The sequence below is a fragment of the Clostridium sp. FS41 genome (genome assembly GCF_000954015.1).
GTDB lineage: Bacteria > Bacillota > Clostridia > Lachnospirales > Lachnospiraceae > Enterocloster > Enterocloster citroniae.
In genome coordinates this window covers 173,015-227,665 of sequence record NZ_JYHN01000040.1, presented here as the reverse complement: position 1 = coordinate 227,665, position 54,651 = coordinate 173,015, and the positions used below count along the sequence as shown (strand labels likewise).

Sequence of the window (54,651 nt, the reverse complement as noted above, 5' to 3'; positions counted from 1 at the left end):
TCGGTATTAACCGATACCCCCCCCCCCCCCCCGCCCCCAAAAAAATCATACATCATATCTTCCACAAAGCATCCCCTTTACCTTAAGGATGCAAATTTGCTTAATTTATCTTCATTTGTAACCTTCCGCCTCTTAATGTGTTGCTGCGGCGGAATAGTTGCTAAGATACAAATCTTCTAATTTTTTTATTGGGACAAATGCTTATTATAATCGACATTATTTCCGGCTGCACATAATTGTTTTGACATTGCATCATTTTCATCACTGCTAATGTCTGGTTTCGATGGACTTAAATAACAGAAGCGGCCGTATTGCCCAGTTTTCTGTGGGTTAGCCGTGCGATAAGCTAAAAGCCAACACAACGGCTTACAATGCATTACAAGGGTTAATTCAGGTTACCATATTCATGCTTCTCTGTATTACATTTCAGTCGAATCTTCTATTCCGCAAATGCCATTGACACAATAGTCCTTCTCTCATAAGACACGGACAAAAGAATCTGCGATATGCCGTTTTTATCTGCGATCTCTTTTATTCTTCCATACAGAGAAACAAATAGAATACCATTTGAGTCTGTCAAGATTTCTATCTCTTGAAAGCTTCGTATACCCTCAAATGTATGTAAACTTTTGTATACTGCTTCCTTTAATGAAAACCTCTTAGCAAAAGCAATATACTGATTTTCCTGTTTCAGAACTTCTTCAATTTCCTTTTCTGTAAACTGTCTTATGAATCCCCGCATTTGACTATCTACCATTGGCTCTACTCTTCCAGTTTCAAGAATATCAATTCCTATACCCTTCATGCCAAATTAACTATCATCATATCTACATACATATTAATCTATTGCTTATTGTATTTTAAATACCAAAAAAGGCCCCGGGAGCATTCATCTCCCAGGGCCAAGGCATCTATTTCTCACGCCCTGAAAAACACCCATTTCCAGGCCGTGATTCCACTCAACTTTCCTTCAGGAACCACCACATCCTGTGGTCTTTTTCATCATATCCTCTCAAATACCACAACCGGCTTCTAAACTGCCGCAGCTTAATGCCGGTGCATAGAAAACGCATCCATGGGATACTTTTTCAGATTCTCCAGCACATTCCTCTCCTCAGCTGAACCAATCAGCTGATCCCTGGCTTTCTTGGCTTCTACCTCGGTTTTGTGTCTGCTGGGACCGCCTACGCAGCCTCCCACACAGGCCATTCCCTCGATAAAGTCCTCGGGAAGCCGTCCTACCTTTAAGAGCAGCAGGGCTTTCTTGCACTCTGCAGCGCCGTTGCATCGGTTTACCTTGATATCTGTGTTTTCATCCATCTCCTTCAGGCACTGAAGCACGGCTGCGGTAACGCCTCCGCCATTGCCAAAGCGCTTGCCGAATACGGAGCTCTCCTGATAGTCGTTCTCCGCCGGCTGAAGTTCCACGCCCTTGGCGCGCATCATGGCGCGGATCTCGCCAAAGGTCATGGCATAGTCTGCATTTCCCTTAACATTAAGGTCCAGGCTCTCACTCTTCTTTGCAATACACGGTCCGATAAACACAGTGATGGACTCCGGATCCTGGCTCTTGATCATTCTGGAAACCGCACACATGGGGGAAACCGTTGTGGACATATTCTCCAAAAGCATGGGGAAATGCTGCTTGATCATGTTCACAAATGCAGGACAGCAGGAGGTGGTCATCTTTTTGCCTTCCTTGTGTGCCTCAGCCCACTCCTCGGCCTCGTAAGCAGCTGTCATATCGCCGCCCAGTCCCACTTCCACCATATCCGCAAAGCCAAGCTGTTTTAAGGCGATCCTCCAGCTGGCCATGGTCACATCCGGGCCAAACTGGCCTTCCGTGGCAGGCGCCACCATGGCCACGACCCTCTTGCCGGCCTTGATCAGGCGGATGACATCCACCATAAACGTCTTGGAGCCAATGGCGCCAAAGGGGCAGCTGTGGATACAGGCGCCGCACTGGATGCATTTCTTCTCATCGATCACACAGATGCCGTACTCATCATAAGTGATGGCATCCACGGGGCAGATCTTCTTACAGGGGCGCTCCAGATGTGCGATTGCATTATAGGGGCATGCCTGTGAACACTTTCCGCATTCCTTACACTTTGTCGGTTCAATGTAAGCGCGCTCCCGCCCCATGCTGATGGCACCGAAATTACAGGAATTCTGACAGGCCTTTCCCATACACTTGCGGCAGTTGTCCGTCACTATGTAGGAAGCAATGGGACACTCCTCACAGGCTGCGTTGATGACCTGCACCACATTGGAAGTGTCCTTTCCTGCCGGACATTTCCCCTCTGCAAGGCGTACCCTCTGCTTGATGATCTCCCTCTCCTTATAAATACAGCAGCGGTAGGTTGCCTGGGGTCCGGGAATCATGGTATAGGGAATCTCCCCGCGTTTTTCCTCAAGATTCCCTTCCCATGCAGCCTTGGCCACTTCGTACAGAACATCATGCTTCAAGCGCAGGATCGTTGCATCATTGGTTACCATTCTCTTTTCCTCCTCGTTATGAGCACTTAGAGACCGTATTTGGGTTTCTTACGTGCGATACATGTCATCTCCACTTGGTGAGGTCCTAAACGAACCTAGTGGAGTGGCTCGTTATGAGCACTTAGAGACCGTATCTGGTTCTCTAAGTGCAGTGAAATACACCTCTATATCCATTCCATCCATGATTGTTAATAATATATCAACAACTGAAAATCTACTATATTTATGCGGAAAAAGCAAGTATTTAATGAGATACAAAGTTAATAATATGTAACGACTACTTTTTTACCCATCTCTTCGATCACACGTCCCAGCTGTTCCACAAGGTTCTGGCGGATACCCAGATCAAAGGGAAGGCCCGGGTTCTGATAGGCGCTGTTGATCGCTTTTCCAACATATAAATGCACTTCCGTACAGTCCTCGATCAGCACTTTGGCTACCATGGAACCGCCGTTGGGCTTATCCAGCTCCTGGAAGAATTCCTCGGACACGGTTTCATTCTTCACATACCTGCGCAGCAGCTGCAACACCCTGTTCAGGGTCAGTACACCCTCTGTCACCAGGTCCACGCCGTCCATATAGGCAATAGGCGGGATCTCCGGATCCACATAATCCAGGGAAACATCCAGCTTTTTCCCCAATACCCTGGACACAATCGTGGCGCTGGTTCCGCCGCACACAATGGTCTTGGCATTGGGATCATCCAGGAATTCATGGACCATGCGTACATCATCCTCCGGGTTGCGGGCAGGTCCGGTCATAAGGTGCACCGGCTTGCTGTCAATGATCCGCATGCATGCAACCGTGGTATCATCCCCCGGCCTGAACTGATAAAGCTCATCACAGGCCCTGCTGATGGATGCGGCCAGACGCATGGCTGACACGGTCATGGCATACTGGCGCACCGCATAGTCCGCAATGTCCTGCCACAGCCATCCAAAGTTTAGAAGTTCTCCCACTCCCGCATGGATAGTACCATCGCTCATAAGGATCAGGGCATCTCCCTTTTGGACCTTAAACCTGTACTCATTGATCTCCTTGCCCTGGATGACGCGGACATTCTTAGGAATCTTCATGAGCTTGCCGTCACGTATGAAAATACATCCCGGATTGTCATACTCCACCAGATAAGCATCGCCGTTGTGGTATACCTGCAGGATGCTGAAGGTGGAATATGCCACCTGCCGCACCTGGCAGATGGGCAGTGTCTCACTGATGGTGTCCACGCACTCTTCCAGGGTAGCGCCGTTTAAGAACATGGTTCCCAGTATCTTGGACGTCAGGGTGGAAAGGATATTGGCCTTGACGCCGCTTCCCATGCCGTCAGCCAGAATCATGATGTTGGAATCCGCGGTCTGCAGCAGTTCCACCTTGTCCCCGCAGAGGATCTCGGTGTATTTATTCAGGCTTTTATAAGCAACATCCACTGTAATTCCCATTATCTACCTCCGCTGCCGCCTGGTTTTTTCAAATCAGAACTGCTCAGATGGACATACCCCGTCTTTTTGCCTGCGGGAGCAGCGCTTCCTATATGGACATACCCTTTGGAGGCTTTCTCCTTAGGTGCCGCCCCGCTGCTGACGCCGGCTTCAGAGGCATTTCGGGCATCAGCTGCTGCAGGCGTCCCGGACGGTGTCCCGGATGTTGTACCGGACATTGTCCCGGATGTTGCACTGCCTGGGCTGGTACTTCCCGCGCCTGCACCGCCTCCCAGGTTTCCGGGTGTCATGACCCCGCTCAAAGGCACTGCGCCGCTTCCCAGCTGCACATTGGGGATATCCCGGTCCTCCTCACCCCCTGCATATCCTGCATCCGCCCCATCCTCCAACAAGGAATGGCACAGCTTGGTCAGGGTGGTCTTTGTCTCAGCCGTTGTCTCGCCTAAAAGTCCGGCGATCTCCTGGGCCACCATCATCTGCTTGTGGATGATCTTCTGAGCCAGGTCAATGGTCTCCAGCTTTTTCTCGTATTCTTCCTGAGCCAGTTCTTCCTCCCTTGTAATGTCGATAAAGGTGGCCAGAACTGCATTTTCCTTCTCTATGTATACAATATTCTGAAGGGTGGACAGCTTGTACTCAGGATAATTCACCCTCTTGCCGTGAATGTTCTGGTGTGTGTCAAATACCCACTGGAAATTCACTGGGTCGATGAGTTCGTACAGGTACATCTGCAGTGCCTCAGACCTGGTCTTTCCAAAATACTTCTCCCCCACATCCGAATATTCCAGAATGCGCATATCATCCCCCACGATCAGCACAATGTTAGGGGAGGTCTCCATTACCAGGTTGGACATGGACTCCGCCTTCTCATGCATGAATGGAATACACATGCTCACCTCTGCCTTGTGCTGGAATACGGCGATCGCCTTCTCCCTGCAGGTAGGATAACCGCAGGCGCCGCAGTTCAGTTCGTCCTCGGGTTTTAACTTGTTGGTCATGCGCAGGATCTCACGTATCTGGTCTTCGGTAGGCTGCGGATCCTTTGGCGCGTGGTCCTCAAACCGCTTGCCAAAGTTTACGTTCTCCCACACAGGCTGCATCCGGCTGGCCTCTGCCGGCTCCCTGCCTATGGTCTCCTCCATATCCAGCTTTACCTTGAATCTGGAAATAAATTCATCATTCACAGTCGGCCCCTTGATACAGCCGCCGGAGCACATATTCATCTCAATAAAACAGCCCTTGATCTCACCCCGGGACATGCTCTTGCACAGATCAATACAGTTGGCCACTCCATGGACATAAAATTTCCTGTAGCCATCGCTCTCCTCCTCGGTGGCCAATACGGAGTTCACCACGCCGTTGGTCACGGGATAAAGGCGGTTGACCCTTGGGTCAAATGCTGTAAAGGGCTGGTCCTCACAATCCTCAATGACTATGTCCTCTTCCTCCAGCCACTTGTTGATATCATTGAAATTAAGCACCGCATCGATATAGGTGTCATGCCTTGGATCCCTGGATTCTTTTTTCTTTGCAATACACGGTCCCAGGAACACCACCTTCACATTCCGGCCCAGCTCCTCCTTCAGAAGCTTGCCATGGGCGATCATGGGCGATACCACGGGAGCCATGTAAGGCACAAGCTGAGGATAATATATCTCGATCAGGTCATTGACGCTTGGGCAGCAGGTGGTTATGATATTGTCCATCCTGTGCTCTTTCAAAAGCTTTGCGTATTCCGCTGTCACGAATGCGGCCCCCTCTGAAGTCTCCCTTACATCCTCAAAGCCAAGGCGCATAAGCGCCCCCCTCACCTGGCCGATCGTCTTATATTTTAAAAGTCCCATGTAAGCCGGTGCAATGGACACCACTACCCGCATGCCTTCCCTTATAAATCCCTTCACCATATCCAGATCGCTTCGCAGCGTTTTGGCTGACTGGGGACAGATCTTCAGACAATGTCCGCAAAGGATACATTTGTCCGACATGATCACCGCCCGTTCGTCCTTGACCTGGATGGCTTTAACTTCGCAATAACGGACACACTTATAGCAGTGTTTGCACTTTGTGGCTTTGAAATCTATGATTTCCATGCCCATAATCAAAGTCTCCCCTTAATCTCATTTTCAAAGAATTCTTCTGTGTCTTCCGGTCTCAGGGAATACAGCTCGCCTTCCACCGTCACGCATACCCCATGGTCACAATTGCCTGTGCAAAACGCACCGTTTAAGTCTACCTTGTCGGACAGTCCGTTCTCATCCACCAGTTTCTGAAGCTTGGCGATAATCTCACGGGACCCCTTTAAATGACAGGCACTTCCAATACAAATCGTTACTTTCATCCTTATTCCTCCACTATCTGCGTGTATTATGGGCTCACCCCAAACCATGCCTCCATTATCTCATATTGTGATATTTATATCAATAATATTTCTCAAATATTTTATAGAAAACAAGGGCTTGTTGTGCTATAGTAAAGGATATTTATGAGAGGAGCGAATGTATTATGAAAAAGTCGATTTTGTTACTGATCACAGCCGTTATGGGTGCATCTCTGGCCCTTGGAGGATGCAGCGGCGCCTCCGGTTCATCCCCTTCCGCAACAGCCGGCCAGACGCAGACGGAGGCCCCGGCCTCCACGGAGATTTCCTCCCAGTCTGCCGAGGAATCAGCCGCAGCCGAAGAAGGATCCACGGCCGAGAGCGCATCCGGCCAGGAGGATCCGGAACTTACCTGCCAGGCCGGCGTCCGTGTGGGCTCCCTGAAGGGACCGACCTCCATGGGTCTGGTATCCCTGATGGACAAGGCCTCCAAGGGAGAAACTGCCAATGTCTACGAGTTTACCATGGCCGGCAAGGCGGATGAACTGGTGGGCAAGATTGCAAACGGAGACCTGGACATTGCCCTGGTCCCGGCCAATGTGGCAAGCGTCCTTTACAACAAGACCCAGGGAAATGTAACGGTCCTGGACATCAATACCCTGGGCGTGCTGTACGTGGTGGCATCCGATGATTCCATCACCTCCATGGCCGACTTAAAGGGCAGGAGCATTTACATGACAGGAAAGGGCACCACCCCCGAGTATGTAATGAATTACCTGTTAAAGGGAAATGGACTTTCAACCTCTGATGTGGACCTTCAGTTCAAGTCCGAGGCCACTGAGGTGGCATCTCTCCTGAAAGAAGATTCAAGCGCCATCGGCGTCCTTCCGCAGCCATTTGCCACTGCGGCCTGCATCCAGAACCCGGATCTAAAGACAGTTCTGGACCTGACAGAGCAGTGGAACCTGCTAAACAAGGATACCGGCAGCATGCTGGTCACCGGCGTCACTCTGGTTCGCAGCGATTTTCTCAGGGAGAACCAGGCGCCTGTAGCTGAATTCCTGGAGGAGCATGCCCAGTCTGCCCTCTTTGCCACAGAGCATGCAGAGGAGGCCGCTGAACTGATCGCGGCACAGGGCATTGTTGAAAAGGCCCCCATTGCCCAAAAGGCCCTTCCCTATTGCAACATTGTGTGCCTCACCGGTCAGGAGATGAAGGATGCCCTAAGCGGCTATTTATCCACCCTGATGGAACAGGATCCCAAGTCCATTGGCGGACAGCTGCCAGGAGATGACTTTTATTACATGCCATAATACGGCATTCCGGAGACACGGTTCATGAAGCAGAATACCCGATTAAGAAAATATCTCATATGGCTGTTCTGGATTGCAGTATGGCAGGCCGCCAATATGCTGATACACAATAACATCATATTTGTAGGACCCATGGACATGATCCTGGCCCTTATGGAGCTTGTCCGGGACAGCTCTTTCTGGGCCTCCATCTTTAATTCCTTTGCCAGGATCAGCATTGGATTCCTGGGCGCATTTGTCCTGGGGATCCTTCTGGGAAGCCTGGCCTATGTGTCCGGCCTGGTAAAGGAACTGCTGGAGCCCATCATGCTGTTAATCAAATCCGTGCCTGTGGCCTCCTTTGTCATTCTTGCTCTGATCTGGATCGGCTCCCATAACCTGTCCGTGTTCACTTCCTTTCTGGTGGTAGTACCCATGATCTATGTGAGTACACTCTCGGGCCTGGAACACACGGACCGGAAGCTGCTGGAGATGGCCAGGGTCTTTTCCATGCCCCTGTACAAGCAGGTGCGGTATATCTACATTCCCGGTCTTCTTCCTTACCTGATCAGCGGATGCAGGACCGCCCTTGGCATGAGCTGGAAATCCGGCGTGGCCGCGGAGGTGATCGGTATCCCGGAAGGCTCCATCGGCGAACAGCTCTATTACTCCAAGCTTTATCTGGACACTGCAGGGCTGTTTGCCTGGACCTTTGTGATCATCATTGTCAGCGCACTGTTTGAGCACCTGTTCCTGTATCTGTTAAAGAAAGTACGGCATTAAAGGAAAATGCGCGACAAGGAGGCAACAAATGAAGATCGAACTAAAGCATATAGCAAAATCCTTCAACGGGCTGCCTGTTCTCCGGGACATCAATCTGACCTTCAGGGACGGCGGCTGTTACTGCCTTATGAGCCCCTCCGGTTCAGGCAAGACCACCCTGCTGCGCATCCTCATGGGACTGGAACAGCCGGATGAGGGAACACTGGAGGTTGACATTGAACCAGCCGCCGTATCCGCCGTATTCCAGGAGGACAGGCTGTGTGAGTCTTTCTCGCCCGTGGAAAATGTGACCATGTGCACAGGCCGTTCCATGAAAGCATCCCGCGTAAGATGGGAGATGGCCAAACTGCTTCCCGAGGAATGCCTAAGCCGCCCGGTATCCACTTTAAGCGGCGGTATGAAGCGGCGGGTGGCAGTTCTCAGGGCTTTGCTCACCCCTTCCCATGTCCTGCTGATGGATGAACCCTTTACCGGAATGGATGAGGATTTAAAGCGCAGCGTCATCGCCTATATCAGGGAAAAGCAGAATGGCCGTATCCTGATACTGTCTACCCACCAGGAGGAGGATGTGGAGCTGATCGGCGGGGAACTGGTACGGCTGGCGTAGGAACAGTGCAGGTAGCGGATACCTGCACTGTTTTTGTGTTCAATGGATTTCTTTCAGCAAATCTACTGCTGGCAGGGATTGGACTGCATATCAAATTCAGGGTTAAATGCATAGAAATTCCTGCTGTCCAGCTTATCCTGGGTAATCCTCAGACATTCACCAAACCGCTGGTAATGGACCACTTCCCTGGCCCTGAGGAACTTAATGGGTTCACAGACATCATAATCCTTCACAACGCGCAGGATGTTGTCATAGGTACTTCTGGCCTTCTGCTCAGCTGCCATATCCTCGTGGAGATCCGTGATCACATCGCCCTTGGACTGGAATTCGCACGCATTAAAGGGGATACCGCCTGCTGCCTGGGGCCAGATACCCGTGGCATGGTCAATGTAGTAAGGGCCAAAGCCCTGTTCTACCAGCTGGTCTGCCGTCAGGTTCCTGGTAAGCTGATGGACAATGGTTGCAACAATCTCAAGGTGGGCCAGCTCTTCCGTTCCAATATCGGTGAGGGCTGCCTTGCACTCCTTGTAAGGCATGGTGTAGCGCTGGGACAGGTAACGCATGGACGCGCCCATCTCGCCGTCAGGGCCGCCGTACTGGCTCATTATAAACTGCGCCATCTGAGCATTGGGTTCTTTGATATTAACAGGGAACTCCAGTCTTTTTTCATATATCCACATATCAGCACCCTCCTTCCCATGGCCATGGATCATTGACCCAGGACCAGTACGCAGTATCATTGTTAGCGGATGCGGTCAGCGGCCCGAACTGTGCTTCAAAGGCATCTGCCGCACTCCGGTATGCCTGTGCCATCTGATTATAATAATCAATGGCTGCAGCATCACAGGGGTGGGTGTCTAAATAGAGGTTTGCATCAACCACGGCAAAACCAGCCTCATCTACCTGACGCAGCATGGCTTCACGGGAAGTTCCAAAATCAAAGTTTGTCATCTGCTGCACCTCCCGTAGTTAAATTGAAGATCCAGGTCAGGGAAAATCGTTCCCTGTACCAGCCCCCTCTCCGGGGCGTAGGTGGTCTGCCACTGCTGCCATGGCACATATGCCATTGCAACCGGGAACTGCTGTTCCAGACAGCCCGGCTCTGTAGAAACACATACCATCTGATTCATATTAGGATATGTCTGATCCATATCCGGATATGTTTGATCCATATATGAATATGAAGGTACGGTGTTGTTGTCGCTGACGGCCCAGGGTACTGTATTCATATCCGGATAATCCGGCTGCCAGTAAGAGCCGCTGTCATTTTGGCTGGAAGTGTTACAGGACACATGTCTGCAGCCGCACCCGCAGCACTGTCCGCTTACATCTGTATAGGAATCCATAGGATGGATACTCCTTCCAATATCTTTTCTTTTATTATAGTTTATGACACAGCCAACAGCCCGTGACAGAAAAGTCATGAAAGAAAAACAGTAACACTTTGTCTGCGCGTCCCATATGATATAGTACAAACCAATAAAAAAGGAGAGTGCGATATATGTGTTGCTTTAGATTTGGATGTGGATGTGGTTGTAGATGTAATCGTTGTTGTTTTGGCTGCGGCGGTTTTGGCTGCGGATGCGGCAACAATAGCTGCGGCAATAATAACTGCGGCAATAATAGCTGTGGTTGTGGAAACAGCGGATGTGGATGCGGCAATAACAGCAATAGCTGCGGATGCCGTGACATCTGTGCAGGCGCCAGGCGCCAGGCATACCGCGAAGGCTTCCGCAACGGATACTGGCAGGGCTTTAATGATGCCAGCTGGGGCAGGCCAGGCGGCTTTCCTCAGCCCCGGGCTGCGGAAGCAGAATCCGATGGCTGCGGCTGCGGAAATTAAATTATTAATATAGATCAGGCAGGACCCCAATGGGCCCTGCCTTTTTCTTTTCCACCATTGACAACCTGTATTTTCCTGTTATATAGTGTTTACATGCTAACAAACAGGAGGGACCAGCCATGAACAACCCGCAGGAACTGGAACAGATTCGAGAATTTTTTGCAAAGGACCGATTTGCCACGGACAATGGGGCCACAATCGAGGAAGTGGATGACGGATATGCAAAATGTTCGTTGGAAATACAACCCCACCACCTGAATGCAGCCAATACTGTCATGGGCGGAGCCATCTTCACCCTGGCAGATTTTGCCTTTGCAGTTGCATCCAACTGGAATAAACCGCTTCATGTATCCACCACCTCACAGATCACATACCTGGGAGTTGCCAGAGGCAGCCGCCTCATTGCCCAGGCACACAGGGTAAAGGAAGGCCGCAGCACCTGTTACTACCTGGTGGAGGTGACCGATGACCTGGGAAATGCGGTAGCCCATGTCACTGCCAGCGGATTCTCCAAGGGATAGGGAACGCGCCAGGTGCACATACAAAGGATAACTATACAAAGGCCAGCTATACAAAGGCCAGGCACCGCGCAAAGGGCCGGGTATCAAAACCCCGGCCCTTTTTGTATATCCGTTTACCAGCACATCTCCTCATTGCTATAGAGTACCAGCCCGCCATCTGTAATGGCCTTTGCGGCTGTCTCACCATCGGAGGCTTTTACGATCATAGCCCTTCTGTTGGCAGAAGCCAGCGCGTACATATACTCGATATTAAGTCCCTGGCCGCACAGGGTGTGGGTCATCTTGTGAAGCTCACCCACATGGTCCTCCAACTTCACGGCCAGAACATCTGTCAGCATGGCGGAAAAACCTTTCTCCCTCAGACCGTTCCTGGCCTTTTCCGGATCGGATACGATCATTCTCAGCATACCATATTCCGTGGTGTCAGCCATGCTCAACGACAGGATATTAATGTTCTCCTCCTTCAGCACTTCTGTTACCTGCTCCAGCCTTCCCTCACGGTTTTCGATGAATACAGACAATTGCTTTACAAACATAAATGTACCTGCCTTTCCTAAATCAGTGTCCTTTTATCAATCACATGTTTTGTCTTGCCCATGCTGCGCTCAATGCTCTTTGGCTCCACCAGCTTCACCTTCACTGCCAGGCCGATGGCCTCCTGGATCACGTGTGCGATCTTTCCTGTCAGATTCTCCAACTCACGGATCTCATCGGAGAAGAATCTCTCCTCCACCTCCACCTGCACCTCCAGGGTATCCAGGTTGTTGATCCTGTCCACAATGAGAAGGTAATGGGGGGTGGTCCCTCCCATTTCCAAGAGAGCCGACTCGATCTGGGATGGGAATACATTGACGCCGCGGATGATCAGCATGTCATCCGTTCTTCCTGTGAACCGTGCGATCCTGGCCGTGGTCCTGCCGCATTCACAGGGACCGTGCTCCAGGCTGGTCAGATCCTTTGTGCGGTAACGGATCAGAGGCAGTCCCTCCTTGGTAAGCGTGGAGATAACCAGCTCGCCTTCCATACCGTCCCGCAATGGCTTTAATGTGTGCTGGTCCACGATCTCGGGAAGGAAATGATCCTCATGGATGTGGAGTCCCGTGTGGTACTGGCAGTCCGTTGCCACGCCCGGCCCCATGATCTCGCTGAGGCCATAGATATCGTGGGCATGGATTCCCAGCTGACGCTCGATCTGGGCCCTCATCTTATCGGTCCATGGCTCCGCACCATTGATGGATGCCTTCAGCTTGATCTGATCCCTTACCCCCATCTCCTCAATGGTCTCCGCTATATGCAACAGGTAGGAGGGGGTGCACATGATGCCTGTCACTCCGAAATCCACCATCATGGTAACCAGCTTCTTTGTATTTCCAGTGGACATGGGAACCACAGTGGCCCCCATCTCCTCCGCCCCGTAATGGGCTCCCAGGCCGCCGGTGAACAGACCGTATCCGTATGCCACCTGGATGGTGTCATCCCGGCCCAGGCCCGCCATGGTGATACACCTTGCCACACATTCGCTCCAGACATCGATGTCCTTGCGGGTATAGCCCACCACAGTTGCCTTTCCCGTGGTGCCGCTGGATGCATGGATACGGGTGATCTGTGAATTGGGCACTGCAAACATACCGAATGGGTATGTATCCCTCAAATCGTCCTTTGTGGTAAACGGCAGTTTGTCCAGGTCCTCGATCCCCTTGATATCACCTGGCTCCAGACCCACTGCCTGCATTTTCTTCCTGTAATATTCCACATTGTGGTATACCTTATCCACCAGCTTTGCCAGCCTTGCGCTCTGCAGGTTTGTCATCTCATCCCTGCTCATACATTCCTTTGTCTCATTCCATATCATCTGACTGTAAACCCTCCGTATCTATAAAAGTCCTTCTTACAGTGAAAGCGCGTATCCGATCTCAAATGCCTGCTTATTCACCTCTATGGTCTTAGGCGGAACCGTTGTTTCGATCACGCTCAGCCAGTCCTGTTTTTCAAAGCCCATGTGCCTGGCCGCCGCCCCCAGCACTATGATGTTAAATGCCTTGGGAGCCCCCAGCTTCTTGGCCTCGGCCGTGGCTTCCACCACAATGGTCTTGCGCATCTCTTTTAAAGTATCAAGCACATTCTCGGGATAGGATGCCACTCCTGTAACCACTGTGATCGGGTCAATACGCCAGTCATTGACAATGACCACCCCGTCCTTTTTAAGGAAATGCAGATACCGCAGTGCCTCCAGACGTTCAAATGCAATGAGCACATCCGCCTGTCCTTCCTCCACAATGGGTTCGCTTACCTTTTCCCCATAGCGGACAAAGGTGACCACGCTTCCGCCTCTCTGGGCCATGCCGTGGACTTCGGACAGCTTTACATCATATCCCGCGCCTGTTGCAAGCTTTCCAAGGATACGGCTGGTCAGAAGGGTTCCCTGTCCGCCCACGCCTACGATCATAATATTCTTACAAGTCATCTTATTCACCCACCTTTATCTGCTCAATGGCATCGAATTTACACAGCTGCATGCACAGGCCGCAGCCATTGCACATGGTCTCGTCAATGGATATCAGTCCGTCCTCATTCTTTGTAAGGGCAGGGCATCCGGGCCTCAGACAGGCGCCGCACTTTTTACATTTATCCGGAACCGGTCTGCATTTGTTGGGGAACTTGATCCCTTTAAGCAGGGCACATGGAGCTTTTGTGATGATAACGGAAACAGCCTCCCTGGCCACCTCCTCTTTGATCACCTTCTCCAGCTCTGCCTGGTCAAATGCATCCACCTCGATCACATGCTCAATTCCCAGGGATTTACACAGGCCGAAAATGTTGATGGCCGGCACTACCTGCCCCTTTAATGTCTTACCCGTTGCTGCATGCTCCTGGTGTCCTGTCATGCCGGTGGTGGAGTTATCAAGGATGATGACGGTCCCCGTGGCCTGGTTATACACCATGTTCATCAGGGAATTGATACCTGTGTGCATAAAGGTGGAATCTCCGATAACAGCCACCCAGTTATGGATGTAATCCTTTCCCTTGGCCTTCTCCATTCCGTGAAGGGTGCTGATGCTGGCTCCCATACAGATGGTGGTGTCTATTACGCTTAAGGGTGCAACCGCGCCCAGTGTATAGCAGCCGATATCTCCTGCCGCATGGATCTTTAATTTGTTCAGCACAGTATACACACTTCTGTGCGGACATCCGGGACAGAGAATGGGAGGCCTTGCAGGTACTTGGGCAGCCTTATCCATTTCCGGAGTCTGTCCTAATACCCGTTCACGAATAAGGTTGGCGCTGTATTCGCCCTGTACCGTGAATATTTCCTTGCCCACTGCCTTGGTGATCCCCCATGCCTTTACCTGTTCTTCCACCACCGGCTCCAGCTCTTCAAATATGTAAAGCTTATCCACCTTTGACGCGAATTCCTCGATCAGTTTTCTTGGAAGAGGATTGACAAGGCCCAGCTTTAATACGGATGCTTCCGGCATGGCCTCCTTCACGTACTGGTAGGCAATGCCGTTTGTGATAAATCCCACGGACAGGTCGTTGTATTCCACCCGGTTGATGGGAAGTTCGTTGGCGTCCAGGGCCAGCTGCTTCATGCGGGCTTCCACCACCAGATGGCGTTTGATGGCATTTCCCGGCATCATCACGTATTTGGCAACATCCCTTTCATATGGAATGTCAAACAGCTCAGCCCGCTCCTCCAGTTCCACCACACCCTGTGAGTGGGATAATCTGGTGGTACTTCTTAAGAGGACCGGGGTATCGTATTTTTCGCTCAGATCATAGGCATATTTCATGAATTCCTTGGCCTCTGCGCTGTCGGAGGGTTCCACCACAGGAACCATGGCTGCCCTTGCAACCATACGGCTGTCCTGCTCATTCTGGGAACTGTACATGCCTGGGTCATCCGCGACCACAAGCACCATTCCGCCTCTCACACCAGTGTAGGCCGCGGTATAAAGGGGGTCTGCCGCCACATTCATTCCCACATGCTTCATCACGCACATGGAGCGCACCCCTGCAATGGATGCTCCGATGGCAACCTCGGTGGCCACCTTCTCATTGGGCGCCCACTCCGCATAGATTTCATCATACTGAACAAGGGCCTCGCTTACCTCTGTACTGGGTGTGCCAGGATATGCGGCTGAGACCTTTACGCCCGCCTCATATGCGCCTCTTGCAATGGCTTCATTGCCAAGTAATATTTTTTTCTCGGACACGTTTATCTTCCTTCCTTTGCTATCATATAGTTTATCTGGGAGTCCCAGAGTATTAAACCTCGTTTTTTCCAACCCTTAAGTCAGTCACCCGCTTTGCTTTTCCTTCAAACCGCTGCAGGGTGTTGGGGGAAACAAGCTGTATCTTTGCATCCAGGCCAAGCATCATGCGCATCTTCTCCCTGAGGCTCTGGTCCAGTTTTTCCAGGGCGGCGTAGGAGTCCATCATGCTCTCCGCCTCCACTTCCACCTTAATGGTGAGAAGGTCTGAATGGTTCTTCCTGTCCACCAGGATCTCATAGTTGGGCCCAATCCCATCCGTGTTGATCAGCACTTCCTCAATCTGGCTTGGGAATACATTGACGCCGCGGATCTTCAGCATATCGTCCGTGCGGCCTGACAGGTTCTCCATCCTTGCAGTGGTGCGGCCGCATGGGCATGGCTCATACATCAGCCTTGTGATATCCCTTGTGCGGTAGCGGATCAGGGGCAGCGCCTCCTTTGTAATGCAGGTAATGACCAGTTCGCCCTTTTCCCCTGCCGGAAGCACCTGACCTGTCTTGGGGTCTATGACCTCGGCGATAAAATGGTCCTCGTTGATATGCATTCCGTTCAGCTCAAGACATTCCCCTGAGACGCCAGGCCCCATAAGCTCACTCATGCCGTAATTCTGGGTCAGGTTCACATCCTCTCCCCATACCTTGTAAAGCTCGTTCCTCATGGCCTCCGTCATCAGCTCACTGCCCAGCACAAGGCTCTTTACCTTCAGATCCTTTTTGGGATCCAGGCCCATCTCCAGTGCCACCTCCGCAATCCTCATGGCATAGGAAGGGGTTGCCACCAGAAGGGTGGTTTCAAAATCCTTCATATACATGAGCTGCTTCTGGGTGTTGCCCGTGGATGAAGGGACAATGGCTGCTCCCACCTTTTCCAGGCCGTTGTGGAGGCCCAGGGCTCCGGTAAACATACCGTATCCAAAACAGATCTGTGCCACATCCTCATCAGTGGCGCCGCCTGCCACAGCAATACGGGCCACACATTCCCTCCACACATCCAGGTCATTCTGGGTATATCCCACAACCGTGGGTTTTCCCGTGGTCCCGCTGGATGCATGGATCCTGAGCAGTTCCTTTCGCGGGACCGCAAACAGTCCGTACGGATAATTATCCCTCATATCCTGTTTGATCGTAAATGGAAGTTTCTGCAGGTCCTTCAGGGTCTGTATGTCATCCGGCTGAATGCCGGCTGCTTCCATCTTAGCCCGGTACGCGGGCACTTTTTCATAGGCCCGTTTCACCGTATCCTTTAAGCGGGTTAACTGAACGGATTCAATCTCCGCTCTGGACATCGTTTCTTCTTTTGCCCATATCATCGTTCGTCTGACCTCCTTTTCCCCGCCTGCCTTTTCTGTCACACTTTGACGTGTCAACGAATTGGCGCAGCGTAATGTCTGGCGACATTATACCATCTTTTTATAAGTTTGTCTGCTGTTTTCATGCAAATTTCATGTCAACTTTGGCAGATGAGGTCAGACGGATTTATTTTTTGCACAATTATTTCCATTTGTTACATGACGCAGCCGCCTTGTATTTCCCTTCCATGTGTGCTATGATTTTGTTAGCCCACTCTAACCGTTCACATATTATCCCCAAGGAGTGATACACATGCAAGAACCTGATAACAAAACTTATTGGCAGAAAGTCTCAAAACTATATGCCCCGTTTATGAAAAGCAACTCCGGTCTTTACAAGGATATCTGCCTGCGCATCAGGCCGTACCTTTCAAAAGATATGAATGTGCTGGAACTGGCATGCGGCACCGGGCAGCTGTCCTATCCCCTTTCACGCCAGGTCCGGCTGTGGGAAGCCACCGACTTCTCAGAGGCCATGATCGCCCAGGCAAAAAAACATAACCGTTCCTCCCGCCTGCATTTTTCCGTGCTGGACGCAACGTCCCTGCCCTATGCGCCGGGAACATTCGACGCAGTAGTCATTTCCAACGCCCTCCACATCATGCCCTGTCCCCAGCAGGCCCTGGCTGAGATCAGGCGGGTGTTAAAGCCCGGCGGCCTGCTCTTTTGCCCCACCTTTGTACACGGGGAATATACAGGTTCCCGGATTCGGATGAAGCTTATGGAAAAGACCGGATTTCGTACCTATCACCAGTGGACCCAGTCCCAGTTTCTGAAATTCCTTGCCGATCATGGATTTTCAGTTGCGGAATACCGCACCCTTGACAGCGGCCGGATCCCTCTGTGCTTTGTTGTCGCCAAATAGGAAAAACCGATGGTCCGGAACTGGTACACTTTCCGGATCATCGGTTTTTTTACATTCTTCACATATGGCTGATCCTTCCTATACAAAAGCGCCTTCCTGGCTGCGCAGCTTTACCACGGCTGACAGATCCGGCTTTTTCTGCTCCCCGCCGTCCTGCTCCAGACACTTCTTGGAGCGCTCCTTTACAGTCTCACACTTCTGATAGAAATACTTGATAATATCCTTTCTGGTAATGATCCCGATAAAGCACTTCTGATCATCCAGAACCGGCACAAAGTTCTGGTTCAGGGCCTTACCGATCAAATCCTCCATATCTGCATCTGCCTTCACCGGACGGTTGTCACACCGGCGGCGGATTGCGGTCACAGGTATTCTCTCCGCCCCCTTAAGGTCCAGATTAAACTGATTCTTGATCCCCCATAACAGGTCCCCCTCTGTCAGCGTGCCCACATACCTGCCGGTCCTGCTGACAATTGGTACAGCGGAATACTTATGGTGTTCCATCTTCTCCAAAGCCTGTCTCAACGTATCATCTTCACTTATATACGCCACGTCACTTTTAGGAGTCAGGAAAAATAATATATTCATATTTTCACTCCTTCTTCCTGTATTCTCCTATTAGTATAGAATGTGGCTCTGAACCGAATGTGAACAAATTATTATAAAAATCTGAAATTTCTTAAGAAGTTAGACTTTTATAAAATCAACTTTTCCCTTAATATATAAGTAGACTATTTATGGCCGTCATTTTCAGGGCCAAAGAAGAGGTAAATATGATAACAGGATCTGCTGCAACCAATTTTATACCGTCCGTCTCAGCGCCGGTCAACCGCATTATTCCCTCCTCCCTGGTGGACGGGCCGGGCAACCGTGTGGCCATCTTTCTTCAGGGCTGCGGATTTGCCTGCAAATACTGTCACAACCCGGAGACCATCCATCTCTGCTGCCACTGCGGCACGTGTGTGGGCGTCTGTCCCACCCATGCCCTGACAGCGGAGGAGGGAACCGTCAGCTGGGATTCCGCCCTGTGCTGCGGCTGCGACCAATGCATCCAGGCATGCCCCCACAGTTCCAGCCCCAAGACCAGGTACATGACGCCCAACCAGGTACTGGAGGAAATAAAAAAGCCCCTTGCATTTGCAAGAGGGATCACCACTTCCGGAGGGGAATGTACCCTGCACAGCCATTTCCTGGCGCAGCTCTTCGCCAAAGTCCATGAACTGGGAAAGTCCGCATTCATAGACACCAACGGACAGGTCCCACTCAGGGACCTGCCGTGGCTGATGGAGGAGACGGACAAGGCCATGCTGGATATTAAGTCCATGGACGAAAAGGAGCACCGTATGCTCACAGGCAGTTCCATGGACCTGGTGTTAGATAACCTGGATTATCTGTTGGAGGAGGATAAGCTTTTTGAGATCAGGACCGTGGTGATACCCGGATATTTGGATAACGCACACACAGTGGACGCTGCCAGCCGGATCATTGCCCGGGTCCCCTCCGTCCGCTATAAGCTGATCCGCTTCCGCAACTGGGGCGTCCGGGGAGAGCTGGCGGACCAAGTATCTCCCTCCATGGACCTGATGGAAACACTGGCCTGCATCGCCCGCTCCAACGGGGTGGAGGATATTGTGATCATTTAAGTTGCAAACAGGAGATATGAATAAAACCGGCTGGTTTCCCGGCCGGTTTTCTGCTCGCATCCATTTTTATCCACAGGCAATTTATTCCATATAACTCAGGGGATCGACCGCCTTGTCCTGGTGCTTCATCTCAAAGAATACATTGACGCCTTCTACGGAATAATACTTGGTAGGCTCCGATACATAGCCCAGGGTCTGTCCCTCTTTCAGGTATTCTCCCTCTGCCACGCATACTTCCTTAAGCTGTCCGCAGGTTGCTGTGTATTCGTTGCCCAGATCCATAACCACATAATTTCCGATCTCCTCGTTGGAGCCAACTTCCAGGATCCTGGCATTGGCAGGTGCGGCCACCGGTGTGCTTACATCGGACTGGATGATGATTCCAGGGTTGCACTTATACTGGTCGAGGGTGGGGAAATAGATGGTCTGGTCCATGCTGTAGTCCAGAAGCACATTGCCCCTTACAGGCCACTGCATTTTGCTGGCGTCCGTAAAGTTAAGCACAAGAGCGTCCGCCGCGTCTTTTCCTGCTCCTGCCTCTGCTGCCAGGTCATTGCCCTGGTTTTCGTTCTTTGCCACGGCTGCCTGAGTAGGAGCCGGGGTAACCTTTTGTGTGTCTTTTACTGCCTCGGAAGCGCCTGCTACCTGAGGTGTCTCCGGAGCTGTTTCCTGGGCAATCATTTCTGGCTGCGGCATTTCAAGGTATGGATTTGTCTCAGTACCTTTTCCTCTTTGTACGGTAATGACACCTGCTGCGGCTACAATAGTCAGCAGGCCTAACACTAGCATGACAAGAAATAACTTATCCTTGAGCATCTGGTTTACTTTCTCTTTCACGTTTATCACCTCGGTACTATTCTTACCAAACCAAAGCGACTTATTCAGAAATGAAAGTAATATTTTTATAAAAATAACCCAGGATTTCTTCCGCCTTCCACCCCGCCTTTGCCTTCTCATTGGCAGTGGCCTGGCTCAGTCCATAACCATGTCCGATCCCCTTTGCCACCGCCCTTATGCCATCCTCATAGGACTCCATGGTAAAGCAGGCGGACTTAAGCCCCAGGGCATATTGTATCTCCTCCCCGGAGTAACCTGCATTTCCTATCTGGACCTGGTCCACATAGCCGGATTCATCCCTGGAAACAATCTGTACCGTACCCGGGACCTGGGAAATATCCACCTGGCGCGTTCCTGTCTCCCCCTCCGGAATACCATTGATTGCGGACACAAAATCCTCCTTTGAAAATACGGCGATCTGCATGTATCCCTCCGCCTCCACATCCCCTGGACAATCCACCGGTTCCAGATAGGGGTGGGTGAAATCCCCTTTTCTTGTCATCCCCGCCGTGGCACGGCAGAACATGGGGTCTATGCATCTGTTTTCGTAGGTCATCACCACACCGGATGTGGCCTTTACCGCATCTTCCAGTTTTTTATAATACTGGGGAAAACGGCTGGATCCCCACAAGCTTTTCAGCTGCTCCGACTCCACATAATCCATGTCCAGGGCTGACTCGGCAATCTCATTTTCCTCCCCTGCGGCCTCCATCTGACGGCAGATATAGGTGCGGGCAATAATGGCCTGGGCTTTTAGTGCCTCCGGTTCATATTCCACCGGCATCTGTCTGGCGATCACACCGGGCAGGTATTCCTCCATGTCCATATAATAGGAGCCATTGCTTCTGTCAAGGAGTATCCTGCGCCTGCCGGACACCTCCTTCTGCTGCTCATACCGCAGCTCCTCCCCCCTGATGGTGCCTGTCCATGCAAGGGTTCCCACATAGGGCACCATAAGTCCTGTGACGGCTGCCCAGATAATGCGTTTGTTCACACGATCACCTCCCTCCTGTACCGGACGATCTGCCCTGCAGCGTGTTTTAAAACCCGCCTTGGGACACGTTTGAAATGCCTCTATCATCAATATATGTCCTGTCCTCCCGCCCTATGTGTCGCCTTTTCTGCAATCCAAAAATATCGCCGCACCGGCCTGGGCCAATGGGCGATATTTAGAAAATTATATGGTTTTAACCCGCTTACAGGCGGACACGCGGGCTGCTGAAGATACAGCGTTCACAAAAGCTCACCCCAGATATGCCTGGATCAGCCTGAAGGTGTTCTCCACCCCGTCCCGGTGGCTTCTCTCATAACCGTGGGATGCGTAAACACCGGGGCCGATCAGGGCGTGGCGGATATCGTGGCCTGCTTTTAATGTGGTTTCCACATCAGAACCGTAATGGGGGTATACGTCCACCGCATATCCGATCCCCTTTCCCTTGGCCAGTTCTATAAGCCTGCAAACGATCTCGTAATTGTACGGACCCCCGCTGTCCTTGGCACAGATGGACACCTGATGTTCCGTACACTGGAGCCCTTCACCCACACATCCCATATCCACGGACCAGGCCTCGGTAACGCCCTCCGGCACCGGGGATGAACCTCCGTGCCCCACCTCCTCATATATGGTGAAATGAACGTAAACCTTGCGTTCAGGAGTCACGGATTCCTCCTTCAAATATCTGGCATATCCCATGAGGATCGCGGCTGAGAGCTTGTCATCCAGAAAACGGCTTTTAATGTAACCGGATGCAGTCACCCTTGTCCTGGGCTCAAAGCACACATAATCCCCCGGCATGATACCAAGGGCAGCCGCCTCCTCCCTGGAACTTACCTTTTCATCAATAAGGATTTCCACCGTATCCCAGGTACGTGTGGTCTGTTCATACTCCCCGTTCACATGGACCGAGGCGTTGACCAGCTGGCAGGTACCCTCGTAAATACCATTGGACTTTGTGATGATCCTTACATTCTCAGCCTCCCCGTTGGCCGGCTTCATGCCGCCTATATTGGTCAGCTGAAGCCTTCCGTTCTCCTTGATCCTGGCCACCATGGCCCCCAGCGTATCACAGTGGGCCTCTAACAGGACCGCATTCTCCGGATCCCTTCCTCCCAGGTCCGCAAGGACGCCGCCCTTTACCGTAGGCCATGCAGTGATCCCCAAGGCCTCGCATTCCTTTAACAGATATTCCCTTACCTCCCTGCCGTAGCCGGAAGGGCTGTCAATGGCAAGCAGCTTCTGCGCCTGCTCCATTATGTACTCCACATATTTTCCAGAATCTGTCATCTCATTTCTCCTTTACCTGTCCCCTTCTCCTTTACTTGCCCCCTATGACCTGAGGGTTTTCCATGAACACATGAAACCATTTTATCAGAAATACGCTGCAACAACAAGAGGCAGGGCGGGAGCATGCGCGGACATGTGCTCCCATCCTGCCTTCTGCATCTTTTTACTGCGGATTTATACTGCGGCTTTTTACTGCAGCTTTATACTGTGGCATTACACTGCGGATCCGCACACGTTCAGTCCAGTGCATAGATCTTTTTATATTTCTCCTTCAGATACCTTACATAATATTCAGGATTAAAATCTTCCCCGGTGATATCCTTTAAGAGCTGGCGGCTGGTCTTCAGCTTTCCGTACTGATGGATGTTCTCCCTCAGGTATTCACGGATAACGTCCACCTTTCCATCTTCCAGCAGGCCCTCAAAATCCATGGTCTTTTTCATATGGTAATACAGCTGCGCCCCAAAGGCGCTGCCCAGGGCATAGGAGGGGAAGTATCCAAAGGATCCCTGGGACCAGTGGATGTCCTGGAGCACTCCCTGGGCCGGATTCTCAGGGCGTATTCCCAGATATTCCTCATATTTGTCCGCCCAGATCTCAGGCAGTTTTTCCACGTCCAGGTTTTCCTCGATGAGCATTTTCTCAATCTCATACCGGATCAGCACATGAAGGCTGTAGCTCAGTTCATCCGCCTCAGTGCGGATCAGGCCGGGCGTTACCTTGTTGATGGCTTCCACAAACCGGTCCAGGTTCACATCCCCCAGCTGCTCCGGGAACATTTCCTGTACCTTCTTATAGATAGGTACCCAGAAGGCCCGGTTGCGTCCAATGATATTCTCAAAGAACCGGGACTGGGATTCATGCATTCCCATACTGGCTCCCTGCCCCGCCGGGGTCAGGGTCAGGTCATCCCGGATTCCCAGTTCGTAGATACCATGGCCTGCTTCGTGTATGACGGAAAAAAGGGAGCTGTCCATGCAGTCCGTATAATGTGTGGTGATCCGCACATCCTTATTGTGAAGATTGGTGGTAAAAGGATGGGCGCTGACCGCCATGACGCCCCGGTCAAAGTCAAAGCCCACATACGCTGCCAGGAAACGTCCCAGCTTTTCCTGCTTCTCCTCAGAATAATCACCTGTTAAAAAGCTGTCGTCAATCTGTTTTCCATCATCCACCACCTGCTTTAGGAAGGGAACCAGTTCTTTTTTCATCAGACTGAAAAATTCGTCCAGATTCTCCATGGAGAAGCCCTTTTCATAATCATCCAGCATGACATCGTACAGCTTTTTCCCGTTCTTTTTGCGGTAGCCTGCAAATTTCTTCTGATAATCGATCACCTTTTTAAGTGTGGGGGCAAATGCATCAAAGTCCTGTTCCTGTTTTGCCTTTGCCCACACGCTGGTGGCCCTGGCCGTCAGCCGGGCAAAGTCCTGGTATTCGTCCTGGGGGATACATTCGATCTGCTCCAGCTCCTGGGAAAGTTCCCGCACATTGGCTGCCTCCGCCTGTGAAAGCCCGCCTTCCTCGCCGCACTGCTTCAGCAGTTTTCTCATCTCGTCACAGGTGACTGCCTGGAAATATTCCCCGGACAGCACACCGATCACATGGGACGTCAGTTCTCCGGCCTCCTTGGGCGCCAGCGTCTCATTGTCCCACTCAAATAAGGTCATGGCAGTCTTGATGGCCATGGCCTTGTCCATGTATGTTTTTAACTTGTCGTATGATTTTGCCATTGTAATGCTCCTTTCCGCTTCCTGTCCGCTCCTGTACTGCAAAAGGACACTCACAGAGAGTGTCCCCGGCAGACCGCGTATTTATGCATAGATGCAGGGTTGATAGTATATACGCTACCATATATTTCCATGGGTTGCAATGCATTTTCAGGAAATTCTTTTTCAGCCCTGGAAAACGGGCTCAATGGCTGTATCCGGCAATATGATACAGATTCTGGTGCCGCCATCCGGTGCCAGTTCCGCATATAAGGCGGCTTCATCCCCATACAGATATTTGACGCGTTCTCTTGTCATATTAAGTCCAACCGATCCCTCTTTTCCTTCATTGATCCGCTTTATTTGATCCATATCCATACCGCTTCCATTGTCCTCTACCGAAAAGTACCTGTTACATCCCCTTTTGCAACAGACTATTTTAATATACCGGTCTTCCTGTTCATGGATAAAAGCGTGTTTGAATACATTCTCCACAATGGGCTGGAGCATGAATTTAGGAACTTTTGTCTTGCACAGCTGCGGATCCACATCAATCTTTAATTGGTAGATTCCGTCATATCTGCGGTTTATGACATCAATATAATGCAGGGTATATTCCAGATCCGTCTGCAATTCCTCTGTCACATTATCCGAATCCAGTATATATCTCATCATGAATATTACATCATCCACCAGTTCGCTGCATTCCAGCTCATCCTCCCGGATTAATTCCAGATTCAGCAGATTCAATACATTATAGATAAAATGTGGATTTAACTGGAGATTCAGTTCTTTTAATTTGGACTCCTGGTAAAGACGTATGGTTTCATAATTCTGCATGGTCAGCTTCTGAACATTATCATTCATCCGATTATAAGTGTGGATCAAGTTCCGAAACTCCGCACTCCCCTTTTCCCTGATCCGGTGATCTGGATTATCCTCAACCAAAGCCACCTGATCGGTCAGATCCATAACCGGATGTACAACAAGACGGCGGATAGCCAGCGAAAATGCTGCAGTGCTGATTATGATCATGGTAAAAATCATAAAGCTGCTTTTTCTCAGTTGTGACAAATATAGTCCATGAAACTCTTGTTGATCAATTGCAAACACGGATGTCCATCCCGTAACCGTGGATTTGCTATATGATATCATCCATTTTTTCCCACCCATCTCAACCATCCCGCTTCCGCTTTTTTCTTCACATATCTGAGATGGCCAGTCTGCATGGATCACGGTTCCAATCCTGTTCTTATCCGTATGAGATATGATGCAGCCGTTTGGATCAATAATAAAATATTCGATGTTTTGATACTCTGGGATCGTGAGAAAAACATCATCCCAAAATCCATCTGTAAAATTGATTGTCAATATCTGGTATCCCTTTGAAGTTGGAGTTTTCTCATTCCTTAGATTTTTAACCATGGAAAACATATAATAATAATCAATATTAGTAAACTGTTCTAATTCAGGCTGGCCATACATTTCATAGAACTTATAAGTCGGAACCCATGACAGCCGTTTCCTGCTCTCTTTTCCGATTTTATACAGTTCCGATTTTTCAAAGCTCGCATAAGGAATATAATTCTGGTTCAGTGAAATCCCGAAATTATACCGCTCCGTCATAATGTTGACCGAATAAATGTCCGGAGATGAAAGGAAATACCGGTCGGCAACCTTTTTGAGTTCTCCGTCCAGGAAATACAGCCTTCCCTGATCATCGGTATTTTCTGATTCTGCCAGCAGTCTCCGGGTATCCTCATCTGCCAGAAAACCAAATACATATTCCTTTGCAAGTTGTAGTTTAGAATCTGCTATCTGATTGGATTTTTGTACCAGGTTTCTGATATCCGCCGTTACCACTTCATATAAAATTTTCTGGCTCTCTATGTAGCAGAATATGGTGATGGAGGGAACAAGCACCATCAGCATCCCTATATAGAAGAGATGAAATTGAAACTGCAGGCTTGCATTTTCAAGCCTGTGTTTCCATCCAATCAAGTTCTGAATCATTTTTCTCACAATCATTGGTAACCATCCTGTATTTTTGTGGGGTAAGCCCGATCTCTTTTTTAAATGATTTGATAAAGCTAATGTAATCACTGTATCCGGCTTTTATTGCGATTTCGTATACCTTCATGCCAGTATCCCTCAGCATTTCACAAGCCTTTTTCATCCGTACGCGTGTCAGATACTCTTTAAAACCAATTCCCATAAAAGCTTTAAACATGCTGCTGACATAAGATGGGCTTAAGTGTATATAATCGGAAAGACTGACCAGCGACACCGGTTCCGAATAATGCTCATTAATATAATGTCTGCACCGTTTCATATTTTCAGCCATATCCGATGCACTGTCATTTTTCACAACACTAAACAACTGTTCAATCGCATTCTTCAGGTTGCCGCATAAACCAGCACAATCTTCCTCATACATGAGATTCTGTTCTATCTTTTGCAGAATGTCTGCTCCGCTCTCTGTGGAATAAAACTCACTTACATAGCTTGCCCCGCTCCGAAACAAATAGATAAACTGCCTGACCAGTAAGTCCAACTCCACATCGGCACTATGTCTGCACAAATCATTGAATCCCTTCTGTACCGCTTCCTTTAACTGCTGTTCTCCCATTGCGCGCCACCCGGAAACTTCCGTCACGCCTGCCTCAAAAAAACGCATAGGGCTGCCCGTTTCATTTTCCTCCAAACTCTCCTTATATTGCTGGCACCGGCCGTGGTTCATTACATATCCATACCTCAGAGCTTTTAATGCCTGCCTGTAGCAAATGCCTATCTGACCGGTGAGGTTATAGGATAAACTGCTGATACCTGCCGCAAATGCAATCCCCATTTCCTTTTCCACCTGCCCCATTACATGCTTTAGAAGGCCCTGAGCCTGTTCACGGCTGTCCTCATTCACGTCACCTGCAACAACAAGGATCTCCAGGCTGTTCCAGTCTCCTATTCCGGTGAGGATCTTTCCGCACACCTGGAGATGTCCGTATATCATCTGCTGGATCTTTGGCACAATGGAATATTGCAGATAACCAGAAGAGTACAACTCCCTGATCCTCTTTCGCTGTGTCAGCCTGATCACAACTGCAAAGCCCATATTACACGGGAACAAACTGCATATTTTCTTCCGTTCCTCTTCTTTCAGATTCTGTTCGATCCATCTTGAAAGGAGTCTGTTGATCTCTGACGGTGTCAAAGACCCCAGTATGGGAAGTGCTGTTTCACGTTCCTGCGCCTGCTGCCTTCTCTGTTCTACCCGGCCTATGTGCTTCTTTATCTGCTGGCTCAGCCTGTCTATCTCCTTTCGTGAAACGGGCTTTAACAAATACTCATCCACGCCCTTTCGGATTGCGGTCTGTGCAAATTCAAAATCATTGTACGCAGATATGATGACAACCATCATGTCATCATCCCGTATAATATGTGAGAGAAGCTGGAACCCGGTCATTCCCGGCATTTTGATGTCCAGCAAAAGGACCTCCACCTCATGTTCCAAGAGATATTCCATAGCTTCCGTGGAATCGCCAAAGGTTTCAATCTCGTACTCCGGACAAAAGCGCCTGAGTATATCCCCCAAAAGCCTCAGCTGACTGTATTCATCATCCACAACAACGATCCTGGCCATTCTACCATCTCCTTTTACGCTATTATAAAACGCACTTAAGGATGCCGGCAGAAACAAAACTGCCAGCACCCTTTGTTGCTTCTATTACGCCTGCATCCATATGAGCATTTCTCCAAGGCCGCGATTTCCCCAAAGATGGTACGGCACTGCCGTAACCTCTGCTGCTTTTCGTTTCGCTGCCCGGTTGTCACGATATAAGGGACTTCCCCAGTCTTCCATATCTGATACGTATCCCTTTAACTTTAGAACAGTAATTCCCCCGAACAGGTTGCTCTGCTCTGCTCTCGCAGGCACAGTGGCATCCACCTTAAAATCATGAAGGTTCTTAAAATTATCAGCTTCCTCCAGGCAATATACAATGGGTCCCCGCATAACAGCTGCCTTTCCGCAATTCTGTCTTACTCGCGGATTCGTCCAACAAAAACGCGGTTCCATAGAAAGAGACAACCGTACACAATCACCTGAATTCCAACTGCGCCTGATTGTAGCGTACCCCTTTGAACAGCTGATCGGTTCCAGCTTTCCATTAACTGTAACTTCCCACTCATCACACCATGCCGGTATCCTCAAATTCAAGCCGAACACAGTATCGGCCGGACAATCTACAGCAATACATATGTTCCCCTCCCATGGATATAAGGTTTCCTGGGTAATACGCACCTCACCTGTACCTGTGGGGATACTTGCACTGCTGTTGTTATATAAATGAACATAAATATTGGTATCATCAGATGAATACATATATCCACCCAGCATTGACAGGGTTCTGGATATATTGGCAGGACAGCAGGAAATTGTAAACCATTTGTTCCTGGACGGACTTATCCTGTCATCTGTCTGGAGAACAGAACTTCCTTCTTCAAACAGCTTGGGGTACATCTCCATGTAATTGGCATAGAAGAATGCATCTCCCTCATACGAAATACCGCTTAATATGCCGTTATATAATGTCCGTTCCATCATATCCGCATATTTTCCATCCATCTCCAGGTGCAGCATTCTGTGAGCCCACATTAACAGTCCAATGGATGCGCACGTTTCACTGTAATTCCTTTCATTGGGCAGGTCATAGGAAAAGGAAAAGCGTTCACACTCCTGCGACTGTCCAATTCCGCCCGTTATATATACCTGTGAAGAAATCAAAGCATCCCACAATCTCACCAGTGGTTCGCGAAGCGAGCTGTCTTCTCCGGCCAGGTCCGCCATGGCACAATACAGATACATTGCCCGGACCGCATGTCCTGCCGGTTCCTTCAACTCCCTTACAGGAGCATTGGCGCTAAACTGAGCAAATGCTCCTTTTGACGGCAGATAGTATTTATATACCCGTTCCTGATTTCTTTTGGGTATTACCATTGGGTCCAGCTCATCCTGTTTCTTATTCCCCCATTGGTTAACAAAAAAACTCCCAATGTCGTATGCGGGTTCTACCCTTTCGTTTAGGTCGATTCCCTGACGCCTGGCCTCATCCTCAAAGAAATAGGGCTGCGTCCCTCTCTGATTTACCAGGTATTCCGCCAACTCCAAATGCTTTTTATTGCCCGTTATATGATAGAGCCTGATTAAGGCCAGCTCCAATTCAGGATGGCCGTCATATCCGTGGATCTTTCCCTCGTCCGCCCCAATCCGACTGTCAATATAATCAATGTATCTGCACATGATATCTAACAGTGTTCTCTTACCTGTTGCCAGATAATAGGCTACTGCCGCCTCGGTCAGGTGTCCGGCGCAGTACAGCTCGTGCATCATCATCAGATCCGTGAATTCTTTCTCCGGGCAAAACATAGTAAAGTAGGAATTAAGATACCCGTCCGGACGCTGCACACTGCCTAACAATTCGATTATTTCATCCATCTGCTGCTCCAGAACAGGATCATGTTCCACAGCCAGGGAGTACGCGGCGGCTTCTATCAATTTTCCATGGTCGGAATCCCAGAAATGGTGGGGGGTCTGTTTCTGTGTTGGAGACCACTGCTGTTTCAGCAATTCAAAACGGCCGGTGCTTGTATACTTTTCATAGAGATAGGGAATTGTCACATCTCTATTAACCCGTTGATGATCTCCCCAAAAACCACCTTCCACCCGGACACATTTCCACAAAACCGGCTCTATCTTTTTGTTCATCATACTAATCCATCATCCTTTCAATCCCGTTGTGGCAATTCCTTCCACAAAATACTTCTGCCCCACAAGAAATACCAATACCACTGGTATAATTGCCGCACACGCTGCAGCCATCATTAAATGCCATTCTGCGTTGAAATATCCAATAAAGGTACGCAGACCAAGCTGGATCGTGTACTTTTTATCGGAATTCAAATAAATCAATGGATTAATCAGGTCATTCCATGAATTGAGAAACGTAAACAATCCCACGCAGGTCAGCGATGGTTTTGACAACGGAAGAATGATCTGTGTAAAAACAGCCCAGTGCCCTGCTCCGTCCACAAATGCCGCCTCGTCCAGTTCCTTAGGTATGGTTCTTATAAACTGGCGCAGAAGAAATATATTAAACATTCCCCCGCCATATACACTGGCAATTCCCATACAAAACCATGTGGGTACGATCATGGGTATAAATGTATTAATGAATCCCAACTTTTTCCACATAATAAAGTTAGGTATCAAGGTAGTGAAATATGGGAGTATCATAGTAGACATCAATATGGTGAATACCGTGTCCCTATAGTTCCACTTAATCCTGCTTAAGCCGTATGCACTCAATGAACAGCTTACCAAAATGCCCATAACACTGAAACAAACGATCAAAACTGTGTTCAGAAAATACCGTACAAACGGCAATGCTGTAAGGGCATCCCTGTAATTTTCAAACCGCCACTTGGTGGGTATCCACACCGGCGGATTCCTGAACATATCCTCAATTCCCATAAATGAACTGCGTACAAGCCAGTAAAGAGGCATGATCCATATGGACGCCAACAGGATCACCAATAGATAAAAGGCTATTTTTTTTATTACTTTCATGTATCTGCGCGCCATACACGTCACTCCTCATCTGAATAAAACACCCAGTATTTTGATGTTTTAAATACAATCCCGGTAATGATAGCAATCACCACAAATAAGATCCATCCCAATGCGGATGCATACCCCATATTGGAAAACTCAAATGCCTGTCTGTACATATAATATGTATAAAATAGAGTGGCATTGTTTGGCCCTCCTGCGGTTATAACAGCCGCGGGCATAAATCCCTGCAAGCTTGCAATAAGGAACATCAGACCGTTAAAAAATACAATGGGAGTCATCATCGGAATGGTCACATACATAAATTTATGCAGGGAATTTCCGCCGTCCACCTCCACTGCTTCATAGAGTTGCCTGGGCACTCCCTGTAAACCGGCCAGGAAGACCACCATCACATTTCCCGCAGTCCACGAAGTGATCAGCAGCAGAGAACGCAGTACCGTGCTCTCACTGTAAATCCACTTACTTCCCGTAAATCCAAGCCCTTTCAAAATGATATTGAATAGTCCAAAATCAGGGCTCATCATCCACATAAACACCATGGCCGTGGCGACATAGGGAATTATGGTGGGTATATAAAATACCGCCCGAAAAAATGGGCGAAACCTCATCGACCTGTGGTCCAGCAGCATTGCTATGGCAAATCCTGTTGTCATACAGACGATTACGTTCATTACAGCAAAACGAAGAGTGACGGACAATGCCTGGTAAAAGAATGTATCCTGTCCTGAAAACATGCGTTTAAAGTTCTCCAGCCCCACAAAATGCGGGGAACTGGAGGTCGTATATTCTGTAAAACCCAACACAAGACTGGCGAGCATGGGGCCAAGCGCAAAGCAGATAAAACCAAGGATGGCCGGAAGCGAGAACAGGATACCTATCATATTTTCTTTACGCCTTTTGTGCTTCACATATTTGCTTTCCATGGCTCTCCTCCTCAAACCGCTATTTATCGTATCTTCCCTTCAAAAGCTTCTCCACATCCGGCGCGATCCGGTCCAGCGCTTCCTGGACGCTTTCATTTCCCAGGAATGCACTTTCCAGAGCAGGCGTTACCAGTGCATTGATTTCCGTATAATTTTTCACGTACCCGGAAGGATTTGCAGCCACATATCCGTCCAGGACCACCTCCACATGGCTTCCCATATATCCGGAAGGATGAGCCGGAGCCACAGTAGCCCATGTATCAAGCAGATCCTTTTCCTGATAGTAATCAGTCAAAAGAGGCATCCACAGTCCGGACGCGTAAAGGTCTATATTATTACCTGGGTCCATGAGCCATTTCCAGAGTTTAAAGGTTTCCTCAGGATGCTGGGTCGATTTAAAGATTCCCGCCGTACCCTGAGCCGGGCAGGTAGCATAAACCCCTTCTTTAAAGACCGGCAGCACACCTACATCAAACTCCGTATCCCCCAGTCCCAGATCCAGCGCTACCCACGCGCCGGCCCAGATCATTGCCGCCTTATCGGTCTGAAGCGCTACAGCCAGAGACGGAAGTGCCTTTAATTCCGATGGGTTCGGAGCAACATGGTACACATTAACAAGATCGGAAATAGTCTGGAGCGCCTCTACGGACTGTGGTTGATTTAACGTCCATTTCATCCCATCCTCACTGACATAACTTCCTTCATTGGAATACACGGCACCCATATACTGCTGTACACCGAAATCAAACATAAGGCCGTACTGGACAATATTGGTTGGATCGAAATCCGGATCAGCAGCATTTCTCCCCTGGGAATCTAATGTAAGTTTCTGCGCCAGTGCAATAAACTCATCCATTGTCAGGGCATCTTCCACCGAAGACGGCAGTCCTTCCACACCTGCATTTTCAAATATCTTCTTGTTATAAAACATGGCGAATAATTCGGTTGCCGTATTTAAACCATACGCCGCATCCGGAGAATAATACCGGTAAGCAAAATCCAGATAATCCTTTCTGTCGATATCCGGGTCCTGATCGATCAAATCCAAAATATTATACAGCTTGCCTGATTCTGCCAGGGGCATTGCAAAATAATCCCTCAGATTAGCCAGATCCGGCTCTTCCCCGCCCGCTATCATTGCACTTAATTTTGCCTCATAATCCGCCGGAATATGGATGATCTCCACTTCAATGTTGGGATTCTGTGCAGTAAATGCCTCACAGGATTTTGTAATGGCGTCCTTTTCATTCGTGCTGCCCCAAAAGGAATAACGCAGTTTAATCTTCTCCTCCTGCTTGTTTTCCTGTGTTTTTCCTGTTGTTCCGTTTTCTGTGCCACTAGTGGTGCTTTGGCATCCCGGAAGCGTAAACATGCAGGCAAGACTCAGGACCATACATAATAATTTCTTCTTCATAAGACCCCTCCTAACATAATTTTTTTATGCCTGTTCCCAATACTTTGTACTTCAATCATACCGTATTTGGAGCCTTGTTTTATAGAGGCATTTTATTCAAAAACTATACTTTCTTTGAAACTTTTGTTCATCTGCATCCAGTATACCATTCTCCGGGATACCATACCATCCGTGTACTCTCCAACCGAAATCATAGGGCACTCCATGTTCAGAGAAAGGGTGTCTGATCATATGTACAAGAGACCGGATTTTGGACCGATATCAATGCGGAAGATGTGCCAGAGAAAATACACTGCATCAAAAGGCGCCCCGGTCATCCCGGCGCGCCCTTATATGCGTTACTATTTACTTAAAAATACTTCTTGCTTCCCCAAAGATTACTCTTCTTTAAATCCAGATACTCATTATAAGCCTTTTCCAGTATCTGCTTCTCATTAGAAAACTTCAGCAGATGGTATGCCTCATAAAATTTATAATATCCTGAATCCAGAAAGTATTCTTCCCGCTGTGGTTTGCTGTAATAGCTGTCGGCCATCATCAGATACCAGTGTACGTCCTTTTCCACCACATCCTGCGGGGTATTAAAGGAGTATTGGCTCTTGCCGATATACTTGATAATGGATGCACTGACACCGGTCTCCTCTTTCACTTCCCGGAGCGCCGTTTCCTTATATTCTTCGCCAGCTTCTACTGTTCCCTTAGGCAAAACCCATCCTTCATATTTATTCTTATAATTTTTGTAAAGGACGAGAATCTTCCCTCGAAATATAACCACACCGCCGCAGCTCGTTGCTTCAATCATTGCAATCCCTCCTGGTGTTGGTGTGAACCTGGTTGTAATACAGCCCTGATCATTCACAGGGCCGTGCTAACCATAACTGGTCTTAGTATACAACTTTTGAAAGGGATATGCAAGGTTTATCTGTGTTTTGAATTGGGAGGTAATTGGGAATTATACTTGGAGATTTTACATTTTTATTTATTTTTCCCCTTGTTGCCCCATCTGCTTCTTTCCGTTAATCCAGCCCATTCATACCATTAAACACCTTTTCCGCCGTAATGGGCAGCTCCCTGATCCGAACCCCCACTGCGTTGTACACTGCATTGGCAATGGCAGGTGAAGGCGTGTTGATCACGATCTCACCAATGGATTTGGCTCCGTAAGGCCCTGTGGGCTCGTAGCTGCACTCAAACTCCACCTGTACGTTTCCAACATCCTGGCGGCTGGGAACCTTGTACTGCATAAATGAGTTTTCATGCACTCTGCCTGTTTCAGAGTAAGTCACATCCTCATACAGGGCCATACCGATTCCCTGGGCCAAACCGCCCTCGGTCTGTACCCTTGCCAGGTTGATGTTCAGAGGAGTGCCGCAGTCCACGGCTGCCACAAAACGGATCAGCTTCACATCCCCTGTCTCCGTATCCACTTCCACCTCTGCGGCTCCTGCCATAAAAGGCGGCGGGGACACAGGTGAGGAATGGGACTCCGTGACCTGAAGGGCGTCCTCATTGCTGCACATAACTCGGTTTCCTATGTCTTTGATGGTCATCTCTTTCCTGGTCCCGTCCTCCTCGCAGGAAAGCTTGTATACGCGTTTGCCGTCAAACTCCAGCTCGTCCTCCCTGCACTCCAGGTACCTGGCTGCCTTGTGCAGGATCTTCTTTTTCAGGGCTTCGCAGGTTTTTACCACTGCCATACCGGTAAGGTATGCCGTACTGGAAGCATAGGAACCTGAATCATAGGGTGAGATGTCGGTGTCGGTTCCGTAGACCACAATGTCCTCCAGTTCACAGCCCAGACTTTCCGCAGCCACCTGAGCCAGGGTGGTGTCACATCCCGTGCCCATGTCCGCGGCTCCGATCATCAGGCTGTAGAAACCATCGTCATTGACCTTCACACACACGCTGGCCACATCCACGCCGGAGATGGCAGAGCCCTGCATGGCCATGGCAAGTCCCACGCCGCGCACCTTTGTACCGCTCACTGCCCTTCTGGGGTATTTCTCATCCCAGCCTATCATTTCCTTGACCTTTGCAACGCAGCGGTCCAATGCACAGCTGTTGGCCGGCTCACCGTAGTAAGCAGGCATAATGTCCCCTTCCTTTACCATGTTCAGCTCCCGCATGGCCACAGGGTCCATGCCCATCTGGGCCGCCAGCTCACTGACAGCTGACTCCACAGCAAAGATCCCCTGGGTGGCCCCGTATCCCCGGTATGCGCCTGCGGACATACGGTTGGTGTAAACCACGTCATAGGCAAACCGGAATGCCTTGGGTGTGCGGTACAGCGGAATGGACTTATGGCCCGACAGTCCCACTGTGGTCGGTCCGTGCTCACCATAGGCGCCTGTGTTGGACAGAGTGTACACATCCATTGCCTGCAGGACTCCTCTGTCATCGCAGCCCAGCTTTACCCGCACTTCCATCTCATGGCGGGGTGAGGATGCGATTTGGGACTCATAGCGGCTGTATATGATCTTAGCGGGCTTGCCCGTCTTCATTGTGACAATGGCGGGATAAACCTCTGCCACCACGGTCTGTTTGGCGCCGAAGCCGCCGCCGATCCGAGGCTTGATCACCCGGATCCTGGATTTGGGAACGTCCAGGGCATGGGCAAGGATACGCCTTGTATGGAAGGGCACCTGGGTGGATGCCACGATATTCAGGCGCCCGTACACATCCATGTAAGTGTATGCCCGGAATGTCTCCATCATGGCCTGCTGGTTTGCCTTTGTATGATACACGCGCTCAATGACATGGGTACACCCTGCAAACGCTTCCTCCAGGTCTCCATGGGTCTCCTTTCCCGAGGCGCACAGGTTCCTCCTGTTGTCGGCGCCCACATCGCAATGGCTCTCCCAGCTGTCCTCAGGGTGCACCAGGATGTCCCCATCCTTGGAGTCATGCATGTCCAGCACCGGCTCCAGCACTTGGTACTTCACACGGATCAGGCGCATGGCATGGTCCACGGCCGCCTCAGTTTCACCGGCCACAACAGCCACCGCATCCCCCACAAAGCGCAGGCGCTCATCCAGGATCAGCCTGTCGTAAGGGCTGGGCTCCGGATAGGTCTGCCCTGCCATGGTAAAGCGTTTCCGGGGCACGTCCTTATGTGTGATGATACACTCAATGCCCGGGATCTTAGCCGCTACCGCGCAGTCGATCTCAGTGATCAGCGCATGGGCATAGGGGCTTCTGAGCACCTTTACCACCAGGCAGTCCTTCAGCGCCAGGTCATCTGTAAACACAGGCTTTCCTGTCACAAGCGCCTTGGCATCTTTTTTAATCACCGGCGCGCCTACGATACGGAAATTCCTCATCTGTAAATTCTCCATCAGACATTACCTCCCACGCCATTTTTCCTGTCCAGATATTGTTTCACCGCCCGCAGCTGGGACATGTATCCGCTGCAGCGGCACAGGTTGCCTGACAGATATTCCCGGACCTCATCCTCATCCGGATGGTCCAGCTCCTTTTCCATGGCCAGCACATTCATGATAAACCCGGGGCTGCAGAATCCGCACTGCTCCCCGCCCTCAGCTGCCAGGAACATGCCGAACTCCTCCGCCTCCTTCTGAAGGCCCTCCAGTGTGGTCACATGGCGTCCGTCCACGCGCACTGCCAGGGTGGAACAGGAGAGCACCGGCTTTCCGTCCAGCCATACCGTACACAATCCGCAGTTAGCTGTCTCACAGCCCCGTTTCACGCTGTAACACCCCAGTTCCCTTACCAGGTCCAAAAGAATTACATCCGGCTCCACATCCGCCTGCACATTTTTTCCGTTTAACCGAAACTGTATATTCATCCTATGGTCACACTCCTTCCTGTGAGACGTTCCATCAGGCGGCGGATATAGACAGATGCCAGCTGACGGCGGTACCGGCTGCTTCCCCTGGTATTAGTGCCATAGGTAAATGAATCAGCCGCCTCACGGGCCAGCTGGGCCAGGCTGTCATAACCGTCATCCGTGATGGTTACCACCTGGGCCTTGGACGGTCTGGCCCCCACAGCCACATACCAATTGCTGCCCCTGCGGGATACACAGCAGGCCAGAAGCGGAAAATCCGTACTGCTGTTCCTCTGTGTGGTATAGGCCGCCTTGCGCCCGTCCTTTTTTATGATCACGCGCACCAGGATATCCTTGTCATCCCTGCGCACCGGTCTTTTTGCAAACTCGGACAACGGCATGATCCCTCCGTGGTAAAGCTCCACATAGGTGTCCAGAGCCATCATGCATGTAAGAATGTCTGAAAAACCGAAGCGGCTGTAGATACTTCCTCCCATAGTTGCACAGTTGCGCATCTGCACTCCCACAATGTGACGGGTACATTCCCTGAATATGCCGCCAAAATACTGGTTCAGGCCCTGGTGTGTCTCTATCTGGCGCAGGGTGCTCATACATCCGATCCTGAATTCCTCCCCTGTCTCCTCTATCTGATCCAATCCCAGACCTGACAGGTCCACGATCGTACGCTTTGTCACATTGGTCATCTTCAGCCAGACCATTCCGCCCACTACCAGGCTGCTGCGTTTCTGGCACAGCTCATAAGCTTCTGCCAGGCTGTCCACTTTTACATAATCTTCCACTCGAAACACGCGCGTTCTCCTTTCTTGTCATAGACACTTAGCAAGGTAATCGTGCAACACTTCCCTTTCCCTGGACCGGGTTTGAAAAAGCTCCGGTATATAAGGAGATAAAAGGGCAAAACAAACAGGGAGATTATAACATGAAATCTCCCTGTTTTCTACAAATATCGTTATTCTTTTACAAGATAAGACCGGTTTCACCGGCTCATATAAATATCAAACAATTGCCGCGCAATGGGCGCCGCCGCCCTTCCTCCGCTGCCGCCTTCCTCCACCAGCACGGTAACCACCAGCCTGGGTGACTCGGCCGGGGCAAATCCCGTAAACCAGGCATGTGTCTCCTTCCCGGTCTCAAACTCCGCCGAACCGGTCTTGGCCGCCACCGTATAGGCGTCCGTGCGCACACCGGAACCTGTCCCCTCTGTCACAACCGCCCGCATCAGCTCCGTAAGTCCGGCCGCCTCCCCGGCTGTCATCAGGCTTCCATAGGCGGAGGGCATAAACCTCTTTATCTCCTCGCCCCCGGCCGACTCAACCGAACTCAGGAAATAGGGCTTCATCAGGGTCCCGCCATTGGCAATGGCTGCTGTTATCATGGCGTTGTGAAGAGGCGTGATCTGGGTGGTTCCCTGCCCGATGGATGTCTGGAGTATTTCCCATGTATCGGCCCCCGGCCCCATTTGGAAGGAGCTCTGTTTATAGGGCATCCCTGCCACAGGAAGGGGCGAATCAAACAGCAGGCTTTTTGCTGTTTCCCTGAATTTTCCCAGGTTCAGGTCCAGCCCCAGGCTGGAAAATGCACCGTTGCAGGAATTTGCAAATGCCAGGGTGAAATCCTGATGGCCGTGGGCCGTGCTGTGGTAGCATTTAATCCTGTAATCCCCATTCTCGTACACGCCCCTGCAGTCAAACTGATAGTCCCTGTAATTGTCCGGATGCTCCCTCATATATTCCAGGGCGGTCACGATCTTAAAGGTGGAGCCGGGCGGGTACAGCCCCTGGGCCGCGCGGTTTAACAGCTGGCCCTCCCCATTCTCCCCTGATGTCAGAACATCCCAGTCCTGAAGCAGCGTATTGGGGTCATAGCCCGGTTTTGAAACCATGGCCAGGACCTTGCCCGTATCCGGCTCCATGGCGATCACAACGCCTTTCCGGTCCCCCAGGGCAGCGTAAGCTGCCTGCTGTAGCTGGGCATCCAGAGTGGTATAAACATTATCTCCCAGGTTCTTGTGGCCTGCCAGTTCATTGGCCACCTGTTCCACCAGGTTCACATGGGATGTGAGCAGGTAAAAGTTAGCCATGGCCTCAATGCCGGTTTTTCCCTTGGTGGAATAGCCCACCACATGGTCAAAGACACTGCCGAAATCGTAGACCCGTGTCTCATTCCCCTCCCCATCCACCTGGGTCTGAGCCAGAACAGTGCCGTCCGCTGCCAGGATCTTCCCCCTGACGATCCGGTCCGAAAAACTGTCCAGGCGGGCATTGTACGAGTTATTGATCACATCCTCGCTCCTGACCTGGAGAAAATACCCCAGATACACGGCCAGTCCCAGGAACACGGCCACCATGAGATAAGTGACCCCCAGAATGTTTTTATTAGCCCTTGGATTGGGATTTGCTTTTTTTGCCATGGTTCCATCTCCTTCCTTTGAGCATATCCGAATACCGGCCTGCCGCCGCGGACCAGGTTCTAGCCTTCCTCCAGCTCCTCCTGGTCATTGCGCTTCAATATATACAATCCCTGGATCATGCCAAACAGGATAAATGTGCTGAGTATGGAGCTTCCCCCATAACTTACAAAGGGCAGGGTCACCCCGGTGGAGGGAATGAACTTTGTCACGCCGCCCACGGTCAGGAATACCTGGATTATATATTCCATCCCCAGGCCAAAGGCGATCAGTTTATAAAATACAGCCTGCATGCTGGTGGCGATCATCATGAACTGGATAAAACATCCCAGGCAGATGAGGAGCACACAGATGGCAAAGATGCCTCCCATCTCCTCGGACACAGCGGAAAAGATAAAATCCTTTTCCACCACAGGGATCTTTCCCGGCATCCCCTGGCAGAGTCCCATGCCGAACCAGCCGCCCGTGCCAATGGCAAACAGGGACTGGGTGATCTGATACCCCTTGTTGTCAATATCCGCCCAGGGATTGCTCCAGGCCAGGACCCTGCGCTTAACATGGTCAAACAGCTGGTAGGCCCCCACGGACGCACCCGCTCCCAGAATGGTTCCCGCCCCCAGATAAAACCAGTTATTGGTGGCCACAAACAACATGAGCAGGTAGGTGATAAAAAAGATCAGAGCGCCCCCAAGGTCCTTGGACAACACCATAATAAGCACATGGGCAGCCGCCACAGCGGTTGCTGTCACAACTGTCTTAAAGTCCGTGGACTGGTAAAACATGGAGGCTGTAAAGAGCACAAAGGTGAGTTTCACAAACTCGGAGGGCTGTACGGAAAATCCTCCAAACGTCAGGGACAGCTGGGCGCCAAAGCTTTCATTTCCAGTGAGGTATACAATAAGAAGCACCAGGATCCCGGCTCCCGCGTACACCCACTGAAGCTTATACAGCTGCCACACCCGCTCCATCACATAGGGGACCAGCCAGGACAAAGCCGCTGATATGACCACGATCACAAACTGGCGCACCGCCTTATCCAGCCCCTTGTCCAAGGACAGCCTGGTGAGCATGATAAAACCCACGCAAAGCAGCATGCACGTATTGTTCACCAGCAGACGGGAGACATTCCGGTACAGGAAACGGTACATATAGATATAGCACAGAAAGAACACCACCTGGGCCACGTAAAATGCAATGAGCATCATCTTAACGCTTTCATTCCCGGTCTTTAAGTACATGACCAGGTACGCCAGAAAATGGATGGAAAACATGGCCCGGTTCTGTCCGCCGCACACCCTCCGCTTCTTTTCCATATCCTGAAAGGAAAAAAAGCGGAAGTTGGCATAGGTGTAAACCGCCATCAGCAGTATCATCAGATATTTTGAAACCTCAACGATCAGATTGGTCATAAACGTCACTCCACTCCGCGCTTAAAATGTCCCCTGGTAAAATCCTTAAAGGGAGGTTCAGCCGTTTCCCCGCCCATAAAGGCCTTGGAAAACGCTTCCAGTACCTTACCTGTCTGCTGCCCGTCCTCCACTGTAAACTGAAGACGGACACGAGCTGTACCCATGCGCCGGATCAGGCCTTCATTTCCCAGCAAAGACAGGGGGGACGGATTGTAGATGGTATTGTAACAGAAATGGCAGTGATTTTTCACCATTAATACTGCCCCGGTCCGGTCCTTCATCCTTAACAGGCCGCGTTTATGGGTACATGACTTAACGGTCCTGGTTATGCATTGGGCCGACACCATCATGGGCGCATATCCGTATACCACCAGTTCTCCCGGCACCCCGGCACGGCTGCAGGCCGCAAGCACAGGCTCCAGTTCCCGGCTGTTAAGCTCCCACGGCATGGTCACTGCCCGGGGTTCCCTTGAAGCCAGTTCGCCAATGGTCCTGCTGTTCCAGGCGTAAACAGACGCGTCCGTTATAAACGGCAGGGCGATCTGCTGGTCCTCCAGCCACCGGATCTCTTCCAGGGCGCGGACCACCACTCCGTCAAAGCCTGCATGTTTAAGTTCCGTCATATGGTCTTTAAAAAACACAAGGGCATGGCTCCTGAAAATATGGGGCAGGGTGAGATAACAGGATTTCCCCCTCTTATGACACCGGTCCGCCGTACCCTTCCACGTGTCCGGACCGAACCCATCCGCATCCACATACACATCGGAAACCTCCTGCTGCCTCAGTGCGGGTTCCAGCTGGCAGGGCTCCTCCAGGGAAACGGCAAGGATCCAGGGTTGGGCTGCCGGCTTCTCTGACAGATCAGTCCTGTCTTTGTTTTCAGACAGCACTCCCTCTTTAGACATCCCCGGCCCGCGTCTATACTCCTTCAGTATGGCGGACTGCAGGGATTCCAAGCCGGATCTTCGCAGTTCGTTCAGGGCCTGCACAGGCAGGAACAGATCTCCCTTCAGCTCTGCGCTCAGACGTTCAAAGACAAATGGCGTGTTGCCTGTTTTGTTCAGCTGTTTTAATACTTTTTCCTCTGTCATGGGCTGCTTCTGTGCCGCCTCGGGCGCCTGCCCGCTGACAGCCGCCTTAACACCGCCACAGCTTAGGGTCATGACAGACGGCTTTCCTGTCTCTAGAATCACATGGCCGCTGACAGGCTCCTTTTGCTGTGCGGTCACATAGGTGCGGTCCAGATAATCAAAAAGCTTCTGGTTCCCCTCCCTGAATTCCGGCTTTTCCTTAAGTGCCACCATATCCCGTCCATTGTGGGCTTCATAATACCCTGAGGTAAACCCTCCGCGGTCGAACAGGTCCAGAAGCATCTTCCGGTCCGCCTCCTCTACTCGGTACCCCCTTCTTCCCTGTTCCAGGTAGAGGTCCACGTACCTGCGGTAAACACTCACCACCCCGGCCGTGTATCTGGGGCTTTTCATCCTGCCCTCTATCTTCAGGGAATACACGCCGGAATCAATGATATCCGGCAGTATGTCCAGGGTACAGAGGTCTTTCAGGCTCAGGACATGCTTTTCATTCTCCCGGTTCAGGGCGGCAGATTTACCCTCCCCGCCCTCATACACCCGGTAGGGAAGACGGCAGGGCTGGGCGCACCTTCCCCTGTTCCCGCTTCTTCCTCCGATAAGGCTGCTCATCAGGCATTGGCCTGAATAGCAGTAACACAGGGCGCCATGGACAAAACTTTCAATCTCCACATCCACCTGCTCATGGACGCGGCGTATCTCATCCAGGGACATTTCCCTGGAAGTCACCACCCGGTTGCAGCCAAGGTCTCTTAGCATTCTGGCTCCATACACGCTGGTGATGGTCATCTGAGTGCTGGCATGCAGCTCCAGGCCGGGGAAATTCTCCTTCATGACCTGTAACGCTCCCAGGTCCTGCACGATCACTCCGTCCAGTCCCTGATCATAGTAGGGCTTCATGTATGCCGCCAGCTCTTTTAGCTCCGATTCCTTAAACAGGGTATTGACCGTCATATACAGCCTGCGTCCGTGCAGATGCACATGATCAATGGCCTCCACAAGCCCCTTTTCATCCGGATTATCCGCATAGGCCCTGGCCCCGAACCGGCTGCCTCCCATATAAACCGCATCTGCGCCAGCCGCCACAGCCGCCTTCATGCTCTCCCATGAACCGGCCGGCGCCAGTATTTCCACCTGTCTTTTTTCCATATTCCTACAACCTTTCCTGAAAGAAAAAATGCCTCACGTATCCCCATGAGACATCCCCCTGTATCTGTCACAGCGTCCGGGCAAAAGCCCGTGCTGCCTTATCTGCGCCCGCCCCTGTGTGAATTGGCCTTCTTAGCTGCCTGCAAGGCCCTTTTTGCAAGCTCCTCATCGGAAATGCCTGCGGTCTGCGCGGTCTGTAATGTAGCTGCAGCTTCAGCTGCTCCGGTCTGCTCCGGTCTGCTGCCTGAACTGCTTTCCCTTTTGTCTGTCGTGTCCTGTTCCCGGGCAGCCTGTCCCTGTGCTTCCTGCTCCCGCATCCTGTCTTCCTGCGCCTGGATCCTGTTTTCCTGCGCCGGGATCCTGTCTTCCTGCGCCGGGTCCGGCATCTCTGTCCCCCCTGCATCCGCAGTCTTTGCTGCCTGGGTCACTGCTTCCACCGTCTCCACCAGTTCTGCCTCAGAGACAGTCTTAACATCTGATACCATTTTTACCTGAGAGAGTTCCCCTTCCTCCATGCTGCTCTTAAGGGCTTCGTACTCCTCCCTGACTTCCTTTAATTCCCCTTCCATCTGGGCTATGGTCCTGGTAAAGCGGTCCAGCTCCTTCTGCCGTTCCTCCAGATCCTTTAACACTGCCTCCAGCTTCATCTGGGTGCTTACCAGCTCATGCTTTAAGCTGTATGTTTCTTTCTCCATGTCATTCTTCTGGCGTTCCATGCCCTCGCCCCATTCCATGGCTTTGAAATAGTCATCGGCAATGTTCAGTTCCGTCATGACCATCTGATAATCCGCGTTCTGCTTTGTAAAACCGGGCAGTCTGCGCATCTGGGCGTTCTTGTCATTTACATAGCTGGCAGCCTTCTGAAGGTATGCCTCCTCCTCGATCCCGCCCAATGTATATATCTTTCCATCTATTAAAACCTGTGTATAATTCTTAGAATCCATTCTGCTCTCCTGTTTTTCGTGACACCGATCCGGTGCCGTATCATGTCTGACGACATTATACCATATCATATCCAAAGCCTCAAGACCGTGTATACAGCGTTTTTCTACATTTTAAGTCCCAGATGGTGATAGGCCGATTCCGTTGCCATGCGGCCTCTTGGAGTCCTGTTGATCAGGCCGTTCATGAGCAGGTACGGTTCGTACACTTCCTCCAGTGTGCCGGAATCCTCTCCCAGGGCGGCTGCCAGGGTATCCAATCCCACCGGACCGCCGGAAAATTTTTCAATGATCATCAGCAGGATATTCCTGTCATTCTGATCCAGCCCCAGCTTGTCCACATCCATGATATCCAGCGCAAAATCAGTTACTTCCTTTGTGATCACACCGTCATATTTGACCTGTGCAAAATCCCTGACCCGCTTTAAAAGACGGTTGGCCAGCCTGGGGGTACCCCGTGACCGTCTGGCTAACTCCAGGGCCCCCGACTCCTCGATCTCCACCCCCAGCACACGGGCTGAGTGAAGGATGATGGTGGTCAGCTCCCCGGGAGAATAAAACTCCAGCCTCTGCACTACACCAAACCGGTCCCGCAGCGGCGCTGTAAGAAGGCCGGCCCTGGTGGTGGCCCCCACCAGTGTAAAATGAGGCAGGTCCAAACGTATGGACCTGGCAGTGGAGTCCTTTCCCAGCATAATGTCAATGGCAAAATCCTCCATGGCCGGGTACAGCACTTCCTCCACCTGCCGGTTGAGGCGGTGGATCTCATCCACAAACAGCACATCCCCCTCCTGGAGATTGTTGAGGATGGCGGCCATCTCACCCGGCTTCTCAATGGCCGGCCCGCTGGTCACCTTCATATTGCTTCCCATCTCATTGGCAATGATCCCCGCAAGGGTGGTCTTGCCCAGCCCAGGAGGGCCGTAAAACAGCACATGGTCCAGGGCCTCATTCCGGTTCCTGGCCGCCTCTATATATACATTCAGGGTGGACTTAAGCTTTTCCTGCCCCACATAATCCTTAAGACACTGGGGGCGCAGGGTAACCTCCATGCGTTCTTCCTCCGCCGTCACTTCCGTTGTTATAATTCTGCGTTCCATACACACCTCAACCAATCATTATCATCCGCCCTTGCCCTCAGCGGCCAGGGGGACCTTTGTTTTCCCTTGCCTACTGCAGATTTGCTTACAGGAAAGACAGATGCTTTAAGGATGCCTTTAACACATCCTCGGATGTCATCCCATCCACGATCTCCACCTGTTTCACAGCCCTTGACGCCTCTGAGTTGGTATACCCCAGGGCCACCAAAGCCTGGACCGCCTCCTTAGCCGCTTCCGCCAGCCCGGCCATGGCGGCCGCACCGGAACCTGTCCCCAGATCCGTCCCTGAAGCCATGGACCCCAGCACATCCTCCATGGATATCTTGTCCTTCAGATCCAAGATCATCCTCTGGGCTGTCTTGGTCCCGATCCCCGGAGCCTTTGCCAGGGCTTTCACATCCTCGCTCACAATGGCAAGCCTCAGGTCATCCGGCCTGAGCACGGATAAGATGCCCAGGGCGCCCTTTGGCCCGATCCCGTTTACCCCCAGCAGCTGCCGGAACATGTCCCTGTCCTGGGGATGGAGAAAACCATACAACGTCATGGCGTCCTCCCTCACCTGAAAATATGTATAAACCGTCACTTCCTGCCCCAGCCCCGGCAGTTCCGGAAGCAGGGAAACAGGCACATGGACAGCCAGTCCCAGGCTGCCGGCCTCCACCACGATCACATCCTCTTCAATGCCCATAAGAGGCCCTTTTACGTATGAAATCATATCTTGTTCCCATTCTTTCTCTGTTTCATTTCCTGCCATTCATCATAACATACCCCTTATCCCAATGCAAGCGGGTCGAACAAATATTCTGTTTCGGCCACTTGCATCAGAAGGGATTATGGGTTAAACTACCTTCAGTATACAAGGAAAACTGACAAACCACAGATCACAAAGGAGTGATACCCATGATAACCATCAAGCATCCCGTTGACCTGCCTGATACATATCCCCTGGAGCGGATCGGCGCCCTCCGGGACCTGCTGTTTTTTGACATTGAGACCACTGGATTTTCCGGGGACACCTCACAGCTCTACCTGATCGGCTGTACCTACCATGACGGCTTTGGCTGGAAGCTGGTCCAGTGGTTTGCGGACACCAGGGAATCGGAAGCCCAGCTGCTAACCACATTTTTCACATTCATGGAACGGTTTAAGGTGCTGGTGCATTTTAACGGAGACGGGTTTGATATCCCATACCTGCTGAAATGCTGCAGACGGCTGGGCCTGGATTACAATTTTGACAATATTGCCAGCGTGGATATTTACAAAAAAATAAAGCCCTACCGCAAGCTTTTGGGCCTTGAGAATATGAAGCAGAAATCCATCGAGCAGTTCTTAGGCGTGTCCCGGGAGGACAAATACTCCGGCGGACAGCTCATTGAGGTGTACAGGGATTACCTGGTCACCCACGAATCCTTTCTGTATGACCTCCTGATCCTGCACAATGAGGATGACTTAAAGGGAATGCCCTCCATCCTTCCCATCCTCAATTATGCGGATATGATGGAAGCGCCCTTTGCCCTGGACTCACAGCAGCTCTACTGCGCGGACGGCATTACCGGTCCCTTTCTGAACCTGACCTGGAAAAGTCCCTATTCCATCCCGGTTCCCCTGGAATACGACACCGCCCCGGTGAGCCTGGAGCTCCACCGGGACGTGCTGACATGCAATATTGCCCTGTATCAGGGTGAACTGAAGTACTTTTATCCCAATTACAGGGATTACTACTACCTGCCCTTTGAGGACACGGCGGTCCACAAAAGCGTGGGCGAATACGTGGATAAGGATGCCAGGAAAAAGGCCACTGCCCGCACCTGTTATTCAAAGAAGTGCGGCCTGTTCCTGCCCCAGTTCGGCCCGCTGTGGTCCCCCTGCCTGAAGGAGGATTACAAAGCGCCCCTTGACTATGTGGCATATTCCCCGGACCTGCTCTCCGACTCAGATACAGCGGACTCATATGCCCGCCAGATACTGGACTACATAAGCCATAAGCGGGAAGCATAAGTTCCGTTCTCCAAAAGGCCTTGAGGGGAACAAACGCACCTTACCGTACCTGTGCGGTTTAGGAATGCTGCACAGGAGGCCTTCCATGTATCAGCTTTTCCAGAAGCATGGCTCCGGCTCCCACGGTAAGGGAGTTGGAAAAGCTCCCCAGGCGCTGGAAGGTCACATCCTGATTGCCGGTAAAGCCAAGGCGTGCCCGGGCTGTTTTGACCGCCGTATCATAATACAGTTCCGACTCCTTGACCATAAGCCCTGCCAGGATGACCTTGTCCGGGCAGATGATATTGATGTAATTGGCCAGGGCGATCCCCAGCATATGCGCCTTATCCGTAATGGCATTCACTGCGGGAATGTCATTGACACGGGCAGCAGCGCACACCTGCTGGATTGTTACATGGTCCACATCCCCCCCAATCATGGTGCTGTGGCCCCGTTTTACCTCTTTGGAAAACCCTTCCAGGACAGCGGGTATGGCCGCATAGCAGTTAAGGCACCCGTATTGTCCGCACTGGCATAGGGGGCCATCGTAGTTGATGACCATATGGCCAAAGGCATCCTCGAAAAACGGGGAGTTCCCTGTAATATGTCCATTCTGTATCACAGCGGACCGGATATTCATGGCACACAGCACATAGATGATGTTGCTGCTGTCCCGCGCCTTTCCGTGATTATATTCCAGCATGGCGGCTGCGTTGATCCCTTTTTCCGCATACAGTGTCAGGGGGATCTCCTCCTGCAACCGCTGCAGGATCGGGTAGCCGTCCCACTGCTCATTCATGTACTGTATAATGGGCTTATAGAGCACACCCTGCTCATTCTTGATGGCGCCGAACACGCTGACCCCCATCCCCAGGAAGCGGTTCTCATCCGCCCCCAGAAAAGCAAGCTGATTCCGGTAGACCTGTCCAATGCGGGCGATTATTTCATCCGGCGTATCCTTGGCTCCTATGGAAATGCTGTCGATCTTCAGCACATGGAGCGCCATGTCCACCACTGCGACCTCACAGTAGATGGTGGATATATTGACACAACAGATCAGATAGCTTTGGCTGTTGATGGAATAAAGGACGGGTTTTCTCCCTCCGGAAGAATCCGCCACACCGCTTTCCAGGACCAGCCCCTTTTCACACAGCTCAGTCATATAGCGGTTAACGGTGGAGATTCCCTTGCCCATACAGCGGCAGATATCCGCCTTGGTGGCAGGATTGTTGCGCAGTACATAAGAAAAAGCATCCAATGCCCCCTCTGAGAGCTGTAATGAATCCCACTGCATAACATATTCCCCCATTTCGTTAACTTTCTTTTTCTGCAACCCAACTTGATCATTGTCATCATTATATCGGACTTCAAAGGATTTTGTCAACGGATGGATAGGGAGGAAAAGAGGACGATTCACTTCTTCTCCAGATCAGGAATCGGTGAAAACAGGGATGGATGGAATGTTTTCAGAAATGCTTCCTGACCGCCAAACCGGTCTAACAGCGCCCTCTGGGCAATCCGTGCATCCTCTTCCGCCTTTTCAGGGTCCACCAGGGTGCGAAGTTCCTTCTCCATTCTTCTTATCACTTCACAATACTCCGGGTCCCCGGCCAGATCCCTGCATTCCTCCGGGTCCTCCTTCAGGTCAAAGAGCTGGGGTCGTTCCCCCACATAGTGGATATATTTAAAGGGTCCCCTGCGCAGCATAAACTCCCCGGTATAGATGCCAAAGCCCAGATATTCGGAATACACCGCCCGCTCCGGCTCCTCCTTTCCCCCTGCAAACGCAAGAAGGGAACGGCCGGGCAGTCTCCTGTCCTCCTCACACATCACACCTCCCAGACACTCAATGGCAGTGGGGTAAATATCCACCAGGGATACCCCTGTGGCGTTCCGCTTCCCTTTCCGGATGCCGGGCCCGCTAAAGATCATGGGAATGGAAACGCTTCCCTCGTACATGGTGGACTTAAAGAACAGCCCATGCTCCCCCATGGTATCGCCATGGTCCGTGCAGTACAGGACGCGGGTGTTTTTATCCAGCCCCGTCTCCTTCAGCGCCTTAAGGACCACGCCCACCTGGGCATCCAGGAACGAACAAAGCCCATAATAGATGCGGATGGCATTGCGTTTCACGGAATCAGGAAGATCCTCCTGGCAGCAGTAACGGCGGTAATCATCCACCACCGGATGATGGGGCCATTCTTCCCGGTTAAACTGCACGGGAAGCGGAAGGGCCTCGGGGTCAGGGTAAAGATCCACATATTCCTGCGGCACGACCAGCGGAAAATGGGGAGCCACAAAACCGGCCATCAGCGCAAAGGGGCTTTTGGAGACACTGCCCTCTGTTCTTAAAAATTCAGCCGCCCGCCTGGCCACCTCCCTGTCATACCTGGTGTAATCAGATTCCCCGGCCCTGGCCTCCTCCAGGGCTTTGCAAAACTGGGGCCTGGTGATCTGTCTGTCACGGATTTCCCCGTACACATCCCCAATCCCGTCCTTAATATGAAGAGGAATGCGCTGGTCCGGGAAACCGGTCTCCGGCATGTCCCCCTTAAAATGCAGCTTTCCAATGGTGGTCACTGAAAATCCCTGTTCTGTCAGACGGCTGCCCCAGCTTTTGACCTTTCCGTCATAAGCATAGGCATTGTCCCAGTAGCCGTGGCGGGACCCGTAATCCCCAATGGCCATGGATGCCCGGGAGGGCACGCATACGGGACAGTTTGCATACGCGGCGTCAAAGCAGACCCCATCGGCCGCCAGCGCATCCAGACAGGGGGTTTTGACTGCCGGATTGCCATAGCAGCCCAGCATATGTTTGCTGTGCTGGTCGCTGAATAAAATTAAAAGATTGGTTGCTTCAGTCATTGTTCCACTACTCCATTCATGAATTTATTTTCGTCTTCTGCCGGGTGCGGATCGTGCGCACGATCTGAATAATGAGCAGTAAAATAGTGAGCACAAGTACTGTTCCGGAGATCGGACGGGTAAAAAAGTTAAAAAATGTTCCATAGCTGGACATCATGCCCCTGCGGAAATTAAGTTCAATAATGGGGCCCAGTACAAATCCCAGCACAATGGGTGCAGGAGGGAACTCAAACCAGCTCAGCCCATATCCCACAATGGCAAAAAACAGAATGGACCATACGTCAAAGATGCGGTTGTTCATGGCAAATGCCCCAATGCTGGCCAGGACCATCACAACTGGAAGCAATATGTTCTTTGGAATGGAAAGCAGTTTCAGGAATACAGGCAGGCCGTAGATCTGGATCAGGAGCATCATGATGTTTGCCACGATCAGGATCGCAAACATTGCATAGATCACATCGGAATACGTGTCAAAAAGCAGCGGACCCGGCGTGATGCCCTTGAGCATAAAGGCGGCCAGCAGCATGGTGGTGCCTGCGTCCCCGGGGATTCCCATGGTCAGAAGGGGGATCAGCGCTCCTCCGGACACCGCGTTGTTGGCAGTCTCCGATGCGATCAGACCGTCAATACAGCCCGTCCCATAGCGCTCCGGATGCTTGGACATTTTCTTGGATACGGAATAAGCGATCAGGTTGGAAATGGCTGCCCCCAGACCTGGAAGGATCCCGATCCCCACTCCCAGCAGGGAGGACACGGTAAAATTCTTAAACTGTTCCCTAAACTCCTTCCATGTGACTCCCAGCCCCTTTGACTTATAATTCAGGGGCTTCATGTCTCCCTGGTCGGAGGCTGCAGCCACCTTCAGCACTTCGGCCACTGCATAGATGCCGATCATCAGGGGAAGCAGCTTCAGGCCGCCGTCCAGGCTGGTCAGCCCAAAGGTGTATCGCCGCACCGTGTCCACGGGAGCCATTCCTATGGTGGTGAACATGACTCCGATAAGTGCGCTGACCAATCCCTTTACAATGGATTTGCCTGAAAGGCTGGAGATCAAAAGCAGGGACAAAACCGCAATGGAGAAATATTCCTCATAACTGAATTTAAGCGCCCACTTGGCCAGTATGGGAGAGATCAAAAACAGCGCCGCCAGGCTGACCATGCCTCCAAGGAACGAATACAGGGTGCCCACGCGGATAGCCCGGCCTCCCTCTCCCCGAAGTGCCATGGGATGACCGTCAAAGGTGGTGGCCACAGAGGCCGGCGTACCAGGTATATTAATGAGGATGGCCGTGATCAGGCCCCCGGAAATGCTGCCTATGTAAATCCCCAAAAGCAGGGACATGCCATTGACGATCCCCATGCTATAGGTAAGGGGCAGTGCCAGGGCAATTCCCATGGAGGATGTCATACCCGGGCTGGCTCCGAAAAAGATGCCCAGAAATGTGCCCAAAAGTCCAAGGAGCAGGCACAGCGGATTCATAATCTGCGAAAAACCTATGATATAATTTGCCATAATCTCCTCCCTCTCAGAACCAGCTTGCCTTGGGCAGCATCAGTGAAAATCCTTTGTAAAACAGATAGTAAATCCCTGCTGAGAGCACAGCGGACAGGACCAGATAAAATACAATATCCTTTGCCTTCAGCTTTCGTCCGGCGATCAGCAGCATCTGGCTGAACAGATAAAGAAAGGCCGCAAATGCAAAACCAATCTTATCCAGCAGCCAGCAGAACACGGCAAAGCTGACCAGGACCAGAAGCGTTTTTACAGCCGGTGCAAGCACATGCTTTTCGCGGTCCCGCCCCATCACCCGGTCAGCCATTTCCTCCGCATCCACACTGTCTGTTTCCGGCCGCGGCTGCCGAAGATGCATCACGGCTGATACCGCCAGGGACATTGACAGTCCCATGAGGACGACACCGCAGATCTGAGGAAACATCCGTGAACCCACGATCTGGTCAATATAGGTAAGCTTGATGGAAAACGACATTAAAAAATAAATCAGCCCCACCGCAAACAGCACGGCTCCCATGATAATATCTTTGTATTTCTTCATTTTTCCCTCCCAGTGAGACTCCAAAGGACCGCAAAACGCCCAGGCGCGCTCAAAAGCGATCCCCCCGTCTTCTGTGATACGATGTCAATACTGTTATTTGCTGTAGTGTTCCTCCAGAAGGTCCTGATATTCCACCAGGCGGGTTTTACAATTTTCAAAGTAGGCAGGCATATCGGCAGGAGCAATATAATCCACTCCATACATCACGTCCGCGGCTTCCTTTTGGAAATCAGGATCCTGGCAGATCTGCTCCAGTGCGGAGGAGAACTTTTCAATAATGGCCGGATCCGTATCCTTTGGAAAGAAACAGCCGAAAAACTTGTCAACCACAAAATCCACCCCTTCTTCCTTCATGGTGGGCACGTCCGGATAATCGGGATTATGTTCCTGGTTAAAAAAGGCCAGAATGTGGAAATCCCCGGAAGCCACATAATCCTTTGCAAGCCCCACGGGCGCTTTCATAAAATCAATGTGGTCCCCCATCATGGATGCGATCTGGTCCGATACCGCTCCCGCGTCCACCAGCTGGAAGGAAACGCCGAAATTATCTTCCATCATGGCAATAATGGCAGTGTCATTGGTGGCAAGCTCTGTTCCGAACTTGATGGTGCCCGGGCTGGCCTTTGCAGCATCCACCAGTTCCGGGACTGAGGCATACTTTTTGCTCAGCAGACAGGTGGTATAGACCTGGAAGGGAATACCCGCACACGCAAAAGCATCGTAATCAAAGTCCGTTGTTCCTGCGATCTTATTGGTGAGGATGGCTTCGTGGGCTACCAGGAATGTGTAGCCGTCCGCCTTTGCATTCTTTACGTCATTGGCCGCTATGCTCCCTGCACCTCCTGTTGTGTTTGTCACAACAAAGGACTGCCCCATATACTTTTCCATATACTTTCCGATCAGGCGGGCCGCCGTGTCAATGCCTCCTCCGGCATTGGCTCCCACAATGATCTGGACCGGTCCCTCAGGCCAGGCAATGTCCTGGGAATCAGCCTCCTTGGCTGCAGAAACCGTGGATGATGCAGGAGCGGCAGAAGCCCCTGTTGTGCCGGAATCAGCAGAGCCGCATGCGGTGAGGCCTCCAATCATCATGCTGAGTGCAAGTGTAAGACATACCATACGTTTTTTCATCGATTATTCTTCCTCCTTTTTCTCTTGGTGGTAAAAAGTAATGTGCGAATTTTCCTATTTTTTAAAATCAGGTCATACGCCCATCCACATAATTGAGATGTTTTTATTATAGCAAGCAGAACTTTTTGTGTAAATAGTATAAAGTATACAAATTTAATCCATATTTTATGGCATAATGTCGGATCTGGCAGAGGGATTTTTAGTTTCTTATTGCCGCAAGGGCAATAAGTTTCATTTTTTTGTTATTCCCAACAGTTCCCCTAATCTTTTTTCTGTGGTAAAAACGCAGTAAAATACCCTGGCGGAACTCCCACTCTGCCAGGGTACGCTGTCATATCCTATTCTTTCCCTCTCTTTTGAGCCTCCATCCATCCTCAGACCGGTACACTCCTATTGTCTGGTGCTGAAATCCCGGCAGATGTATGGGATCACATCGCCGGATCGTAGGCAAAAAAGGGAACCCCATAGGAGTTCCCTTTTTCTTATATCATTACCCTTCTATCATTTTCTCCTCAGCGCCGCCCTGTAGGTCTCCCCCATCGTGCTGCCGGAATATGCCGCATACATCTGTGTGGTGGTGGAATCAGAATGGCCCAGCATTGCCTGTACCGCGCGGATATCCGCTCCCCCGCGGATCAGATGGGCCGCAAAGGAATGGCGCAATGTGTGGGGGGTGATGTCTGCCTCTATTCCGGCCTTCTCCCCATAGTACTTGATGATCTTCCAAAAGCCCTGCCTGCTCATGGCCTTTCCGCTGCAGTTGGTAAAGAGCCACTCGGATTCATTTCCCTTTAAAAGTTCCTTCCTTCCCCGCTCCAGATACACTGCCATGGCCTGCTTGGCATTCTTTCCAAAGGGCACCATGCGCTCCTTCTGCCCGTCCCGGCAGGTGATATAGCCCACCTGCATGTTCAGGTCCTTAAGCCCCAGTCCGATGAGTTCAGATACCCTGATCCCGGTGGCGTACAACAGCTCCAGCATGGCCTTATCACGTATCTCCTTGGCCGATGCGGTCCCCGGCTGTTCCAGTAATGCATTGACCTCGTTGACACTCAGGATCACCGGCGTCTTTTTCTCAATCTTAGGAGCCTTTAAAAGTTCTGCCGGGTCCCGGCGGATCATACCTTCCCTGAACAGATAACTGAAAAAAGCCTTGATAGAGGCCAGTTCCCTTGATATGGTCGTGGTGGCCTTGCCCTCTTTTTCCAAAAAAAGGATATAAGAATTCAGGCTGGTCCTGGTCACCTTGGCAACCTCTGTTATCCCCTTATCCTCCAAGTACGCGGCCAGCTGCATCAGGTCCCGCTGATAGGATATTTCTGTATTCCTGGAAGTTTTCCTCACATCCCGAAGGTAGTTCACAAAACTCTTTATCTCAGATGTCATCTCTTTTTATTACCCCTGCCCATTTCTCACAAAAATCTCTTAAAAACCGTTTGCTGACTATCATTATAGCCACATTTTCCTATAAAATCAAACACATTTTTCCCACTTAA

General features: G+C 51.0%; 48 protein-coding genes. 8 read left to right on the top strand and 40 right to left on the bottom strand.

Going from position 1 to position 54,651, the window contains the following annotated elements; all coding sequences use genetic code 11:
* Positions 1-439: 439 nt before the first annotated feature.
* From CLFS41_RS06630 to CLFS41_RS06610, 5 genes are all read right to left on the bottom strand, one after another.
* On the bottom strand, positions 440-805 hold the full coding sequence (locus CLFS41_RS06630) for a holo-ACP synthase (protein WP_007863145.1): 366 nt from the start codon (positions 803-805) through the stop codon (positions 440-442).
* A 242-nt stretch (positions 806-1,047) separates the two neighbouring features.
* Positions 1,048-2,499 carry a 4Fe-4S dicluster domain-containing protein gene (locus CLFS41_RS06625; protein WP_007863166.1) on the bottom strand — a complete coding sequence of 484 codons (1,452 nt, stop codon included), beginning with the start codon at positions 2,497-2,499 and terminating at the stop codon, positions 1,048-1,050.
* 260 nt (positions 2,500-2,759) lie between these two features.
* Positions 2,760-3,938, bottom strand: a complete 1,179-nt coding sequence (locus CLFS41_RS06620) for a SpoIIE family protein phosphatase (protein WP_007863167.1) — start codon at positions 3,936-3,938, stop codon at positions 2,760-2,762.
* Entirely contained in the window at positions 3,938-6,034 is a 2,097-nt protein-coding gene (locus CLFS41_RS06615) for a [Fe-Fe] hydrogenase large subunit C-terminal domain-containing protein (RefSeq protein WP_007863168.1), read from the bottom strand. Before CLFS41_RS06615 ends, CLFS41_RS06620 begins: the two co-directional genes overlap by 1 nt.
* A 2-nt stretch (positions 6,035-6,036) precedes the next feature.
* The gene (locus CLFS41_RS06610; protein WP_007863169.1) at positions 6,037-6,276 is read right to left on the bottom strand and encodes an NAD(P)H-dependent oxidoreductase subunit E; all 240 of its coding nucleotides are present in this window, start codon (positions 6,274-6,276) and stop codon (positions 6,037-6,039) included.
* Positions 6,277-6,440: 164 nt separating this feature from the next.
* Between CLFS41_RS06610 and CLFS41_RS06605 the strand changes: the two genes are divergently transcribed.
* Genes CLFS41_RS06605 through CLFS41_RS06595 form a run of 3 tightly spaced genes read left to right on the top strand, consistent with a single transcriptional unit; the run spans position 6,441 to position 8,937 of the window.
* On the top strand, positions 6,441-7,568 hold the full coding sequence (locus CLFS41_RS06605) for a PhnD/SsuA/transferrin family substrate-binding protein (protein ID WP_045091809.1): 1,128 nt from the start codon (positions 6,441-6,443) through the stop codon (positions 7,566-7,568).
* Between the two features lie 24 nt (positions 7,569-7,592).
* Entirely contained in the window at positions 7,593-8,330 is a 738-nt protein-coding gene (locus CLFS41_RS06600) for an ABC transporter permease subunit (RefSeq protein WP_045091808.1), read from the top strand.
* A gap of 28 nt (positions 8,331-8,358) precedes the next feature.
* A complete protein-coding gene (locus CLFS41_RS06595) occupies positions 8,359-8,937 on the top strand; it encodes an ATP-binding cassette domain-containing protein (protein WP_045091807.1) in 579 nt (192 codons plus the stop codon).
* Between the two features lie 62 nt (positions 8,938-8,999).
* Here CLFS41_RS06595 and CLFS41_RS06590 read toward each other — a convergent pair whose 3' ends face one another.
* The 3 genes from CLFS41_RS06590 to CLFS41_RS06580 are packed head-to-tail and all read right to left on the bottom strand — an operon-like array spanning position 9,000 to position 10,283.
* Positions 9,000-9,617: a manganese catalase family protein gene (locus CLFS41_RS06590; RefSeq protein WP_007863177.1), complete on the bottom strand. Its 618-nt coding sequence runs from the start codon at positions 9,615-9,617 to the stop codon at positions 9,000-9,002.
* A 1-nt stretch (position 9,618) separates the two neighbouring features.
* On the bottom strand, positions 9,619-9,888 hold the full coding sequence (locus CLFS41_RS06585; protein ID WP_007863179.1) for a spore coat protein CotJB: 270 nt from the start codon (positions 9,886-9,888) through the stop codon (positions 9,619-9,621).
* Positions 9,885-10,283 carry a spore coat associated protein CotJA gene (locus CLFS41_RS06580; RefSeq protein WP_007863185.1) on the bottom strand — a complete coding sequence of 133 codons (399 nt, stop codon included), beginning with the start codon at positions 10,281-10,283 and terminating at the stop codon, positions 9,885-9,887. The genes CLFS41_RS06585 and CLFS41_RS06580 overlap by 4 nt, the downstream gene beginning before the upstream one ends.
* A gap of 183 nt (positions 10,284-10,466) precedes the next feature.
* On the opposite strand from CLFS41_RS06580, the gene CLFS41_RS06575 reads away from it, so the two are divergent.
* Positions 10,467-10,793 (top strand): hypothetical protein, encoded by a 327-nt coding sequence (locus CLFS41_RS06575; RefSeq protein WP_147329430.1) that lies wholly within the window; start codon positions 10,467-10,469, stop codon positions 10,791-10,793.
* Between the two features lie 106 nt (positions 10,794-10,899).
* Positions 10,900-11,301 (top strand): PaaI family thioesterase, encoded by a 402-nt coding sequence (locus CLFS41_RS06570; protein ID WP_007863187.1) that lies wholly within the window; start codon positions 10,900-10,902, stop codon positions 11,299-11,301.
* 113 nt (positions 11,302-11,414) lie between these two features.
* Here CLFS41_RS06570 and CLFS41_RS06565 read toward each other — a convergent pair whose 3' ends face one another.
* From CLFS41_RS06565 to CLFS41_RS06545, 5 genes are read right to left on the bottom strand one after another with little or no spacing between them, the layout of a single operon-like run.
* Positions 11,415-11,837: a hypothetical protein gene (locus CLFS41_RS06565; protein ID WP_007863189.1), complete on the bottom strand. Its 423-nt coding sequence runs from the start codon at positions 11,835-11,837 to the stop codon at positions 11,415-11,417.
* Between the two features lie 17 nt (positions 11,838-11,854).
* Positions 11,855-13,153: a phenylacetate--CoA ligase gene (locus CLFS41_RS06560; RefSeq protein ID WP_007863191.1), complete on the bottom strand. Its 1,299-nt coding sequence runs from the start codon at positions 13,151-13,153 to the stop codon at positions 11,855-11,857.
* A gap of 36 nt (positions 13,154-13,189) precedes the next feature.
* Positions 13,190-13,765: an indolepyruvate oxidoreductase subunit beta gene (locus tag CLFS41_RS06555; protein WP_007863193.1), complete on the bottom strand. Its 576-nt coding sequence runs from the start codon at positions 13,763-13,765 to the stop codon at positions 13,190-13,192.
* 1 nt (position 13,766) lies between these two features.
* Positions 13,767-15,515, bottom strand: coding sequence for an indolepyruvate ferredoxin oxidoreductase subunit alpha (gene iorA, locus CLFS41_RS06550; protein ID WP_045091806.1), 1,749 nt, complete (start codon positions 15,513-15,515; stop codon positions 13,767-13,769).
* Positions 15,516-15,567: 52 nt separating this feature from the next.
* Positions 15,568-16,884: a phenylacetate--CoA ligase gene (locus CLFS41_RS06545; RefSeq protein ID WP_007863196.1), complete on the bottom strand. Its 1,317-nt coding sequence runs from the start codon at positions 16,882-16,884 to the stop codon at positions 15,568-15,570.
* Positions 16,885-17,176: 292 nt separating this feature from the next.
* On the opposite strand from CLFS41_RS06545, the gene CLFS41_RS06540 reads away from it, so the two are divergent.
* Positions 17,177-17,788: a class I SAM-dependent methyltransferase gene (locus tag CLFS41_RS06540; RefSeq protein WP_007863199.1), complete on the top strand. Its 612-nt coding sequence runs from the start codon at positions 17,177-17,179 to the stop codon at positions 17,786-17,788.
* 78 nt (positions 17,789-17,866) lie between these two features.
* Here CLFS41_RS06540 and CLFS41_RS06535 read toward each other — a convergent pair whose 3' ends face one another.
* Positions 17,867-18,376 carry a CBS domain-containing protein gene (locus CLFS41_RS06535; protein WP_007863201.1) on the bottom strand — a complete coding sequence of 170 codons (510 nt, stop codon included), beginning with the start codon at positions 18,374-18,376 and terminating at the stop codon, positions 17,867-17,869.
* A gap of 185 nt (positions 18,377-18,561) precedes the next feature.
* Here CLFS41_RS06535 and CLFS41_RS06530 point away from each other — a divergent pair, with 185 nt between their 5' ends.
* A complete protein-coding gene (locus tag CLFS41_RS06530; protein ID WP_045091824.1) occupies positions 18,562-19,431 on the top strand; it encodes a YjjW family glycine radical enzyme activase in 870 nt (289 codons plus the stop codon).
* An 81-nt stretch (positions 19,432-19,512) separates the two neighbouring features.
* Here CLFS41_RS06530 and CLFS41_RS06525 read toward each other — a convergent pair whose 3' ends face one another.
* From CLFS41_RS06525 to ruvA, 20 genes are all read right to left on the bottom strand, one after another.
* Positions 19,513-20,268: a M23 family metallopeptidase gene (locus CLFS41_RS06525; RefSeq protein WP_007863204.1), complete on the bottom strand. Its 756-nt coding sequence runs from the start codon at positions 20,266-20,268 to the stop codon at positions 19,513-19,515.
* A 40-nt stretch (positions 20,269-20,308) separates the two neighbouring features.
* Positions 20,309-21,262, bottom strand: coding sequence for a SpoIID/LytB domain-containing protein (locus tag CLFS41_RS06520; RefSeq protein WP_040416517.1), 954 nt, complete (start codon positions 21,260-21,262; stop codon positions 20,309-20,311).
* A gap of 249 nt (positions 21,263-21,511) precedes the next feature.
* On the bottom strand, positions 21,512-22,552 hold the full coding sequence (locus tag CLFS41_RS06515; RefSeq protein WP_007863210.1) for a M42 family metallopeptidase: 1,041 nt from the start codon (positions 22,550-22,552) through the stop codon (positions 21,512-21,514).
* A 236-nt stretch (positions 22,553-22,788) separates the two neighbouring features.
* Positions 22,789-24,285: a carboxypeptidase M32 gene (locus CLFS41_RS06510; RefSeq protein WP_007863211.1), complete on the bottom strand. Its 1,497-nt coding sequence runs from the start codon at positions 24,283-24,285 to the stop codon at positions 22,789-22,791.
* A 162-nt stretch (positions 24,286-24,447) separates the two neighbouring features.
* Positions 24,448-26,289 carry a sensor histidine kinase gene (locus CLFS41_RS06505; RefSeq protein ID WP_045091805.1) on the bottom strand — a complete coding sequence of 614 codons (1,842 nt, stop codon included), beginning with the start codon at positions 26,287-26,289 and terminating at the stop codon, positions 24,448-24,450.
* Positions 26,237-27,898, bottom strand: a complete 1,662-nt coding sequence (locus CLFS41_RS06500; RefSeq protein WP_045091804.1) for a response regulator — start codon at positions 27,896-27,898, stop codon at positions 26,237-26,239. The genes CLFS41_RS06505 and CLFS41_RS06500 overlap by 53 nt, the downstream gene beginning before the upstream one ends.
* Positions 27,899-27,982: 84 nt before the next feature.
* Entirely contained in the window at positions 27,983-30,025 is a 2,043-nt protein-coding gene (locus tag CLFS41_RS06495; protein WP_052665637.1) for a beta-L-arabinofuranosidase domain-containing protein, read from the bottom strand.
* A 9-nt stretch (positions 30,026-30,034) separates the two neighbouring features.
* Complete coding sequence (locus tag CLFS41_RS06490; RefSeq protein WP_045091803.1) at positions 30,035-30,898, bottom strand: carbohydrate ABC transporter permease; 864 nt, start codon at positions 30,896-30,898, stop codon at positions 30,035-30,037.
* A 5-nt stretch (positions 30,899-30,903) separates the two neighbouring features.
* Positions 30,904-31,812: a sugar ABC transporter permease gene (locus CLFS41_RS06485; RefSeq protein ID WP_045091802.1), complete on the bottom strand. Its 909-nt coding sequence runs from the start codon at positions 31,810-31,812 to the stop codon at positions 30,904-30,906.
* Positions 31,813-31,831: 19 nt separating this feature from the next.
* Positions 31,832-33,226, bottom strand: a complete 1,395-nt coding sequence (locus CLFS41_RS06480; RefSeq protein ID WP_045091801.1) for a sugar ABC transporter substrate-binding protein — start codon at positions 33,224-33,226, stop codon at positions 31,832-31,834.
* 349 nt (positions 33,227-33,575) lie between these two features.
* Positions 33,576-34,028: an NUDIX domain-containing protein gene (locus tag CLFS41_RS06475; protein ID WP_002567924.1), complete on the bottom strand. Its 453-nt coding sequence runs from the start codon at positions 34,026-34,028 to the stop codon at positions 33,576-33,578.
* 214 nt (positions 34,029-34,242) lie between these two features.
* Positions 34,243-36,561, bottom strand: a complete 2,319-nt coding sequence (locus CLFS41_RS06470; protein WP_045091800.1) for a molybdopterin cofactor-binding domain-containing protein — start codon at positions 36,559-36,561, stop codon at positions 34,243-34,245.
* Positions 36,561-37,031, bottom strand: a complete 471-nt coding sequence (locus CLFS41_RS06465) for a (2Fe-2S)-binding protein (RefSeq protein WP_045091799.1) — start codon at positions 37,029-37,031, stop codon at positions 36,561-36,563. The genes CLFS41_RS06470 and CLFS41_RS06465 overlap by 1 nt, the downstream gene beginning before the upstream one ends.
* The gene (locus CLFS41_RS06460) at positions 37,028-37,822 is read right to left on the bottom strand and encodes an FAD binding domain-containing protein (protein WP_045091798.1); all 795 of its coding nucleotides are present in this window, start codon (positions 37,820-37,822) and stop codon (positions 37,028-37,030) included. The genes CLFS41_RS06465 and CLFS41_RS06460 overlap by 4 nt, the downstream gene beginning before the upstream one ends.
* A 188-nt stretch (positions 37,823-38,010) precedes the next feature.
* Complete coding sequence (locus CLFS41_RS06455; RefSeq protein WP_045091797.1) at positions 38,011-39,444, bottom strand: penicillin-binding transpeptidase domain-containing protein; 1,434 nt, start codon at positions 39,442-39,444, stop codon at positions 38,011-38,013.
* 59 nt (positions 39,445-39,503) lie between these two features.
* Positions 39,504-40,850 carry an FtsW/RodA/SpoVE family cell cycle protein gene (locus CLFS41_RS06450; RefSeq protein WP_045091796.1) on the bottom strand — a complete coding sequence of 449 codons (1,347 nt, stop codon included), beginning with the start codon at positions 40,848-40,850 and terminating at the stop codon, positions 39,504-39,506.
* Between the two features lie 5 nt (positions 40,851-40,855).
* The gene (locus tag CLFS41_RS06445) at positions 40,856-43,087 is read right to left on the bottom strand and encodes a DUF3656 domain-containing protein (RefSeq protein ID WP_045091795.1); all 2,232 of its coding nucleotides are present in this window, start codon (positions 43,085-43,087) and stop codon (positions 40,856-40,858) included.
* A gap of 98 nt (positions 43,088-43,185) precedes the next feature.
* Positions 43,186-44,031 carry a cell division protein ZapA gene (zapA, locus tag CLFS41_RS06440; protein WP_045091794.1) on the bottom strand — a complete coding sequence of 282 codons (846 nt, stop codon included), beginning with the start codon at positions 44,029-44,031 and terminating at the stop codon, positions 43,186-43,188.
* A 104-nt stretch (positions 44,032-44,135) separates the two neighbouring features.
* Complete coding sequence (gene ruvB, locus CLFS41_RS06435; RefSeq protein ID WP_007863258.1) at positions 44,136-45,128, bottom strand: Holliday junction branch migration DNA helicase RuvB; 993 nt, start codon at positions 45,126-45,128, stop codon at positions 44,136-44,138.
* Positions 45,129-45,213: 85 nt separating this feature from the next.
* Positions 45,214-45,843, bottom strand: coding sequence for a Holliday junction branch migration protein RuvA (gene ruvA, locus CLFS41_RS06430; RefSeq protein ID WP_045091822.1), 630 nt, complete (start codon positions 45,841-45,843; stop codon positions 45,214-45,216).
* 185 nt (positions 45,844-46,028) lie between these two features.
* On the opposite strand from ruvA, the gene CLFS41_RS06425 reads away from it, so the two are divergent.
* Positions 46,029-47,126: a ribonuclease H-like domain-containing protein gene (locus CLFS41_RS06425; RefSeq protein WP_045091793.1), complete on the top strand. Its 1,098-nt coding sequence runs from the start codon at positions 46,029-46,031 to the stop codon at positions 47,124-47,126.
* 58 nt (positions 47,127-47,184) lie between these two features.
* Here CLFS41_RS06425 and CLFS41_RS06420 read toward each other — a convergent pair whose 3' ends face one another.
* From CLFS41_RS06420 to xerD, 6 genes are all read right to left on the bottom strand, one after another.
* Positions 47,185-48,399: an ROK family transcriptional regulator gene (locus CLFS41_RS06420; RefSeq protein ID WP_161797483.1), complete on the bottom strand. Its 1,215-nt coding sequence runs from the start codon at positions 48,397-48,399 to the stop codon at positions 47,185-47,187.
* Positions 48,400-48,518: 119 nt separating this feature from the next.
* The gene (locus CLFS41_RS06415; protein ID WP_045091791.1) at positions 48,519-49,970 is read right to left on the bottom strand and encodes a sulfatase-like hydrolase/transferase; all 1,452 of its coding nucleotides are present in this window, start codon (positions 49,968-49,970) and stop codon (positions 48,519-48,521) included.
* Between the two features lie 16 nt (positions 49,971-49,986).
* Positions 49,987-51,483 (bottom strand): tripartite tricarboxylate transporter permease, encoded by a 1,497-nt coding sequence (locus tag CLFS41_RS06410; protein WP_007863265.1) that lies wholly within the window; start codon positions 51,481-51,483, stop codon positions 49,987-49,989.
* A 13-nt stretch (positions 51,484-51,496) separates the two neighbouring features.
* On the bottom strand, positions 51,497-52,024 hold the full coding sequence (locus CLFS41_RS28925; RefSeq protein ID WP_007863267.1) for a tripartite tricarboxylate transporter TctB family protein: 528 nt from the start codon (positions 52,022-52,024) through the stop codon (positions 51,497-51,499).
* Positions 52,025-52,117: 93 nt separating this feature from the next.
* Complete coding sequence (locus CLFS41_RS06400; protein ID WP_052665636.1) at positions 52,118-53,155, bottom strand: tripartite tricarboxylate transporter substrate binding protein; 1,038 nt, start codon at positions 53,153-53,155, stop codon at positions 52,118-52,120.
* Positions 53,156-53,656: 501 nt separating this feature from the next.
* Positions 53,657-54,541, bottom strand: coding sequence for a site-specific tyrosine recombinase XerD (xerD, locus tag CLFS41_RS06395; protein WP_045091790.1), 885 nt, complete (start codon positions 54,539-54,541; stop codon positions 53,657-53,659).
* Positions 54,542-54,651: the final 110 nt, after the last annotated feature.

Bases quoted from the DNA above. Each gene is read 5' to 3' on its own strand.
- CLFS41_RS06605 (WP_045091809.1), top strand. From the start codon at position 6,441: ATGAAAAAGTCGATTTTGTTACTGATCACAGCCGTTATGGGTGCATCT.
- CLFS41_RS06565 (WP_007863189.1), bottom strand. From the start codon at position 11,837: ATGTTTGTAAAGCAATTGTCTGTATTCATCGAAAACCGTGAGGGAAGG.
- CLFS41_RS06470 (WP_045091800.1), bottom strand. From the start codon at position 36,561: ATGGAGAATTTACAGATGAGGAATTTCCGTATCGTAGGCGCGCCGGTG.
- CLFS41_RS06410 (WP_007863265.1), bottom strand. From the start codon at position 51,483: ATGGCAAATTATATCATAGGTTTTTCGCAGATTATGAATCCGCTGTGC.
- CLFS41_RS06490 (WP_045091803.1), bottom strand. From the start codon at position 30,898: ATGGCGCGCAGATACATGAAAGTAATAAAAAAAATAGCCTTTTATCTA.
- CLFS41_RS06560 (WP_007863191.1), bottom strand. From the start codon at position 13,153: ATGATATGGAATGAGACAAAGGAATGTATGAGCAGGGATGAGATGACA.
- CLFS41_RS06535 (WP_007863201.1), bottom strand. From the start codon at position 18,376: ATGAATATATTATTTTTCCTGACTCCTAAAAGTGACGTGGCGTATATA.
- CLFS41_RS06495 (WP_052665637.1), bottom strand. From the start codon at position 30,025: ATGATGAACAAAAAGATAGAGCCGGTTTTGTGGAAATGTGTCCGGGTG.
- CLFS41_RS06590 (WP_007863177.1), bottom strand. From the start codon at position 9,617: ATGTGGATATATGAAAAAAGACTGGAGTTCCCTGTTAATATCAAAGAA.
- CLFS41_RS06570 (WP_007863187.1), top strand. From the start codon at position 10,900: ATGAACAACCCGCAGGAACTGGAACAGATTCGAGAATTTTTTGCAAAG.
- CLFS41_RS06625 (WP_007863166.1), bottom strand. From the start codon at position 2,499: ATGGTAACCAATGATGCAACGATCCTGCGCTTGAAGCATGATGTTCTG.
- CLFS41_RS06445 (WP_045091795.1), bottom strand. From the start codon at position 43,087: ATGGAAAAAAGACAGGTGGAAATACTGGCGCCGGCCGGTTCATGGGAG.
- CLFS41_RS06420 (WP_161797483.1), bottom strand. From the start codon at position 48,399: ATGCAGTGGGATTCATTACAGCTCTCAGAGGGGGCATTGGATGCTTTT.
- CLFS41_RS06475 (WP_002567924.1), bottom strand. From the start codon at position 34,028: ATGATTGAAGCAACGAGCTGCGGCGGTGTGGTTATATTTCGAGGGAAG.
- ruvB (WP_007863258.1), bottom strand. From the start codon at position 45,128: ATGGAACGCAGAATTATAACAACGGAAGTGACGGCGGAGGAAGAACGC.
- CLFS41_RS06545 (WP_007863196.1), bottom strand. From the start codon at position 16,884: ATGATATGGGCAAAAGAAGAAACGATGTCCAGAGCGGAGATTGAATCC.
- CLFS41_RS06455 (WP_045091797.1), bottom strand. From the start codon at position 39,444: ATGGCAAAAAAAGCAAATCCCAATCCAAGGGCTAATAAAAACATTCTG.
- CLFS41_RS06615 (WP_007863168.1), bottom strand. From the start codon at position 6,034: ATGGGCATGGAAATCATAGATTTCAAAGCCACAAAGTGCAAACACTGC.
- CLFS41_RS06465 (WP_045091799.1), bottom strand. From the start codon at position 37,031: ATGAATATACAGTTTCGGTTAAACGGAAAAAATGTGCAGGCGGATGTG.
- CLFS41_RS06450 (WP_045091796.1), bottom strand. From the start codon at position 40,850: ATGACCAATCTGATCGTTGAGGTTTCAAAATATCTGATGATACTGCTG.
- CLFS41_RS06415 (WP_045091791.1), bottom strand. From the start codon at position 49,970: ATGACTGAAGCAACCAATCTTTTAATTTTATTCAGCGACCAGCACAGC.
- CLFS41_RS06500 (WP_045091804.1), bottom strand. From the start codon at position 27,898: ATGGCCAGGATCGTTGTTGTGGATGATGAATACAGTCAGCTGAGGCTT.
- CLFS41_RS06600 (WP_045091808.1), top strand. From the start codon at position 7,593: ATGAAGCAGAATACCCGATTAAGAAAATATCTCATATGGCTGTTCTGG.
- CLFS41_RS06515 (WP_007863210.1), bottom strand. From the start codon at position 22,552: ATGACAGATTCTGGAAAATATGTGGAGTACATAATGGAGCAGGCGCAG.
- CLFS41_RS06580 (WP_007863185.1), bottom strand. From the start codon at position 10,283: ATGGATTCCTATACAGATGTAAGCGGACAGTGCTGCGGGTGCGGCTGC.
- xerD (WP_045091790.1), bottom strand. From the start codon at position 54,541: ATGACATCTGAGATAAAGAGTTTTGTGAACTACCTTCGGGATGTGAGG.
- CLFS41_RS06530 (WP_045091824.1), top strand. From the start codon at position 18,562: ATGATAACAGGATCTGCTGCAACCAATTTTATACCGTCCGTCTCAGCG.
- CLFS41_RS06595 (WP_045091807.1), top strand. From the start codon at position 8,359: ATGAAGATCGAACTAAAGCATATAGCAAAATCCTTCAACGGGCTGCCT.
- CLFS41_RS06540 (WP_007863199.1), top strand. From the start codon at position 17,177: ATGCAAGAACCTGATAACAAAACTTATTGGCAGAAAGTCTCAAAACTA.
- CLFS41_RS06630 (WP_007863145.1), bottom strand. From the start codon at position 805: ATGAAGGGTATAGGAATTGATATTCTTGAAACTGGAAGAGTAGAGCCA.
- CLFS41_RS06485 (WP_045091802.1), bottom strand. From the start codon at position 31,812: ATGGAAAGCAAATATGTGAAGCACAAAAGGCGTAAAGAAAATATGATA.
- CLFS41_RS06620 (WP_007863167.1), bottom strand. From the start codon at position 3,938: ATGGGAATTACAGTGGATGTTGCTTATAAAAGCCTGAATAAATACACC.
- CLFS41_RS06585 (WP_007863179.1), bottom strand. From the start codon at position 9,888: ATGACAAACTTTGATTTTGGAACTTCCCGTGAAGCCATGCTGCGTCAG.
- CLFS41_RS28925 (WP_007863267.1), bottom strand. From the start codon at position 52,024: ATGAAGAAATACAAAGATATTATCATGGGAGCCGTGCTGTTTGCGGTG.
- CLFS41_RS06555 (WP_007863193.1), bottom strand. From the start codon at position 13,765: ATGACTTGTAAGAATATTATGATCGTAGGCGTGGGCGGACAGGGAACC.
- CLFS41_RS06400 (WP_052665636.1), bottom strand. From the start codon at position 53,155: ATGAAAAAACGTATGGTATGTCTTACACTTGCACTCAGCATGATGATT.
- CLFS41_RS06505 (WP_045091805.1), bottom strand. From the start codon at position 26,289: ATGATTGTGAGAAAAATGATTCAGAACTTGATTGGATGGAAACACAGG.
- CLFS41_RS06510 (WP_007863211.1), bottom strand. From the start codon at position 24,285: ATGGCAAAATCATACGACAAGTTAAAAACATACATGGACAAGGCCATG.
- zapA (WP_045091794.1), bottom strand. From the start codon at position 44,031: ATGGATTCTAAGAATTATACACAGGTTTTAATAGATGGAAAGATATAT.
- CLFS41_RS06425 (WP_045091793.1), top strand. From the start codon at position 46,029: ATGATAACCATCAAGCATCCCGTTGACCTGCCTGATACATATCCCCTG.
- CLFS41_RS06610 (WP_007863169.1), bottom strand. From the start codon at position 6,276: ATGAAAGTAACGATTTGTATTGGAAGTGCCTGTCATTTAAAGGGGTCC.
- ruvA (WP_045091822.1), bottom strand. From the start codon at position 45,843: ATGATTTCATACGTAAAAGGGCCTCTTATGGGCATTGAAGAGGATGTG.
- CLFS41_RS06480 (WP_045091801.1), bottom strand. From the start codon at position 33,226: ATGAAGAAGAAATTATTATGTATGGTCCTGAGTCTTGCCTGCATGTTT.